The following is a 57,420-nucleotide window of genomic DNA, read 5'->3' as shown; positions in this document are numbered from 1 at the left end:
ACGTGACTGTTACCGTCCCCGCCGGCACCCGGGTTATTGAGGTGTCCGAGAAAGTAGGTTCCGGCATTACTTACGGTTGCCGGGAAGGCGATTGCGGAACCTGCATTATGAAAGTGACTGCTGGTTGGAATAACTTGACCGAGCCGTCCGTACTGGAAGACAAAATTTTGCGCGAAAACATGGCTGGCAAACACAACCGTCTGGCTTGCCAAGCGCAAGTGTTGGGCGGCGAAATTTCCCTTAAACCAGTATAAGTAACGCAAAGGAGTAACACATGGCTTTAGTAACATTTACCAGTCCCGAATACCGGGATAAAACCGTTTACGCCGTTGCCGGCAGTCACACCCAGACTATTTTGAAGCTGGCTCTGGAAAACAAGATCCCCATTAATTTCGAATGCGAAGACGGCGAATGCGGCACTTGCGTGGTCCGCGTCACCAGCATCGATAAAAAAATGGAACGCATGGGTGGCACGATGACCGAGAAGGAAAAATCCCTGCTCAAACAAATCGGTAAAGTCACTACCGAACAGCTGGAGCAAATGATCGTTGACGACCTGCCGCCCGAATGGCGTCTGGCTTGTCAGATGATCGTTAGGGATGAAGATATTCGCGTCGAATATTAATTCTGCGTCATCGTTAAAAAGGCCGGAGAATCGAGTATGAGTTGCACACTTAGCATGGCACCGAACGATAGGGTAGAGCCCTCGGTTATGAAGTCGCGGCAACACATTTATCAAGATCTGATGGCCTGTGCCGACCAGTCGCCCAACAGCGTCTGGTTGGCGCAAATCATCGCCAGCTGGAGCGTCGGCGATGGGGTGCTTCCCGACAGCCTAGGCTTGAACCCGGCACAATTTCAGCAATTGCTCGACCGTTACTTTCCCGGCTACCCGTTAGCGCCACAAGCGTTTTCCGGAAGCAGTTTGGATTACAGTCGCATGTTGGAAAAACAGGATTTGGAAGTCCTGCTTGCGCAATTTGCCGTCAATCCCGGCGCGGAAACCGAATGGCTAATCGTATTGATTGTGGCGGCCTGTTTGGGCAGCGATCATCTCTGGCAAGACTTGGGTTTATGGTCGCGCACCGATTTGTCGGCCATGCTGGGTTACAACTTTCCGGAATTGCTGGTTCGCAACAGCAAAGATATGAAATGGAAAAAGTTTTTGTACAAACAGCTCTGCGAAGCGGAAGGTTTATATGTCTGCCGGGCGCCGTCCTGTGAGGTTTGTAAAGATTATCCGCAGTGCTTCGGGCCGGAGGATTGAGCCAGTTTTGCGGTTCTGAATTATCTAAATTGCGCCCGTGCGTTGAATCTGCATTTTTCGTTCAGTACATGTTTATTTGGTCAGCGACGCGTCTGATCACATCAAGCCCAAAATCCGATAAGCCCCTTTCGTGTTTAAAACCACAGTAACCGGCGCACTGGATTTATTTTCCCAATACCAACCGTGCGAGCCTTCGAAGGGCGCGCTTAACGAGCCACTGGATTGGCTGTCGGTCGTTTCCTTGTAGCTTTTGAAATAGCCGGTTTTGTCGCCTTGCGGCTCGCCGTGAAAATCAAAATACAGCGCCGTGCCATTGGTGGACCACGAATATTCCAGGGCCGCGCCTTTGGCTAAATGAAATTTGTATTCCAGGCCTTCGCCGGCCGGCACCACGATTTTTACCGTATCTTGCCACTGCGCGGCCGCAGCCGGTTGCGCGGCGCTTACCGCCGCCGGCTCCGCGCAAGCACTGGTTGTTCCTGGGCTGCCGGTTTTGTTTGGCGACGCTAAACTGGTTAAACCGGTCATTTCGCCAAACCCGGTCGGATCTATGCCATATTCGGCGGGCAATACGGCGGTGACCAGAACCGCGCCAGCCAAAAACGTCGCCGACAGGCTGGCGATAGTGAGAGATTTAACGGATTGAACCGGCGGATTGCTGTCTTGCATCGAGTTATCCATGGATGATGTACCCCGTGATTTGGTAGCCGAATAGAATCAAGCCGCCGGACATTAACAGGGTGTTGGTGGCTGCGGAAAAGGCGTAATAGCTGCGATGACGGCGCCAAAAGTCCAGCGCGATCAAGATAAACAGCAGAGCCAGGAATTGGCCGATCTCTACACCCAGGTTGAACGCCAACAAGTTTTTCCAAAGCCCGGCTGCGGGCAGCGAAAAATCCTGCAATTTGGTCGCCAGGCCAAAGCCGTGAAACAAGCCAAAAATCATCACCGCCCATTTCGTATTGGGCTGAAATCCCAATAGACGCTGAAAACCTCCCAGGTTGTCGAAGCCTTTATACACAATGGACAAGCCGATGATGGCGTCGATCAGAAATGGATTGACCGAAATGTGGCCCAGCACACCGGCCAGCAGGGTCAAACTATGGCCCAGGGTGAACAGGCTGACATACACCAACACGTCGCGGGTGCGGAATAAGAAGAAAATCACGCCTACCAAAAACAACAAATGATCGTAGCCGGTAACCATGTGCTTGGCGCCGATATACAAAAACGGGCCAATGGCGATGCGTTGGTTGACCAGCAAAAACCGTTCGGTATTGGCATCGACGCCGTGGGCAAAGGCGGTAGCGCTTAGCAGGAATAAACAAAGCGGTAAGCCGATCAGTCTGATATTTCGCTGGATTGCGGGTGTCATGTTTAAAAATCCAATGGCAATGGGGGCGGAGTATATCCGACTCGGATACTTCGGTTAAATAGCCAGTCTGTTGCCGGCCGAACAAATCACAGCTTACCGCGCTTAAATTTTTATCCGCTTTGAACCTTTGCTAATTTCAGGTGATTTACAAGGTAATTGCCCTGCGCGAAACGGCTGGTGTTAATCTGTTCCAGCCGATATGGCTTAACCACGCAAGGGACGATACCTCTCAAAACAAACGGTTAACGCATAAATGGCGGCACGCCAATGATTTGAATACAGCAATTACCCAACTAATAGTGCCGATTGATCGGCCACCAATGGCCTTGTTCCAAGGCAAACCAAGCACCAAGGAAATTTATGAATAGTTCAAAAACCAGTCTATCCGGTAAGCACATGGCTTTGGCTGTGTTATCCGCGCTGATAGGTTCGCCAGCGTGGGCCAACACGATCAACGTCACCAATTTGCTTGATGTAGCCGCTGTGGCGGATGGCAGTTGTACGCTACGTGAAGCGGTCGCCAACGCGAATAGCGATAGCGATACCACCGGCGGCGATTGTCCGGCCGGTGCGGGCGCCGATACCATCACCTTTGGCGTCAATGGTACTACTGTACTGAGCAGCACCCTGACGATCAGCGATGTCGATGGCCTGACCCTTGATAGCTTGGGTCGTAGCGTCACGCTAAGCGGCGGCAACGCCGTGCGGGTGTTTTGGGTCACACCCGGCGCGGGCTTAACGTTAAAGAATCTGACCGTCGCCAATGGTTATGCGGACCCGCATGGCGGCGGCGTTTATAACCAATTCGGTAACCTCACCGTGTTGAATAGCACCTTCGTCGGCAATACCGCCACCCGCACCGGCGGCGGCATCGCCAACTACTCGGATACCTCACTAGCCAATCCCGGCGGCAATCTCACGGTGGTTAACAGTACCTTCTCCGGCAACAGTTCGGTTTTCGGCGGCGCGATTAGAAACTCCGGTATTGCGGCGACGATTATCAACAGCACCATTGTCGGTAATAGCGTGCAGCTACCCGTTTGCCCGCCGGGCTTTTTTTGCTCCCTGGAAGACAACGGCGGCGGCATCGAAAATCTTGGTACGCTGAATCTACATAACAGCATCGTCGCTGGCAATACGGCGGCAGTGGGTGATGCCGATATTGGCGGTTCGCCAACAACTGCCAGTTACAACTTGATTGGCTTTCCCGCTACCCTGTTTTACAGATGGAACGGTATTGGCCCGATAGTGCCGGTAGATGGTAGCAATGGCAATATCACCGGTGTCGATGCGAGCACATTGGTCGCAGCTAATTTGGCTAACAATGGCGGTCCGACCCAAACTTTGGCGCTAATCCCTGGCAGCGCCGCCATTGATGCCGCCGATAGCGCACTATGCGCGGCTGCTCCGGTGAGCAATTTGGATCAGCGCGGCTTGGCTCGCCCGCAAGGCGCGCAATGCGATATCGGTGCTTTCGAATTGGCTGCTGCACCTTCCGCGGATCTGGCGGTCAGCGGCACAGCCAGTGCGGCAATGGTGCGCGACAGCCTGACCTTGACAATTCTCGTTAAGAATAACGGTACAGCCGATGCCACGGGTGTGAAGTTAATCGATACCTTGCCGGCCTCCGGATTGTCTTCAATCTCCGCAACTACATCGCAAGGCAGTTGCAGTGCGCCAGTCAGCGGCAAGATCACTTGTAATCTTGGTAGCCTAGCAAACACAGCCAGCGCCACGGTCACCGTCAAAGCCATTCCTAGCGCTGCGGTTACGTTGAGCAATCAAGTGACCGTGCTTGCCGACCAAAACGATGGCCAGCCGCTTAATAATAGCGCCACGCAAACCGTCGCGGTGCAGCCGCTGTTGTGTAATGGTTTGGTGCCCACCATCGTCGGCACCCCTGGTGGGGATACGTTAGTCGGTAGCAAACGCCGCGACATCATCCACGGTTTGAGCGGTAACGACACCATCAGCGGCGCTGCCGATAACGACATCATTTGCGGCGGTCTAGGCCAAGACACGCTGAAAGGCGACGCCGGCAACGACACCCTGAACGGCGAAGCGGGTACGGATAGCTGCAACGGTGGCGTAGGCACCGATACTGCGACCAATTGCGAGGCTAAAACCGGTATACCTTAGGCTAAGCCGGTGCTAAAAGATTAAAAAATCGTAATTATTCAGCGCGAAGCACAACAGCTCCTCTCCAGCGGGAGAGGCTGGGTTAGGGGAATCAAAATTGGGCACTTGCAAGTTTAATTCTCCTCTCCCCAGCCCTCTCCTCGCGCACCCGCTGGGCATAAAGGATAGGGTTGGGGTGAGGAGAGCAAATCAGCAACGTAGGTTGTGTAAAACAACGGAAACCCAACAGAAACCATCAAAGCCGGCCTCTTTTGCCGGCTTATTTTTTGGGGATGGCCGGATGTCGATTACCCAAGTGATCAATGTCGTCCAAGCTCATAACCGGCGAATACATCAGGTCTTTGATGTCGCTGGAGCGCTCCCAGCCCAAAACCATCTGGCCGATGGCGCGTTTGGTCATTTTGATGAAGCGCGATTCAAGCTGTTGGCGGCCACCGGGCGAATTTTCCGGTTCCGGGTGCATGCGCGCTGCGGAAATCACAGAACAACGGCAGACCTTGTCGTGGTAGGAAAACTGGAAACGAAAATTTCTGGCGCGGGTGTTGATGTCGCGATTGGTCAGAAAAATAAAATAGGTGTTGCTGTCCGCTTCCGGTAGACGCTGCATCACGGTTTTCGCCTGTTCGAAGATGTCTTCCGCCGCGAATTGTTGACTGCCCGGCATCGGCATCAGGCCTTGCGTGCCCATTGCCACAGTACCCTTAACCCACAGCCCGAATTCCTTAGTCAAATCCCTGCCGATTTGCGCCGCAACATCTTCCGAGAAATCATTCAACGGAATCAGATAAACATTCACCGGACCGGTTTTTTCGGTGGTCGCCGGCGGGTAAAGAGAGGCGGTCGATATAGATTTTGGCGCTGAGTCGGCTACGGCTAAGGGCTGGGTATATGGAGAGTTTGTTGTGCAACCGGCCAGGGCAACCAACAAAAAAATCGTCATTGATAAATGTTTCATTCGGATTGTCCTGAGTTTACATATGCTGAATTGCCGGCGTTAAAGGGGCGTTGATCAGCAATGTATGACGCGATGTCAATGCAGCTATTGGCGTCGGGCAAATAGCAGTTTTTCATTCAAGCGTTCCGCGCTCCTGGGGCGGGGTGTCTTCTCGGCCATCAGTCATAAAATCGTTGGGTAATGCGGCCAAGGCGTCGAATATTGTGGCAGCGCGGGCAGGCGTTTCTCGTAAGACGATCTCATCGCCCCGGCGAAATATTTCCACCCTGGCAGTGTTGAAACGAAATTCCTTGGGTAGCAGCACCGCCTGGCTATTGCTGGATTGAAAAACTCGGGTGTAGGCCATCTAGTTCTCCTAATGGATTGTTACGCGAAGTATATAAGTTTTGAGACATGCGTAAATATTGCGTGCGAATAGGATGTCAATCTGGTGAAGCCAGAAGAACAGTTGCTCATGTCATTGTTGAATGGCGTGATTTATTGCACGCCTCGCTAGTATCCGGCCGCAATACCCGCTAGTATCGGTCCAACAAGTTAACAGGTGGATTTGAATATGACTATAACCGAACTACATCAGCTACCCGCCATCGAAAAACTCAAGATCATCGAAGCGCTTTGGAACGACTTAGCCGAAGACGAAAACAATCTTCCGCCACCGGCGTGGCACGAAGCCGAGCTAAAGCAGACTGAAGACGGTTTTTTGTCCGGAGACATTAAGGCTGTGGATTGGCAGCAAGCTAAAAAAGAGTTGCGCTCGCGGTTTGAGTTAAAGTAAGAGTTCTAAGTTCGACGATCAGAGCCAATATTGAAACTTATGGATATTCAGTAATTTATTAGGTTTTATAGGCTCCATGACCGCAATTCAACTGCCCAGAAAATCACCAGCCTGTTAATAGTTAATTCACCTCAATAATTAGCATGCAAACCAACAAAATAAAGTCGCGAGACAATTTAGAAGTCATAATGGTTTTAGGTTCAACCATCAATTCGGAAGGTAAACTATCCGAAATAGCGATTGGTAGGCTCGAAAAATGCGTAGAGTTTGTAAAAAATAAAGATGACTACTTGATCATTTTAACAGGTGGTTTTGGCGATCATTTCAATACCACCAACAGAATGTATTCATTGTATGCATATGAATATTTAATAAATAATGGTATCGATGCAGATAGAATATCTGCGCTAATTCCAAGTGTAGATACTGTAGAGGATGCCACCCTTAGCTATCGAGTTATAAAGCATCTTAAGCCATTAAACATTGTAATTATTACCTCAGAATTTCATCAGGAAAGAGTTAAGTATATTTTTGGTAAAGTATATAAAGAGTTCAAATTAGAATACATTAGTTCGGCCTATATGTCCGACGATGAAGCCATGCGACAACTAGCGTTAACTGAGGAACGAGAGCTAAAGCTATTGAAAGAAACTAATAGATCAAGCATTGGTTCGTCCCTGGGTTGACTTTTCTTAGCTTAGTGAATAATTTACAAATATTTGACAAAATTTCCGGAGATTACCATAAATATCGCCAGCCCAAAAGGCTAGTGGTCAAACGCCTTCAGGCTCTAATAGCTGAGTTCGGCAATCAAAACTCAATGGTTTTAGATATAGGATGCGGAACAGGCAGCTATTTGAACGAACTAAAATCCATTGAGCCAATGAATAAAGTCGGGATAGATTTATCCTTGAATATGCTTAATCAAGGTAGATCACACAAAGAGCAGTCATTGCTTGTTCAAGCCGATTTTAATGCATCATTTCCGTTTTGTGATAATAGCTTTAATATTATAATTGCGGTAGATTGCCTACATTTTTCAAAAGATTTATCCTTAACATTGAATGAGGTTCGCCGCGTGCTGAAGAGAAATGGAGTTTTCATAGCAGCCTTGCATACGCCTGATGATATTAAACGACAAACACTATCAAAGTACTTTCCGCAAGCTGAGTTAGTTGACTTACAAGAAGCAAGCAGACTAATGTCTTTGTGTTCCATCGGAAATAGTTTAGGCATGGAATGTATTCGAACATATAATGATCTGGAAGAATTTGAGCCCGACAACCACTTTGTCGAAATATTTGAAAAAAAATGCGCCTCAGTACTAAATAAAATCGATATTGAGAGTTATGAAGTTGGCTTGAATAATCTGAAATATGACTTCGCCAATGCAAATCTGATTGGAGTAGAGAGCCATACAATTCAAGTGTTTGAGGTTGAAAATGGAACCATTTAGTTGGGTATATGAAAAATTGTCTTTATTGGTTTTTGGTTGGATTTATAATTTGATTATGCGATGGCGCAGGCCCCAGCTTCAGTTTTTAGACGCTTCCTACAATGATGATTGGACTTTGTATTTTGGGAATGTTTTGCGGAACGATAGTCGAACCATCGCTTCTAACCAATTGCCTGGTCAAGACTATATATATGGAGATATCGAATCAACCTTAATTGTGAGCGAAATTTTTAATTCAGCATTCAAAAAAAATCCAACATATAGTAGATTTTTTAACGGTGCTGATAAATTGGATAATATAGTTATATCTGTTGGTGGGCCAAAATGGAACAGAATTACTGAAACTTTGATTGGAGAGCTAGGCTCGCCGGTTAAATACGAAGAGGGTAAAAAAGCTACAATTTTAACCGAGAATCATGGAGAAAAGGAGTTAGCTTATAAAGAGGAGAAAAAAGGTAAATGCCTTCATGTAAATGACGTAGGCGTGATACTCGTTGGAAAAAGCGAAGCCTTGCGTGAAAAAAATGGAACAAATGCCAAGTCAGTTTGCGTAGTAACAGGCTACTCTGTTTATGGAGTAAGGCTAGCAGCCGAGTATCTAAAAAAACTATGCGCAGTAAAATCTGAATTTAAAAAAATATCAAAAAATAAAAAGTTGTGTATCTTGGTGTTAGGCCGTGTAGAAGTTAATAATAATGGCGAAGTTACAAATTGGAATTTTGATAACTTAAAATTCATTTATGACAAGGGCTTTGTATCTCCCGATTTATATACTTATGAAAAATGAATCTTGAAAAAAATACTTGTCCATTTTGCGAGTCATCTTTAAGGGAAAGACAGTTGGCTGAGTCAAAAAGCTCTATAGCTGTGTTAGCTAAACACGCGGTGAATAATGCTCAGGCTTTAGTTATCCCAAAACGTCACTTCACCGATATTGCTGAAATACCAGCCATTGAGCTATCAGATTTAATAAATTTGGCGAAACGCACTATTACTTTGTTTAAAAAGATCGGCGTAGCGGATGATTTCAACTTAATTGCGAATAATGGAATTCTGGCCGGTCAGTCTATAGAGCATTTTCATTTTCATATCATTCCAAGAAAAGAAGGCGATTGCCCGGAGCCTAAATACTGGCTTTCAGAGCATCTTTTCAAAAAGCTTAGAGAAATACCAATGACTGAGCTAGTGGAAAATGCCTTATTGCTGAGGCAAAGAATCGCCGATTTTTCTGGCAATATAGAATCTACTGAATCAGACGGCCTTTGGCTAAATATAGCTCCTGCTTGCGTGATAGAGGACGGAGTTGTTTTTGGAAATACAAATTACAAAGAAACCGATAAGTCGATTTTTGTAGGCAATAATGCAATTATTCGATCTGGCACAGTCATTTACCACAACACTAAGGCAGGATGCAATTTTGATTGTGGGCATAATGTTTTGATACGGGAAGGCTCAAGAATCGGTGACAATGTTTATGTATATTCAGGCACGCAAATAAATAGAGATGTAATCATTGGCGATAACTGCATAATATCGGGCTATTTAGGCAATGGCTCTGTAGTTGAATCGAATGTCAAAATGTTTGGTGATTTAATCCATAAACACAAAGATAGATATTCTTCAGTACATGAACCTGCTCCGGTGATTAAGTCAGGTGCTTTTGTCGGTTGGGGAGCTAAAGTTATTGGTGGCGTTGTAATCGGAGAAAACGCAACCATTGGGGCCGGTGCAGTTGTTGTTGGCGACGTACCGCCTGAAACTACAGTTGTTGGTGTCCCTGCAAAACCAATAATTTCAAGGATGTAAGGCTATTAGCCGTGTGTGAAAGTATATCTACTCACACCGTCCCATTCACTTTTGGTTGCTGCGGGTGCCATGATATCGCCAACGATTTTGCCTTTTCCGGCTATTAGAACAGAAGGTTTGCGTCTTTTGGGTGGTGGTGGCAACTGATTCAATACCAGGAAAAAAGCTTCCAATTGCGCATTGGGCGGCAATTTGGGTATTTGCAGCAAGTTGCCTTGTTGATCGGTTTCTAAAATGATTTTCTCGGCATGCATGGATTTAATTCCGGATTGCTAAAGCCTTAGCATACGCCGAGCAGCCATATTTTTCACCCTGTTCGCTACTAGAACTAGCGCAACTGGGGATGCGCCGACCGTAGCTAGGCGCATCCATTCCAAAACAACTCTACTCGTCGTCCTGGCAGCCAAAATGATATTGATAATCCGCGATTGCGCGTCTGATGACCTCATGTGCCTCTTCGCGGCCGTAGACATGAGTAATTTCGCAGACGCTTTTTTCGCTGGGTAAATGTTTGTAGGTCAGGAAGTAATGCTTCAAGCGATTGATATACGATTCGGGGCAGTCGGAGACGTCGCGCCATTGCCGGTAGAATTCGTCGCCTTTCATGACGGCGATGATCTTGTCGTCGGCCTCGCCGCCGTCCAGTAAACGAAAGCCGCCGATGGGAATGGCTTGTAGCAGGATGTCGCCATGCGTCACGCTACGTTCGCTTAATACGCAAATATCCAGTGGGTCGCCGTCGCCCTTGCTGACCGGTTTGCCGGATTGTGCGGCGGCATATTCGGCGATCTTTTCCGCACAATAACTGCGCGGAATGAAGCCGTACAGAGTCGGAATCATGTTGGAGAATTTTTGCGGCCGGTCGATTTTCAGATAGCCGCTGTCTTTGTCGATTTCGTATTTCACCGTGTCGGACGGCACGATTTCTATGAAGGCGGTGACGATGTCCGGGGTGTTGTCGCCGGGCGAGATGCCGTGCCAGGGGTGGGCTTTGTGTTTTATATTCATCTAAGATTTAAGGGGCTTTGGGGAATAAGGTTACAGGGATATTTACCAGAGTGGAGGCAATGCGCAAGTCAATCAAGTCTAATAGTAGTATCTGATTAGGCTTGCGTTAAATGCCGTTGAGTTTGTTTATCGGAATTACTCGTCGGCGGCGACAGGCGCGGGCTTGAGCTTCATGTCTTTATTCAGCCGTTGCAGGCGCTTGATCATTTCTTTTTTCATCTGTTCGCGGCCTATCGAGTGCTTCAGGCTGCTGCCTATGCCCGCGACTTGATCGGTAGAACTGCGGATCGAGTAAAACACCAGTGTGCCGTCTTTATAGGGCAAGCCGCCGGCGACCACTTGGCTGGAGTTGTAAGAGTGGCCGACGTAAAACTGTCTGGAGACGATGATGCCGCCGCCTTCGCCGATGGCGATCACGCGGTGATTTAGCACGGCGGTGGGTCGGTCCTCCACGCGTCGATTCAACCATAAAAACTGTTCGCTGGTATTGGCCGGCAATGCGGCGGGATAGTTTAACCAGGCTTGTTGCAATTCCGGAAAGTAACGCGCCCAGGCTTTGCTGTTCACGGCGTCGTTACGCAGTTCCGCAGCCGGGTCGGCTGTGCCGCCGTCGCGGCTGTAAGGGGCAATGCCGGCCAGGCCGCTTTTTTTATAGGCTTGCAGGCGTTGCAGTAAAAATTCGCGGTATTTTTGGTTGGCGGTTTTCAGCAAGGTTTTGTTGTCGGCATCCTCCAGTCCGGCTTGCAGGCTTTTCAGACTGTCCAGTTCGGCTTTGGAGAGGTTGAATTCGTCGCCCGGCTCCGCTTCCAGAAAGGCCTTGGCTTCGTCCAATTGCTTTTCGGTAAAAGCAAACTTCTTAAAACTATCGACGCTGGCGTTATCGCCCAGTATGCCGGTGGCGACGATGTCGCTCTCGCCGGCGTTGAGTTTGCCCTTTTTGATGTAATCGGCCAGTTGCGGCAAGCCTACCGGTATGATCATCGCTACGCCAATGGCGAGTTCTTTTTGGCTGGTTTCGCTGACGTCGTAACCGACGATTTCGCCGCGTTCCAATTGCGGGATTTGTGCGGCGCTGATGCCGAAGTTCTGTAGCGCTTGCTGCGGGCTCGGGGCGTCTTGAGCGTATGCCGCTTGCTGGCATAGCGCGGCGGCACTCAGTAAAAGGATGGGAAAAGACAGTTTGTGGATCAACATAAAAACTCCGTTTCAAATAGGTATTCTGATAAAAAGTATGAGGCTTTGGGCCGAAGATTGCCGAAAGCGTTCATTCTGAAAACGTGTGTGCATCGCCGCGCGCCGTTTATTTGTCCGAACCGAACAATTTAGAAATACTGGAATCGCCGCGTCCGGCCGGTTTTGCCGGCGTTGTTGCCATTGAGGTGGGCGCTGGCTGCGGTGTCGGTTGCTGATTTTCCGTATCGAACAGCCGCGCAAACTCAGAAGCAGGCAGCGGTTTGGAAAATAGATAGCCTTGGCCGTAGTCGCAGCCGGCGGCAGTTAGCAATTCCAGTTGCTGCGCGGTTTCGATGCCTTCGGCTATCACTTTCAAGCCCAGTTTATGCGCCATCACGATAATCGCTTCGCACAGCGCCAGGTCGCTGGAATCGGCTTCCAGATTGCGTACGAAACTCTGGTCTATCTTCAGATAATCGATGTCGAATTTTTTCAGATAAGACAGTGACGAATAGCCGGTGCCGAAATCGTCGATAGCCACCTGGATACCGGCATCGCGGTAGGCGAATAAATGGTCGCGGACAATATTGTCGGCATCCAGTAACAGGCTTTCGGTAATTTCGATGACGACGCATTGGCCGGATAAGCCTAGCTCATGCAAATAGTCTATCCATTTGCTGTCACCCAGATTGCTGCGCGTAAATTGTACCGGCGACTTGTTAATACCCATTTGTAAATCCGGGCGATAGTGGGCGCGCCACTCGGCGACTTGTTTTGCCGCCATCCGAAATACCCAATCGCCGATATCGACTATGAGCCCGGTCTCTTCCGCCAACGGAATAAATTCCGCCGGGCTGATCATGCCGCGCGTGGGATGCTGCCAGCGGATCAGCGCTTCGGTTTTATGCATTCTGCCGTTGCTCAATTCGATTATCGGTTGATAGTACAGGCAAAACTCTTGATTGGTCAGTGCTTGGCGCAGGTCGCTGGTCAGGCGCATGCGGTTTTGCGCGGTTTGCTCCATCTCGCTGGTGAAGAAATTGTAGCGGTTGCGGCCTTGTTGTTTGGCGGAGTACATGGCCTGATCGGCGTTTTTGATCAGTTGCTCAGCTTCCAGCGCATCTTGCGGATAGAAGGTAATGCCGATACTGACCGAGATGTAGGCCAGTTCCTCGCCCAAACGAAACGGTTCGGCAAGTTGGTGCAGGATGGCTTGCGCGACGCGGTCTATGCTGGTCTGCGAGTCCAATTCGCCCAGAATGATGGTGAACTCGTCGCCGCCCAGCCGAGCCACCGTATCGACATTCCGCACGCAAGCCAAGATGCGCCGCGCGGTTTCCTGCAACAAAATATCGCCCATGCCGTGGCCCAGGGTATCGTTGATCTCTTTGAAGCGGTCCAAGTCCAGCAGCATCACCGCCAGGCTGTTTTTGTCGCGTTGGGCTTTTTTGATTTCCTGGTTCAATCGATCCTGGAACATGCGTCGGTTGGCCAAGTCGGTGAGCGGGTCGAAATTGGCTTGGCGCCAGATGGTTTGTTCGACATGTTTTTGCTCGGTAATTTCCGAGAACATCGCCACCCGGCGTTCTACTTCGCCGTGTTCGCCGTAGATGGTGTTGATCACCAGCCATTCTTGGTAAATATCGCCGTTTTTGCGTTTATTCCAGATCTCGCCTTGCCAGTGGCCGGTTTGTAACAGCGAGTGCCACATGGTTTGATAAAAATCCGGATCGTGGCGGCCCGATTTTAGAATGTCGGTGGACTGGCCTATCGCGTCTTCCGCGGTATAGCCGGTCAGGTGGGTAAACGCTTCATTGATTGCTATGATGCGATTATCGGCATCAGCGACCATCACCGCTTCGCCGATAGCCTGATAAATCATCGCCATTAACTGCATTTCGTGCTCAAGGCGTTTGCGCTCGCTGATGTCCAGCACCGAGACGATAATGTAGCGCCGGTTGTCTATATCGATAGGCGTCAAACTGATTTCCACCGGAAATTCCGTGCCGTCGCCCCGTATTGCGGTGAGTGAGCGGCTGGCGCTCATAGGCCGCGCTTTGTTCTCTTGTAAAAATTGCGCGCGCTGTGCCGGGTGTTTGGCGCGGGCACGTTCCGGTACCAGCGCATCGACAGTCAGGCCTATCAGCTCATCCAAAGTATAAATAAATACTTTCGCCGCGGGCGGGTTGGCGAGTTTGATGAGACCGGTTTCTCCGACTAAAAGGGTGGCTTCCGGCGAACCATCGACAATCTTGGACAATTGCAGCCATTGCAGCTGTTTGCGTTCGGTAATGTCAGTTTGGGTACCGATCATTCGCAAGGCCTTGCCCTGGGCATCGCGGCTGATCACCAGGCCACGCGTCAGAATCCAGCGCCATTGGTTGTCGCCATGTTTTACTCGATGCTCGTTGCTGAAGCGCTCGCTGCGATTTTCCAGATGTGTCTGCAAATCGGCCATCATCCGGGCGCTATCTTCCGGGTGTATCGTGGCTTCCCAATTACGGTAATCGTTTTCTCTGTCTTGTTCGCTGAAATTCAGAATCTCCATGCAGCGCGGCGACAGAAACACTTTGCCATTGGTCAAATCCCAATCCCAAACGCCGTCACCGCCGCTTTCCAACGCAAATTTCCAGCGCAATTCGCTTTCTTGTAATAATTTTTCCGATAACTTGCGTTCGCTGATGTCCGTGGAAATGCCGCACACTGCGTAAATTTCGCCTTGCGCATTGCGTAGCGGAAACTTATGCGACAAATACGTGTGAATTTTACCGTCTTGATGGGTGAGTTTTTCTTCGAATATCTGCGCCTGGCCGCTATTGACGACCGCTAAATCGTTTTCCCACAGTAGTTTGGTGTCGTCGCCCGGAAATAAATCGATATCCCGTTTGCCCCTGACCGTCTCATTGTCAACCGCGAACAGTTTTTCAAATTGGCGGTTGATCAGCTGGTATTGGCCTTGCAGGTCTTTGCTGTAAATCACCGTGGGCGTATTGTCCAAAATGCTTTGAAACCGCAATTCGCTGACCGACAGGGATTTGCCGAACTCGATGTTTAAGGATTCATCCTTGATCAGTTCGATAACGCCGACAATACGCTCCTGGTCGTCACGTAAGGGCATTTGCGTCGAACTGATCCAGCGGCCGTCGCCGGCAGTGAATGGGGTTTGATGGACGGTTTCGCCTTTTAACGCCTTTTGAATGCCGTCAGGGATTGGCGTTTGCGCCAGCCAGGGAAATAACTCAATCGGTGTTTTCCCCAGGCAATCGGTTTGCGGCCGCCCCGTCAAGGTTTCCATAAAACGATTCCAGAGTTCGATACGGCCATGCAGATCGTAAACAATCACGCCTTCCTGAACCGAGCGCAGAATGTGTTTGTTGAAATCGCCGAGGGCTTTGCTGAATTGTTCCGACCGCTGGTAACGCTCGATGGCCAGCGCCAGGGAAATACCGACGCTGGACAGTACCAGCAAAAACGACCATTGCAGCAATAGGCCGGTTTCACTGCTGTCGGCTGCAAAAAAGCCTACCTGAAAAATCGCACCGAACATGCTTTGCAGCATGACCATGCTGATCAGTAACAAGGTGCCATGCAAGCCAAAATACAGTGCGCCGTAAACCAGAAAAGCGAACATATAAAAAGCTTTGCCGTAGTGGCCAAGATGCCACGGCCACTCCAGGAAAATCATTTGTCCGGCCAGAAACGCTGTTGTGACATAAAGCAACGCGCGCCAAACTTGATACGGGTTCCAGTTAAAACTTGGTGGCTGCCGCCAGACCAAAATAAGCGGCGTGAAAATCGCAATACCCAAGACATCGCCCATCCACCAATGCGCTAGACTGATCGGCCATTGCTGCGCCGTTATGGCGTCGAAATGTAACAGAATTAAGGAGCCAGCCATGGCCGAAACGACCGAAGCCAAGGCGCCGGCAAACAGGATGCGTAAGTAGTCTTGCGGCTGTTGCAGTTTGCGAATCTCGCCCAGCAGATAGCAGCCGACAAGTGCTTCCACGGTATTGCCGCAAGCGATAGGCAAGGCCTGCTCCAGCGGATTGCCTGCCCACAGATTGCCAAGTAATGCGCCCAGGAACACGCCGGGCCACAGTTTTTTACCGCCGAGCAGCAAGGCTGCCAGTGCGATGCCGCCAGGCGGCCAGATGACGGATATTACGTAATTGGTGGCGAAAAACATCAACACCAGTTTGGCAACAAGCGCGTAGGCGATAGCCAAGCCGAAAAGGTGGACTAGTTCTGCGGTGGAAAAGGTCGAAAAACGGCGCAAGAGATTACCTTGATTTATTGAAAGCTGACGAATAGACAAACAAAATATCTTGGTTTATCTCACGAAATGCAAGGTTTTGTCACGGGCTAAGTGCTGGGATTTCGGCGCATTCCTAGCGGATGAAAGGTGGCTTCGCGTTGGTGATTCACCTGCGCCGGTTTGTGTTTATACGCCCAAATTTTCAACTTCCACCGCCACTTTTAATTCGTGGTTTTGGCCGCCGAAAATCACGCCTTTCAACGGCGTGACATCGCTGTAGTCGCGGCCCCAGGCGACGATGATGTGCCTATCGCCCGGCAATTGGTTGTTGGTGGGGTCGAAATCCATCCAACCCAGGTCCGGTAAGTACACGGAGAACCAGGCATGCGAAGCGTCGGCGCCTACCAGTTTTTTCTTGCCGGGCGGCGGCAGGGTTTCGATATAACCGCTGACATAGCGGGCGGCCAGGCCTTGCGAACGGATGCAGCCTATGGCCAGATGGGCGAAATCCTGGCAGACGCCGCGCCGGTGTTGCAGGACGGTGGTCAGCGGCGTGGCCAGATTGGTGAATTCCGGATCGAAGGTGAAATCGCGGTGGATACGTTGCATCAGATCGTGTATCGCTTCGATCAACGCCTTGCCGGGTGTGAACGAGGCTTGCGCATAACCGGCTAGCTCGGCATCGGCGGCGATGAACGGCGAATCCAAGGCAAATTGCCGGGCCTCCAATAGTGGTTCGCTTCTATCGTTCCAGAGCGCTTCCTTGACCAGTTCCCAGCTCATGCCGTGGCTGAAGTCCAACTGCACCGGTTGCGGAAAAATCTGTACTTCGCTGCTGGCGGTGACCACAAACTCCCGATGAGGCTCGCGAATGGAAAACCAGGCAACTTGATTGCCGAAAAAATCGGTACGGGTCCGATAGTCGCAGGGCAAGGGGGTGATTTTCAGTTGCGAACTGAGCAATTGTTGATTCGGGCAGGGGCGCGGCTGCATCCGCACTTCGTTGTAGGACAAGCCTACGGCCTGTTGGTAACGGTAGGTAGTGGTATGGGTAACCCGATAACGCATGGTGACTCCCTTAGGACAGCGATTGCGGCGCGTCCCCGTGGCGGAAATAATTGGCGGTCAAGGTATCGGACAACGCGGCCAACAGTGCGTAAATCTTGCTGAGTTGTTGGTCCAGTGTTTCGCGAATGCCGGATTCGGATACGCTCAATAAATCGTCGATGTTGGCGATATTTAGAAGACAACTAGCCTCTAATAGTAGCCGCTCTTCAGCGCTTATTCGGCGCGTGCTGGGTTCGCGCGGTAGTTTACCGACATGTTCCTGCAAACGAGCGATTTGATAGGCCAGTGAGCGGGGATTGTTGGGGTCCATCAGCAGCAATTCCAAAAACGAGGCCAACTCCAGATTGCTGCGGTAATGCTGGCGGTAGCAAATGAGGTTGTCGCTGGTATCCAGCAAGGATTCGATCAAGCGGGTTTCCGCCGCTTCGCTTTGCGGCATGGTAAACGCCGTTCTCAACACCGATACCAGTTGCAAGCCGCGCTCCAGGCGCCGGCCGATGTCCAAAAACAGCCAGCCGTTGCCGCGCGTCATGCTTTCCATCACCAGACCGCTGAATGCGGAGAGCGTGGTGATCAACTGATCCATTTGCTCCTGCATCGACCATAAACCGATTTTGCCGAGGCGGCGAGCTTCGGAAACCTGTTCCTCGATTTCGTCGATGACCCGCCAGGTATCCGATGACCATAAATCGCGCACCGCGTAACCGGATTGGGTCATTCTGTTTACCGTGTTGGCCAGGCTGCCCGCTCGGCTTTCGTCGACCACTACCGCCAGTAATTCGGCTTCGGGGGTGTGCAGCAAGCTTTCTTTATCTTCGGCAAAAAAACCGGGGTAGGTACCGGTCATGCTGGTGACGCAGCGCAGCTGGGTTTCCAGGCTGAGCTGATAGTCCGGGCTGTCGCGGTCAGGGTTGCTGAACAGTTTTTTTATCGTGGCCCGCAACAAGCGTACGCCACCTTCTGCGCGTTCCGCGTTGCGGCCCACCCAGAAAATATTGTCTGCGGCGCGGCTGGGTAAGGCATTGCCGTGGCCGGCTAGGCTGCTGCTGCGCTTGGCCGGAATGGCCGGGTGCTGCGGCTCGGTCGCGACCACCCAGGTATCTTTACTGATGCCGCCGGTTTGGTTGGTGATCATCATATTGCCGTATTGCGGTGCGCTGCGGCTCAAGCCGCCCGGCATCAGGGTATAACCGTCCGCTCGCGCCACCATAAAGCAGCGCAGCAAGGTTTGGCGGGGTTCGTAGCCGCCGGAAACCATCGCCGGTACGGTGGAAAAGCTTTCGTATTCCTGGCCGACGTATAGCGCCGGACGGGCCTTGATACGTGCGCGCCAGTCCGCGAGTTGCGCGCGGCTGAGTTGATGGCCGAACACCGAGTGTTCGCCGGGTTTGCGGTAGATCGGTTTGATGACCAGACGTTCCAGATTGGCAAGCACGTAATTTAACTCGCGGGCTTGGCCGCACCACCAGGTGGCTATCGAATTCAGCTTTAGGGTTTGGCCCAGGAAGTATTTGGCGATGCCCGGCAGGAAGGGCATGATGCCGGGATTTTCCAGTACGCCGCTACCCAGCGGATTGGCAATCGCCACATTGCCGCGTCTGACTACTTCCAATAGGCCGGGGACGCCTAGCCGCGAGTCTTCGCGCAGTTCCAGAGGGTCGCAGTAATTGTCGTCCACCCGCCTTAGAATCACGTCCACCCGTTGCAAGCCGACCAGCGATTTTAGCCAGACATAGCCGTCGCGAATGGTCAGGTCGTCGCCCTGTACCAGGGGGTAACCCAAATAGGAGGCCAGGTAGGCGTGTTCGAAAAAGGTTTCGTTCAGCGGGCCGGGAGTCAATACCACCACGCGCGGGGTATCGGCGTCGCCGGGGGCGATGGCATTCAGGCCGGCGCGCAAGGACTGGAAAAAACGCGCCAGGCGGTGGACGTGGGTGTCGCGAAACAAGCTGGGCAAGACCCGCGACATGGCCAAGCGGTTTTCCAACGCGTAGCCGGCGCCGGATGGCGCTTGAGTACGGTCGCCAAGTACCCACATCTTTTTATCCGGGCCGCGCGCCAGGTCGGCGGCGCACAGCACTAACTGATGTTGGCCGGGCAAGCTTACTTGATCGCAAACGCGCAGGAAGCCACCGTGGTTGTAGATCAGCTCCAGCGGCAGCAGGTTTTTCTTGATGAGCTGGCGCGGGCCGTACAGGTCGGCCAAAATCAGGTTCAACAGTTCGGCGCGTTGCAGTAGTCCGGCCTCAATGTCGAACCACTCGTCGCCGGACAGCAATAGCGGTATCGGGTCGAGTTGCCAAGGGCGGTTAATACCGTCCGGGTCGCCGTAGACGTTGTAGGTGACGCCGTTTTCGCGCAGCAGCCTTAGCGCTTCCTGGTGGCGTTCACCCACTTCGCGGGGGCCGAGCTGTTGCAATGCCTGCATTAGGTGGGCCCAATGCGGTCTAACCCGGCCCGTCTCGTCCAGCATTTCGTCGTGGATGCCCTTATCGAGGCGGTATCCCGGCGCGAAAGCTTCTGGTGTGCTTAAGGTTTTCATAGGTTTAGTTTGCCGGTTTACCGGGTATAGCGCAATTTATCAAAGCCGATCTCGTTTATTTATATTTTCTAAGCCGGTTTTTTAGCGCCGATGCCGATTCTGACGAGACTTTGGATGAATGCGTAGTCCAATAAACCCGCAAGAAGCATGCCGTTACGATCAGGAATAGCCGCGCGCATGATTGACCGCGTGGGTTCGGTCACTCTGCCTAGAGTAGTCCAATATAAAGCATCGGTTTGATTCAAGCTTCTGAACTAAAGGGTATTTCCCCGCGTTAAGGTAAGATAAGTCTGTCGGGGCCGAGTATATTGATAGCCGTAGGCGCGCGACTTGGCATTGCTATTGCTTTATTTCAGGTAACTGATTAGAACCGGTTTGCGTTGAAATGGTGCGGTGGTTTTTGCACCAATTCCGCGCGGACTTGCACCATAAAAGCAACGTTCACGGATGCATACAGCATGATTACACCAACAATTTGGGCGGATTACAGCGCCGATAAGGCTTACGACGAGATGATAGCCGCAGGCGGCAAGCCACGCGATGCCTGCGCCAGTTTGAGTCAATACTTACAATCTTTGGGCATGGACGCCATTAAAGGCCGGCTGTCGGCGGCGGAAGCGGCCATCATGGAGATGGGCATCACCTTTACCGTCTACAGCGATGAGGGCAATATCGACCGGGCTTGGCCTTTCGACATCATTCCGCGCCTGATCGATTTTCAGGAATGGCAAATGGTGGAAACCGGCCTGAAACAGCGTCTGAAAGCCTTGAATTGCTTTATCAATGATGTCTATAACCAGCAGCAGATTATCAAGGACGGACTGGTCCCAGCAGAATTGATCAACAGTTCCAGCAATTTTCGCAAGGAATGTTTGGGCATGCAGCCCAAATTCGGCAGTTGGGCCAATATCTGCGGCAGTGACTTGGTGCGAGCCGGCGACGGCAAGCTGTATGTCTTGGAAGACAATCTGCGCGTACCGTCCGGCGTCTCGTACATGATCGAAAATCGGGTAATTACCAAGCGGATATTTCCGGAGTTGCTGGAAAATCTGAATATCATGCCGGTGGACGATTACCCGACCCAGTTGTTCGAAATGCTGGCCTCGTTGGCACCGGATGCCGACGACACGCCGCAAATCGCGGTACTGACCCCTGGCATTTACAACTCGGCCTATTTCGAACACGCGTTCCTGGCGCAGCAGATGGGTGCGGAACTGGTGGAAGGCGGCGATTTGTTGGTCAAGGACGACGATTGCGTCTATATGCGTACCATTAAAGGTCTGGAAAAAGTCGATGTGATTTATCGGCGCATCGACGATCTATTTCTGGACCCTGAGGTATTTCATAAAGATTCGGTATTGGGTGTGAAGGGCCTGATGCGGGCCTGGAAGGCCGGAAATGTGGCCCTGGCCAATGCGCCCGGTGCCGGCGTGGCCGACGACAAGGTGGTCTATGCCTATGTGCCGGAGATGATTCGCTACTATTTGAACGAAGAGCCGATTCTGCCCAACGTGCCTACGTATCTGTGCAGCGACCCGGAGCAGTGCGCCTATGTGCTGGCGCATTTGCCGGAATTGGTGGTCAAGCCGGCGAACGAATCCGGCGGCTATGGCATGTTGGTCGGACCGCATGCTACGCAAAAAGAAATCAAGCAGTTTCATAAACTGATTCAGGATAACCCGCGCAATTACATTGCCCAGCCGACCTTGGCCTTATCCACCTGCCCGACCTTATGCAACGACAAACTGGAGCCGCGGCACATCGATTTACGGCCTTTTATCCTGCAAGGTGGAAATAGTTTCGTTACTGCCGGCGGTCTGACGCGGGTGGCGCTGCGGGCCGGTTCGCTGGTGGTGAACTCCTCGCAAGGCGGCGGCAGTAAAGACACTTGGATTATCAATAGGGAGCAATAAGATGTTATCGCGATCCGCCGAACGCTTGTACTGGATGGCTCGTTACCTGGAGCGCACCGAAAACACCGCCCGCCTGATCAGCGCCACCATGCATCTGATCTACGACTTGCCTTACGGGGTGGAGTTGGGCTGGCGCAATTTGTTGAATATTTGCGGCGTGGAAGAGGCGTTTTACCAACGCTTTAAAAACCCCAGCGAGCAAAATACCACGCGGTTTTTGCTGGCCGACATGAGCAATCCGGGCTCTTTGCTGGCGTCCTTGTCGTTTGCCCGCGAGAATATTCGCACCAGCCGAGAGCTGATGCCAGACGAAGCCTGGCAGCAGGTCAACGAGATGTATCTTTACGCCAATAACAATCTGGATAGCCTGTCCAATCGCCGGGGTAGGGCGCTGTTTTTGCAAGAAATCATGGCCGGATGCCAACGCTTTACCGGCTTTATGGCCGGGTCTATGAGCCGCAGCGACAGCGCCCGCTTTATCTGTATCGGCCGGAATCTGGAACGCGCCGATATGACCAGCCGGATCATGGATTTTGGCACGGTTTTGCTGGCGGAAAATCGCAGTACTAAGATGCGCGAATACGAAACCATCTTGTGGATCAACGTCTTGAAGTCGCTGAGTGCGGTGTTGATGTATCGCAAGCACGTCCGCAATCGGATTAAAGGCGAGGACGTTCTGAATTATCTGTTAAAAAACCCCGATTTTCCCAGGGCAGTGGTGCATTGTATCGAAGAGATTACCCACTGTATCAAGCGCTTGCCTAATGCCGTAGAGCTATTTCCGCAGTTGGAGCAATTGGAACAACAGGTACTGGCCATCGATATCAAGCAGACTACACCGGAGCAATTGCATCAGGTGCTGGACGGCTTGCAAGCTAAGTTCGACGATTTACACAAGCAAATCGCGGCAATGTGGTTTTTAAATAATCTTGGCGAGGCCGAATAGGAGAAAAATCGACATTATTGCCAACAGGAAGATTTTTACCAGCCATGCAGTTGTAGTGCTGTGAGCTAGGGTTGCTGAGCGGAAGCAAGCTGGATAGAAGGGGCGTTGCTTGGATTGCTACTGACCCAGGCCCCAGGTTTGCTATATCATGGAAGCATCGTTTTCTAAAACTAAAGGGGGGAGGATTATGGATAAGCTGAGGGCGTTGGGTCTGGGGCCGGTGGGGCAAGACGAGCAAGCTGTTAAGCAACAACTGCATCTTTATATCAATCTGAAACTGGCTTCGTGCGGGCAGCCGATTTGTATCGATACCGAGTCGGCGCAGTTTATGGATACCGCCCAGGACTTGCTGAATAGCTATCTGGAAAAAAGCCGCTTGTTGGCCAGTTCCTCCCTTTATCCCGCCGACAGACGGATTCAAGATTTCCTGGAGCGCTATTGCGCGGATCTTGGCTTGGCCAAAATCCCCAGCTTGCCGACGATGACCTTCGAGCTGGATAAGCACGGCGTGGCGCGCGAATTGTCCTTGCCCCTGGGCGAGGATGAATTTCGTTCCGAAATCGTGTCCAGCTTCCGTGTGAAGCAAGGCATATTGCACAATCCGGCCAGTGACCGGCGTACCACACAAGGTTCGTTTCATGTTGCCGAAGGCGGCCTGCCGGTGCCTGGCGACAAGAAGCAGGTGCCTAAGCTGACCTTTGCCTTGATGTTGGGCGAGGCGCTGAATCCACCCGACGATTTGATGGTGCTGCCGTTTACCGCCCACCAACCCAAGCCGGCGCGGATGTTTGCGTCACTATTGATGCGGCCGGTCGTGTGTCCGGAAATCCCGGGCGTTGCGGCCGAAAAGTCTATGGAAATCCGGTTTTTTGCGCCGGGCAACCTGGTTAGCAATCTGGATTTTGTTGAGAGTATCTTCGGTAACGGCGGCAATCCGGCTTTGCCGGAATGCGATGCGGCCCTGGATGTGGAGCATTGGTCCGGCCACAGCGGCTGCGTGATTCTGGCGCCGCATTTAACTAAGCTTACCAAGAAGCAGCTCGGATTGCCGCATTGGGACGAAGCCAGCGAACGGCAACGCGCCGATGGCATGTGCTGGCAAGATCCCGAGGAACTGTATAACGACGGTCAGGCGTTTAAACTAACTGCGCGCGACCGTAGCGGTGTGATCGTCACTTTGCTGGCCGATAACTATTACGGTTATTGCAAGAAGGAAGTCAAAACCCAGATCAGCTATGCCGCCAATTTGTTCGGCTTGGCGGAAGAAGAGCATGCCGGCGGCGCGCTGGCGTTTCGCCGTGTCAATCACGGCGATGAGTTTGGTATTGGCAGTTTGACTCGCGAACCGGGCTACGATTTCGATGAGATGACCTATCACTACGGCGCGATCATGGATGTGCAGCCGGAAGGTTATGCGGTAGACAGGCATTTTCCAGACATTATTTATGTGCCGCAGGATTTACGGATGAGTCTGGCGACGCAGAAAATTACCTGGCTCCGTAACGGCCAAAGCCATAGCATTCGCTTGCAACCAGGCAAAATCTACGTGCAGCCCAACGGTTATAAAATCGAGATGTGTAAGCATCCCGGCGCGCCATCCTGGCGTTTGATCGGCACCGTCGCGGAAGGCACTTTTTGCCATAAGCCCTGCACAGTATCCGGCGGCGGTAAATCGGAAATTTCCAAATCCATCGAGGACGCCGCAATCTACGGGCCGCTGTTCGTGGACGATTTGCAGCACGACCTGGATCGGGTGCAGGCGATTTTCGACAAAGACTATACCGGCCGCTTCTTGCCAGGCTTCGAGCGCGAAGACCGCGGGCCCAGCCGGACCGTGCTCAGTTCGGAGCGCAGCCTGGGTTCAGTAATTAAGTTGTTGACGCCTTCTCCCAACCATACGCCGGAATTTAACGATTGGCTGCGGTCCATTCCGCCCAGCATTTTGGCTTTGGTGTTTTTGATTAAGCGCTTTTACCGGCCGGAATGGGGTAACAATTGGCGCGACAATCTATCGGTGGACATTATCGACGGCGCGCCCGGGCACGAGTTGAAGCTGAACCAGCGCAAGATCGTCGCCACCTATTTAAGGGTAGGTTTTGATCTGGACGGCGGCTGGCGAACCTTCAAGGTGCGGCAAGACTATATTGCTTGCGAGAAAGTACAGATGGAAGACGACATCAGTGCTTCGGTTGTCGTACCGAAGCAAGCAGTGCGAGCCTGTCTGCCGGACGATGGGTATGAAATGAGTTTGAAGTTGGTCAGCAACTGCGAATATCGACTGTTTCAACGCCCGGACGATGCGATTATTCCGGGTTACGACAAGCAGACCGAGCTGAACATGTCCGGGCCGGGTAATTTCATGGCCAATTTCGAGCCCTTGGATCACGAGCAATTGTCGGCGGTGGTCGAGGACGTGATGACTTTTTCCAAATTCACCGCGCCTATGCAAAAGCTGTTGAGCGATGCTTACCAGGACGGTAAAGGCTATGTGGTGTGTTCCGCACATCCGCGTTTGGTGAACGGCAAACCGTCGAAAAATCCGCGCTATCTGGAAACTCGCGTGGACGTGGTGAAACCCTTACGGAAATACGTGGCGGAAATCGGTGCGCGTTTGCATCGCAAGATTCCGCTCAATCAACCGCTCTGCCATCCGGTGGACGCGGTATTGACCGGTCGCCGCAACAATCCGCCCGAACCGGGCATCCGCGCGCTGGCGGTGTACAATCCGATACATTATCAAGAATTGCCGGAACTGTTCATGGACTTTGTCTGTTCCTTGACCGGCAAATCGCCGTCTACTACCGGAGCCGGTAGTGAAGGTGCGCTGACTAAAGGGCCGTTCAATGCCTTGCGCGGCACGGTCGATTTGAACAATGCGCTGGTCTCGTTCATTTTGACCGGTTATCCGGGTTTTTCCAGCTCGGCCGGGTTTATTGGTCCGGATACCCGCGTCGATCACGACATCAGCTTGTTGATTCCGGAGATTTGGGCACGGCTGTCGCGCGAAGAGCGCCACCCGGCATTTTTGTTGGAACATGGCTATCTGGAACCGTTAACCGATTTTGAACACAAGGGCCAAATCGTCTTGGCCAGCCGTTTGGGTTATCGCATCACCAGTCATTTCGTGCACGGCTTGATGGGTAAAATCTTCGATAATCCGTATGCGGTATTTACCGACGAGATCTTGCAGCCCGAGCGTCAGGATCTGGAGGTGTTTGTGGATGGTATCAATAATATCGTCGAAACCCAGCAGCGTGTGGCCCAGCAATATCTTGATGACGGCAGTATAGAAGACGCGTGTCCGCCGCTGTATGCTTTGCTGCATATCATGGCTGACGGCCATTATCAGGGCAAGGATGCGCATCATCCGGAGATACGGGCGATGTTTACCCGCGATTACTTATTGGCTTCGGATTGGTATCGGGAACGGCTACATATCAAGCAGCAGCGCGACATCGCGTTGTGGCAAAGACACGTCGATTATTTGGGTGGGTTCTTGCAAGAAAGCAGTCACCAAACCTTGATCGACGAGTTGAAGTTGGTCGAGCGGCATCGCCAGGCGCAACAGAAACTGGTGGAGCTGGCCAGTCCGGCCTATCTGGAGTCTTTGGTCGGTACCTTGGGCGCGGATCCGTTGGGGCCGTATCGGGGCGGGGCGGATTAAGCGCGACTGACTGCTGAAGGTTTGGGGTGGTCGCCGTGCTGCGGCTACCCCGCTAGCCTACCGCCATTATTCAGTCGAGTATGCGGCTAAACTCTTCGATAGGCAGCGGTAGACGGAAAAAATGGCCTTGAGCCCGGTCGCAATGGTGTTGTGTGAGAATATCCCGCTGCTGTTCGGTTTCCACTCCCTTGGCTTCGACCCGCAAGTTTAAGCCGTGGGCCAGGCCGATCAGCGAACGGACGATGCAGGCGTCGTCGGGATTATTACAGATGTCGTTGACGAAGGCCGGGGCTATTATCAGGGTATCCACCGGAAAGCGTTTTAGTCTTCTTAGCGAAGACAGGCCGCTGCCGAAGTTGTTTACCGTCAGCCGGATGCCGCGTTGTTTCAAGCCTTGCATGTAGTGCTCGGCCTGTTCGGCGCGCTCCATCAATATGCTTTCGGAAATTTCGAATTCCAGCCGGGATGCCGGTAAGCCGGTTTCCGAGAGCACCCTATCGATCAGCGCCAATAAATCGGTTTGCTTGAATTGGCGATTGGCAAGATTGACCGCCAGTTTCAATTCGCTCCGGGCCTGTAAAGCCGGGCTCATATAGTCTCGGCAGGCGCTACGCAGTACCCATTCGCCGATCTCGCCAATCAAGCCCATGTCTTCGGCGATCGGTACGAACTCTTCCGGCGCCACCGGGCCGATTTCCGGCAGCCAGCGCAGTAAGGCTTCGGCGCCGACAATTCGGTTGCTGTGCAAATCGATTTTAGCCTGGTAAACCAGGGAAAATTCGTTGCGTGCCAGACCTAGCCGTAACAGGTTTTCGATGGCTTGGCGCCGCAGCGACTGGGCGTTGGCGGTGGCGTTGTAAAACTCGAAGGTATTGCGGCCGCGCTGTTTGGCCAGATATAGCGCATCGTCGGCATGTTTGAGCAATTGCTGGCCGTCCCTGCCGTCGGTAGGATACACGCTGATGCCAAGACTGGTGCCGATGAACAATTGATGGTCGTCGATGAAAAACGCTTGGTTGATGGTATCGATTACCCGTCTGGCGATATCGCCGGCATCGGCCGGCGTCCGCAAATTCATGCCGATCAGCGCAAATTCGTCGCCGCCCAGTCTGGCGACGATTTCTTGCTCGCGCAAGCACTGCGTGATGCGTTTGCCGACCTCGATCAGCAATTTATCGCCGACTAGATGACCGAGGGTGTCGTTGATGTTTTTAAAATGGTCCAAGTCCAAATAAATTACCGCAAAGCGAGTCTGGTAGCGTTTGGCCTGGCCGATGGCCTGATCCAGGCGCTCGTTGAATAGCGTGCGATTCGGCAGGTCGGTCAGAGGGTCGTAATAGGCCATGTGGCGGATGACTTCTTCCGAATTCTTACGGTCGCTGATGTCGTGAATGATGGACACGAAATGGGTCACGTTATGGTGCTCGTCGAGCACCGGGGTAATCGATTCCAGACACCAGAACAACTCGCCGTTTTTTTTGCGGTTTAAAAATTCGCCGTGCCAAGCCGAGCCGGCGCGTAAAGTCGTCCACAAATCTTTATAAGTCTTGGCGGAGGTCAGATCGGATTTGAGTAAATTGGTTTTTTGGCCCAGTACGTCCTGTTCGCAGTAGCCGGTTAATTTGTAAAAGGCCGGATTGCAATATTCGATGCGGGTCTTGGGGTCGGCGATCACCACGATGCTGGAGCTGAACTGCAAGGCCAGCGACAGCTTGCGCAATTCCTGTTCGGTTTTTTTATGGTTGTCGATTTCCTGGGCCAGCGCGCTATTGGCGGCCAGCAGCTGTTTCTGGCTGGGAATGGCCAACACCTTGGGAATCAAGGGCCAGATCAGGATGGCGGTGACGATGGAGCTGGCCGCGGTCGCGGCTTTGATGGCGCCGGACAGCCAGTAATCCGGTATCCAGATGTTCCAAATACTGAGCAGATGCGTGGTGCCGCACAGCAAGATAAACACGCCGAACTGCCAGTAAATCCAGCTGAACGGAATGTCTTTGCGTTTTTTTAGTACATATAACAACGCAAACGGGATGGAGTAATACGACAACACGATCAGCGCGTCGGACACTACATGCAACAACAATAAATCGCTCTGCCATAGGTAGCAATGGCCATGCGGCATGTAGCTGGTAATGTCGAGAGTATGATCTTGCATGCTTTCGATGACCGTGATGGAAGGCGGATGTCAAAAATCGGCTAGTCGGCGGCGAGCGAGCCTAGCTAGCTATTTATTCATTCATTCATACCTTCCTTAGCGTTATTGTATCGTGTGGCTGGCGGGGGAGCTTAACCCAAATCCCGCTAAATAAAAATAGCTAATGCCCGGATAGCGAGATGGCCGAGCTGGGGCCGCTGAAGTGGGGGGTATTAGTGCGCGAGGCTGTTCCTCGCCAGGCTTTCCATGGCCGGCTTTGGAAAGAGTAACGGGATATTGAAACGATCCGTCCCTGGATGGTTTTCGGGGTTTAGCCCTTGCGTTTGGCTTTGGTTTTTCCTTTGCCTTTTGGAAATTCCTGGGCGATTAGCGAACGCGCTAGTTTACGCAGGCCGTTGGAAGAGACTTCCAGGCCTAACGGCGAGCCTATCGATTCCAATTCGTACATCAAGTCCGTCGCGGCAATCAGCGTCACATAGCGCAGGCTGCTATTGCCCGGCAACTGCGTTGACGCGTTACGTAGTAGCGGGGCGAGTACGTCCCAGGAACTGTTGAAGAACTTGCGCACCGGATCGTTTTCCGCGACATATTCCGCAGTCAGACCTTGTTCAAAGGCTACGCCGGCTTTTTGCAGTACATCGCGCAAGCTTGCCCGGCCGGCGTCAGCGTTAGTGGCGATAGGGGCTTTCTCAATATTCTTTTCCAAAGACGCCTGCCAGCCTTGCCAGAGGCTACGCCATTGTTTCAATTCCGCTTCGTTCAATACCGGGGCCGCTTTTAAGCCGCCGGTATTTTGGTTGGTAGCGCTGTAGCCCACGTTGATTAAAATACCTTTCTCATCGGCTTTGACCTGATTGAAGCGCAGGCTGTTGATGGTGTCGTGCAACTCCTCGCTATCTTCGGCGGCGATGAAGGGAAGCAGCGTTTTAGTAATGTCCGGGCGGGATTGGTTTAAATCGATTTTCAGGGCGGCCAGCTTAGGTTCGGCGGCTTTTTTGATCAGCGATTGCAGTTGGGCGATATTTAATGGCTGGCCGTTGCGATCAAACGCATTCAGTTGGGTGACCGGGAAGCTCAGTACATTGCCGGAGGCATCCAAGGTCGGTTGTTGCAAGGTTTGCAAAATGCCGGACCATTCGATCAAAGTCATGCATTTGCCGCCCAGCGCGGTGCCGACTCGGGCTTGTACATTGTTCTGAATTTTGACCTGGCCTTGCTCGCCGCTGATTTGCGGATGGTCCAGATCCAGAAAACTGCATTGTTTGCCGTCTTTCCAGGCTCTTACCGATTCATTCGGGCCGTCGTAAAGCTCGCTAACCAGCACACTTTTGATTAAACCGTACTCCATTGGCACCGGAATATTGATTTCGCGGGCCATACCGGTCTGTGCAGTCAGCAGCAAGCCGGTGGTAAGTAACAGGGTACGCATTTTTGACATGATTTACTCCTTAACGTTGTCGGGCGCCGGTTGATTAAGCGCGGCCGTGCCGCGATAAGCGGATGAAATAGGGTAGCGGCGGTCACGGCCAAACGCTCTGGGCGTGATGCGGATACCGGGCGGCGATTGCCGGCGTTTATATTCGTTTCTATCCACCAGCGAAATAGCTCTGTGCACATCGGCAACCGCGAAGCCATGTGCTACGATCTCGGTGGCGGATTTGTCCTGTTCCACATACAAAACAAGTATAGGATCCAACACAGAATAGGGCGGCAGGGAATCTTCGTCCTTTTGGTCCGGTGCCAATTCCGCCGACGGCGCACGGGTGATGACCCGTTGCGGAATGACTGGTGACAGAGTGTTGCGGTATTCGGCGAGTTGGTAGACCAGTAATTTCGATACGTCTTTCAACGGCGCAAAACCGCCGGCCATGTCGCCGTATAGCGTGGCATAACCCACGCTCATTTCGCTCTTGTTGCCGGTGGTCAACAGTAGCTTGCCTTGTTTATTCGAAATGGCCATCAGCAATACGCCGCGGCAACGAGCCTGGATGTTTTCTTCGGTGGTGTCTTTTTGACTACCGGCAAACAGCGGGGCCAGCATGCCGTTGAACGCAGTCACCGCTGGTTCGATGGGCAGTATGTGATATTTGACGCCCAAGGCTTCGGCTTCCTGGATTGCGTCTCGGTTGCTCATGTCTTGCGTATAGCGCGATGGCATCAACACCGCTTCGACATGATTGGCACCCAGCGCATCAACCGCCAAGGCCAATACCAGCGAGGAGTCGATACCGCCGGACAAGCCGAGAATCGCGCCGTGAAAGCCGTTTTTGCGCACGTAGTCTTGAATGCCCAACACCAGCGCCTTGTATTCGCTGACCACGGGTTGATACAAGTCGGCGATGGTGGATATTTGCGGTTGTTGATCGACAAATTCGACGATACCGAGTTGCTCCGTAAATTCCGCCGCTCGAAATACTACGCTGCCGTTAGAATCAGCGACAAATGAGGCGCCGTCGAAAATTAACTCGTCCTGGCCACCGATTTGATTGACATAGACCAGAGGCACCTGCTCGGCTTTAATTTGCGAACAAATAATATCCTCGCGCTGCTGCATTTTGCCGGCATGAAACGGCGAAGCGTTCAGGGTCAGGATGATGTCAGCGCCGGCTGCGCGGTTTTGGGCAATGATGCCGGGCTGCCAGATGTCTTCGCAAATCGTCAACGCCAACTGGCTGTCTTTAACCGTAAACAGACAGGTTTGTGCGCCGGCGGTAAAGTAACGCTGTTCATCGAATACACCGTAGTTAGGCAGGGCCCGCTTATGGTACTCGGCAAGCGTTCGGCCGTCGCGTAAGGCTATTGCGGTATTGTAGAGACTGTCGTCCCGCTGTTCGGGATAACCGATCACCACCGTTATGCCGGAGACCTTCTCGGCAATTTCGGCAACGGCTTGTTGCGCCTGGTGAATAAAATCCGGTCGAAACAGTAAGTCTTCAGGTGGATAACCGGTGACACATAGCTCCGGAAACACGACCAAATCGGCCTGCCGCTGTTTGGCTTGTTCAGCGGCGGCCAGAATCTTGCCGGTGTTGGTCTGAATATCGGCAACTGTTAAGTTCAGTTGGGCTAGCGCTATTTTTATCGACATTATGTTTTGGAAAAACAATCCCGCATCGCGACGCCAATATCCGAAGGCGAACTGACCATACTGACGCCGGCTGCTTGCATCGCCGCAATTTTGCCAGCCGCTGTGCCTGCGCCGCCGGTGACAATTGCACCGGCATGGCCCATACGTTTGCCGGGCGGTGCGGTTTGGCCGGCGATGTAGCCGACCACCGGTTTGCTGACATTTGCCTTGATAAATTCCGCAGCTTGTTCCTCGTCACTGCCGCCGATTTCACCGACCATGACGATGCCATGGGTGTCCGGGTCGTCTTGGAAACGGCTCAGTACATCGATGAAGTTCATGCCGTGGATCGGGTCACCGCCAATGCCGACGCAAGTGCTTTGTCCCAAACCTTCGCGGGTGGTTTGATGCACGGCTTCGTAGGTCAGGGTGCCGGAGCGGGAAACGATGCCGATTTTACCGGGCAGATGGATATGGCCGGGCATGATGCCGATCTTGCATTGCCCTGGCGTAATCACGCCGGGGCAGTTGGGGCCGACCAGCAATGAGCTGGTGCCTTGCATTGCTGCTTTAACTTTTAGCATTTGCAGCACTGGGATGCCTTCGGTGATGCAGATAATCAGTTCGATGCCGGCGTCGACCGCTTCCAGGATCGCGTCGGCGGCGAAAAACGGTGGCACGTAGATCATCGTTGCCGTGGCGCCGGTGGTTTTAACGGCTTGTTCGACGGTGTCGAATACCGGTAAATCCAGATGCTTGGAGCCGCCGCGTCCCGGCGTGACGCCACCAACAAGCTGCGTGCCGTAGGCAAGCGCTTGTTCGGAGTGAAAAGTACCTTGTTTGCCGGTGAAGCCTTGGCAAATGACTTTAGTGTGTTTGTCGATCAAAATGCTCATGCGATGGTCTCCGCCAATTTAACCGCTTGTTCGGCGGCGCTGTTCAAATCTTCGGCCGCGTAAAGACCCAAGCCGGAGTCTTTCAACATAGCAAGCCCTTGCTCAACATTAGTACCTTCCAGCCGCACTACGACCGGTATGGTCAAATGCATTTCCTCGACCGCTGCCAGGATGCCGGCTGCGATCACATCGCATTTGACGATGCCGCCAAAAATATTGACCAGTACCGCTTTGGTGGTACCGTCGGACAGAATCAATTTAAAAGCAGCCTTAACTTTGTCTTTATTGGTGCCGCCGCCCACATCCAGGAAGTTGGCAGGTGCGCCGCCTTTGAGTTTGACCATATCCATGGTTGCCATTGCCAGCCCGGCGCCGTTGACCATGCAACCGATATTGCCGTCCAGCGTAATGTAGTTAAGGTCGAATTGTTTGGCTTCCGCTTCCTTGGCGTCTTCCTGCGAGGCATCGCGCATCGCGGCGATGTCAGGGTGTAAGGGGATGGCGTTGTCGTCGAAATTGATCTTGCCGTCCAGTGCTACCAGTTTGCCGTCATCGGTTTGGATCAGTGGGTTGATTTCGATTTGGCTGGCATCCTTGGCTAAAAACAGTTGATACAGGCCGGACATGATAGTTTGCAGTTGGCTTTGCTGGTCCTTGCCCAGTCCTAGCGCTGCCGCAACTTGCCGACATTGATAGGGTTGCAGTCCGGCAGCGGGATGCACCGGCACGCGGACGATTTTCTCCGGCGTCTCTGCGGCCACCGCTTCGATGTCCATACCGCCGGCGGCGGAGGCGATAAAAATTAGCCGTTCGCTTTCCCGGTCCAGCAACAAACTCAAATAATATTCTTGGTTGATTGCCGAGGCTTCTTCTACCCAAACGCTATTGACCGGCAGGCCGGCGGCATCGGTTTGATGCGTGACCAAACGAGTGCCCAGCATCGCCGCGCTGAAATCCTTCACTTCATCCAGATTCCGGGCAACCTTCACCCCGCCGGCTTTACCTCTGGCGCCGGCATGGATTTGGGCTTTAACTACCCAGGCCGGACTGCTCAATGACTGCGCGGCTTGTTGCGCTTGTTCGGGCGTTGTTGCCACGGCGCCCTGCGGCGCTGGAATCGCAAACTCTTTGAAGAGTTGTTTCGCCTGATATTCGTGAATATTCATTTAGTGCTCCATGGATGGCTTAAATCGCGGCGTCTCAAGTTGGTGCTATGATTGAACTGACAAACATTCTAACTAACTCTGCATAAAAAACCCGGGCAATGCTTTCTTCATCAGTCGATACTATTTATCCCTGCCCTTTTTCCAAAGGGTACGGCATTCCCGTTCGGCAAGCGTGGTTGATGTTGAAGATTTTTGCCCTCTATCGATTCATCACCGCCAGCTTGTTTGTGATGCTGTTTTATTTGCGGTTTGGGCCGTCGTTATTGGGTTCCTACGACGCATCATTGTACCAGTTCACCAGTGTTGCCTATCTGGGGATTTCGCTGATTGCCGCGCCGGTCGCATTTCGACCGCGTTGGGCTTATGCCAGTCTGGCACAGTTATTTATTTTTACCGATATTGTCTTTATTACCTTGTTGATGCATGCCAGCGGTGGGATTGGCAGCGGCATTGGCATCTTGCTGGCAATCTCCATAGCGGCGGGTGGCTTATTGATTGGCGGGCGCTGCGCGATGTTGTTTGCAGCCTTGGCTAGTCTGGCGATTCTGGCTGAAGAAGTGTATGCGATAGAAACGCATGCTTTCGAAAATACCACCATGACCTATGCCGGCATGCTGGGGGTGTCGTTTTTTTCGATAGCATTTTTGTCGGTAATATTGGCGCAGCGCGCCGAACAATCGGCGGTTTTGGCCAGACGGCACGAGCAGACTATCGCCAGGCTGGAAAGTCTTAACCGCTATATCATCCAGCATTTGCAATCGGGCATCATGATCGTCGATGAGCGGCAGGTGACTCAGCTGTCCAATCAATCGGCGTTGCGGTTGTTGGGCTTGGTGTTGCACCCGGAGGAACTTGCCGAGGTGGCGCCTGAGCTGAGGAAGGCTTTCGAGTTGTGGCGCGCCAATCGGGACCAGGATTTTGCCATTATCCAATTAGCCAATCGCAACGAAGTGCAAGTGCGATTTTCCGAGTTGAGTATGGATGACGAAGCCCTGTATATGCTGATTTTCGAGGACATTGCTTTGTATAACCAACGCTTACAACAGAGCAAGCTGGCGTCTCTAGGCAGGTTGACCGCCAGTATTGCCCATGAAATTCGCAATCCGCTCAGTGCAATTAGTCATGCCGGGCAATTGCTATCCGAAGCGCCGGATCTGGATGTGCAGGAACTGCGGCTGACGGAAATCATTCAGCATCATTGTCAGCGCGTAAACAGCATCATCGAGGATATTCTCAAGTTGTCTCGGCGCAACCCGTCGCAGAAACAAAAAATCGCTTTGGATCAGTGGTTACCGGCCTACATTAACGACCAAAAATTGAATCTGGGTGAGCGGGCGGAGTGTTTTAAATTGGTTTTTAAGGCGCAAGGCTTGAATGCCTGTATCGATAGCGGTCACTTGAAGCAAATTCTCGACAATCTCTGCGCCAATGCGCTGCAATACGGTAGGCCTGAGCTAGGGCCTATCGTGCTTGAAGTCTCCCTGGTGCAGGATGCGCCGTGTATTAAAATTATCGATAATGGTGCCGGAATTGCCACTGAGCATCGGCAGCATTTGTTCGAACCGTTCTTTACCACCTCTCACCAAGGTACCGGCTTAGGTTTGTATATTTCCAGGGAATTGGCCGAACTGAATCAAGCGGAGTTAAGTTACGCTAGCAGTTCCGGAAAACCTTGTTTCACTTTGTTGCTGGCTAATGCCGATCACGCTGTTATTGAAATATGAATATGCCTGTCACACTGGTTGTCGACGACGAGCCCGACATCAGAGAATTACTCGAAATAACCCTAAACCGGATGCACATTCAAACCCGTTGCGCGGCCAATTTGGCCGAGGCCAAACAGTTGTTGGCGGGCGAAATGTTTGATTTGTGTCTCACCGATATGAGGCTGCCGGACGGCGACGGGCTGGATTTGGTCGATTACATCCAAACCATCGGTTTGCAATTGCCGGTAGCGGTAATTACTGCGCATGGCAGCATGGATATTGCGATTAAAGCCATGAAAAAGGGTGCCTTCGACTTCCTGTCCAAGCCGGTCGATCTGGCGGTATTGCGGCAGTTGGTCAGCCATGCGTTGCAAGCTTCGCTGACTCGGGTTTCCGACAAAGAGCGGCGCACCCGCGACATCTTGCTCGGCGAGTCGGCGCTGATGTGTGCCATTCGTTCGAAGATCGACAAGGTGGCTCGCAATCAGGCGCCGGTTTATATCAGCGGCGAGTCCGGTTCGGGGAAAGAGTTGGTGGCCAGATTGATACATCAGCAAAGCCCGCGCGGCGATAAGCCGTTTATTGCGATCAACTGCGGCGCGATTCCTCCCGAATTGATGGAAAGCGAATTCTTCGGCCATAAAAAAGGCAGTTTCACCGGCGCGGTAGCCGACAAGCAGGGATTGTTTCAAGCGGCCGATGGCGGCACCTTGTTTTTGGATGAAGTGGCCGATTTGCCTTTACCACTGCAAGTTAAATTGTTGCGGGCGATTCAGGAGAAAAAAGTCCGTCCGGTTGGCGAGCAGCGCGAAGTCGCCGTCGATGTGCGCTTATTGAGCGCAACCCACAAGGATTTGGCCAAAATGGTCCAAGAAGGCAGTTTCAGACAAGACTTGTATTACAGGATCAATGTCATCGAACTGAGTTTGCCGCCCTTGCGCGCCCGGCCTGCCGATATTCCTCAGCTTACCGAGCACTTATTGGTGGGGTTGGCCAACGCTAACGGTATGGCTTTACCCAAGCTGAGCGACTCGGCGCTAAATGCGTTAAAGCACTACTATTTCCCCGGCAATGTTCGGGAGCTGGAAAATATACTGGAGCGGGCGCTGGCCCTGCACGATGGCGGCGTGATCGAAACCGACGATTTGAACCTGCCGTTGGGGATGGAGTTGGCGGCGGTCGAAGATTTTGATGCGGAGAAGATGTCGCTGGAAACTTATCTCGAAGATATTGAGAAAAAAGCCTTGAGCGCCGCGCTGGAGGAAAATCGGTGGAACAAAACCGCCACTGCTAAATACTTGGGCCTAAGTTTTCGCTCGCTACGGTATCGCTTGAAAAAGTTGGGTCTGGAATAACAAAAATCGATTGTAAGCGAGTAGGAGCCTACTACTCGCCTAAATAACTCGAAATATCCCTATTGATATTTGCTCATGCCTTTCAGTTGTTGCAGCGCGGCTTGGATTTTGGCGTTTGCGGCGTCGTCCAGTTCGTTGTTTTTATACACTTTGTCCAGCAAGCCTTCTTCTACTAATGCATCTTTGATCCAGCGTTTGGCAAAGGCATAGCTGGCTGGAACTTTAGCGACTTCACCTGTGCTTGGGTTTTTCAGGCTATCGACAGCGGGTGTTGGAGAATCTGCGGCGGCTTTTTTGGCCGGGGCGGATTTACTGGCTTTGGGGGCGGCGGGTTTGGGTGTGGCGGCTTTGGCTGGAGCGGGTTTTGCGGTGGTTTTTACAGCTGCGGGAGGAGGTGGTGCCAGTTCGGTTTGGATTGCCGGCTTGGCGGGCTCGGGTTTACTTGTTTCCGGTTTTTCTTTTTTGCCGCCCATCACTACAAATACTACATAAGCTACAAAAATAGTCGTCGCTATAAAAAGCAATTCAGCCATAACCCTTCCCCTTTGTTTGTTTTATTTATTAAGATTCAGAACAATGTGATGACACGTTTTAAACTCCGCGGGCGAATATACCAGAGCTAGTCAAGTCGGTAAACTAATACCCCATTTGCCGAAAAGTTCGCGAATTATGTTTAATCCGTTTCAAGTGATTAAACTGGCTACCTGGCTGCTACCCAGCAAAAGGTTCAGCGAAACCTTCTGGCCATCCAGTAGATTCTGCTCGGGTTTGCCGAATGCGTAGCCCTGGCCGAAATTGACGCCGATTTCTTTCAGCTTTATCGCTGTACCTGCCGATTCGACGAATTCGGCGATGGTTTTCTTGCCGAGTTTTGAGGCAATTTCCACCATGGATTTGACGAGTATCTGGTCGGTTTCGTTGTCGAGCAGGTTTCTGATGAATTGACCGTCGATTTTCACGTAATCGACCGGAAAGGTTTTGAGATAGTTGAACGAACAAAAGCCGGCGCCGAAATCGTCCAGAGCGAATTTGCAACCCAAGGCTCTTATTTTGTTAATCATGTGCCGGGTTTTTTCAAAATTGTCCACGGCGGCTGTTTCAGTAATTTCGAAGGTTAAACGGTTGGCGTCTATCCAGGTCATTTCCAGTTTATCCTTAATAGTGGATAGTAAATCCGGATATTGAAACGCGGTACTTGAAAGGTTTACGGCCAGGGAAATATAAGACATGTAACTGGGTAGTGCCGCCAGAAAGTCGATGGCGTTTTCAACGACCCAAAGGTCTATCGCGTGAATCAAGCCGGTTCTTTCCGCCACCGGAATAAACTGATCCGGCGTGATGACTTCATTGCCTTCGCCGCGCATACGCAACAACACTTCGTAGTGAGAGACATTGCCGTCCGACAACTGCACCACAGGCTGGAACACCAGAAATAGCTGATTATCCCGCAAGGCCTTGCGAATCAACGGCACCCAATAAATGTCCCGGCGTCTTTCCTTGACGATTAGATCATCGCTGTTGTAAACGCAGATTTTGTCTCTGCCGGTGCTTTTTGCAAAGTTGCAAGCTTGGCGCGCATGTAAAATCATTTCGCCCGGATGGAACGCGGAAACGGTATTGTCCAGGGCGGCGATGCCGATGGACACCGAGGCGCTGTAAGATACTTCTCCGGTGAAGAAACGGAAGTTGTCCACGGTGGTTTTGATGGTTTCTGCGAGAATCTGTGCTTGCTTTTTGGTTTTGTTTTCCAGGAATAAACAAAACTCGTCGGCACCGATACGGGCGAATAAACTGCCGGCCGGTAATAGTTTTCGGACCAGAATGGCCATTTCAACCAGTAAACGATCACCCACTTCAAAGCCTTCCAGTTCGTTAATCAGGCTGAAGCGGTCTACATCAATGAACAATAACGACCCGTCTTTTTGCGCTTTATTGCTATGATTTAGCACCAATCTCAGTTGGCGCTCGAAACTACTGCGGTTAAATAAACCGGTTAATTCGTCGTGCGCGACCAGAAACTTCAGTTTCGCATCGATAACGTTTTTGGCGGCTAATTCATTGATCAATTGTTCTTCCTGACGGTGACGCAATTGGCGTTCCTGTTTCAGGCTCAGCAAAAACTTTACTGCAAGTATCAGCTCCTGGGTGTTAACCGGCGTATTGATTTTATAAGTTAAGCAATTGTCTTGTTGCGGCTGACACCGATCAAGGTCGCAGTCAAAGCAGTCGTCGTTCAGAATCACCACCGGGATGACTGATACCGAGTTGGCGCTGGATAAGCTTTGACACATCTCCCGAGGATGGCAAAGCGGCAACATTGCGTTCAGCACGATCAGACCGATTCTGTCGGGTTGATCGGCGTAAGGCTTCAATATTTCGTATATTTGTTCGCCATTTTCAGCTATACGAATATCGGTAAAGCCTTTGGCTTTCAATGTGGATGCGATTTTTTGAGCAGAGACTTCATTATGCTCCGCAACGACAATCAGTTTTTCTTTGAGCGCGTCATTGGCAATCATCTAATACCATCCAGGTATTGGCATAAAATCGGGAGCTGTCAGCATGGTCAGGAGGAGGCCGGCATTTAATAAGCTTGTATTTTCATATAATTGGTCTAGGTTTAAGCGCAGCCTTTAATGCTATTTCTATGCTATTGGTTTTCAGTATAGGTGTAAATTTAATTTTTTAGAATTATTGATGATAGCTTACTCACCGTCCACATTGACTGTTGCCGATTTGCTTAGAGGTGATTTACAACTCGCCTCGCCGCCGAATGCCTATTTTTTGTTAAAAAAAATAGTCGAAGATCCGAATAAGACCGCGAAAGACGCGGCTGTGGTGATCGAAGCCGATGCGGCATTGGCGGTAAAGCTACTGAAGATAGTGAATAGTGCTTTTTATGGTTTTCCATCCCAAATCAGTTCGATTGCCAAAGCCATTACCATGATTGGAACCCGTGAGTTGCAGAATCTGGTGCTGGGTACCTTGATTGTCGAACGCTTTTCCGATTTACCGGGACAACATTTCTCTATACACGATTTTTGGGCCAGAAATTTGCGCTGCGCGTTGATTGCACGCGAGTTGGATATTCATTTCGGCAAGCACTATGCCGACACCGCGTTTCTGTGCGGCTTGGTCCACAACATCGGGCAATTGGTGTTTTATCGGCGGATTCCGGTATTGGCCCGGGAAGTCGACTTATTACTGCAATCGCAAATCCCGCTCGCGGTGGACGAAGAGGTCACGGTGGAGCAGAACGTGATCGGCTTTGACCACTTTCAGGCCGGTGCCGAGTTGTGCAAACAATGGATGTTACCGGACGTTATCGTGGAAAGTATTCGCTTGCATTGCTTTCCTGATCTGATCGGGCCTTACGCCGATCTGGCTGCCATGGTCAGGCTGGCCAACTGCTTAAGTCGAATCGAAAATCCCTACGATGCCCACGCTGTCAATGCTTTGAATCTGACGCCCGAACAAATCAGTTTCATCCTCGATAAAATCAGCGACGAATTCGAAGTCATTTTTAAATTGTTCTATCCCACTGTCTAAGTGCGCTTAGGCAATTGCAGCTGCTTCCTACAATTCCTCGAATATCTGTTGCTGAAAGGTGACAGTAGCCAATCGAAAAGATCTCAATAATTAGCTAGAGATAGGCTATCGACTTTTCTCGAATGCGGTTTTTGTCGCAAAAAAACAACGGATAGGCCAATTAAATTCGTTTTGTCATAAAGTTGTCACATTGCCTCCATACAATGCGCTCAAGCTCGCTGGTCGTTGTGATCTTTGAGTAACGCATTGATTTATATAATTATTGGAGAAATTTGATGAGACTTTCTAAGCTGAGCCTGGCAGTAGCAGCCGTTATGGGCTCGGGTATTTGCGCCGAGGCGATGGCGCTGGATTTGTATGTTGATGCCAAAACCAAGCAGATTTTTGCTGAGCCAGGTCCGGGCCGGACCAAGCTGGGTTCATTTGAAAAAGTCGAAGATACCGCCGCGCAAAAAGCTGAAGCGCAAGCGCAGAAGGCTGAAATAGCACAAATCAAGGAAGATTTGGCTTTGAAAAACAACGAGTTGAAAGCGCTGGATGAGCACATTAAAGATCCTAAATTCAGCGAACTGGAGCTTAACGAGAAAGGAATTAAATTCGAGAGTAAGGATGGCAACTTCGAAATGGCTATCAATGGCAGGATGCAGGTTGATGCGCAAATGAATGTTTCCGATGGGTCACCCATTAGTAACTCAACAGCTACACCTAATGACACGCAACAGTTAGCCGATGGTGCCAATATCAGACGTGCCCGTCTCGGTGTTGAAGGTAGCTATTATCACGATTGGGAATACAAATTTGAATATGACTTTAGCCGCGGAGGTAACTCCGGTGTAGCAGCGGGTATTACTGATGCTTACATCAATTGGAGAGGTTACGATCCGCTTGGGGTAAAAGTAGGTTCGTTCAAAGAGCCCTTCAGTTTGGAAGAAGCGACCAGTAACCGTTGGCTGACCTTCATCGAACGTAACATGGCAGTCAATGCGTTTTCAGATAATCCAAATGCCTATAAAACCGGTTTTGCTTTGACATGGTCGGATCCTCGCTGGACTGCTGCGGGCGCCATTATGACTGAGCCCGTTGGCGGCGGTTGGGCGTATACCTCTTCTAGGGGCAGCAATGGCAATAACAACCGTAACGGCGGATCTGGAGATATGGGCTGGGAACTGACAGGCCGTGTTACCGCGTTACCTTGGTTTGAAGATAAAACCAAGTTTTTACATGTTGGTGCGTCTGGATCGCAGCGCTATTTGAATGACGCTGGAAACAACAATGCTATGAGATATCAAGCAGCTATAACCAACGTTGATAGAACCGCTATCATCGACACTGGAACAGGCATATTCGACAACGTCTCCACTATAACCAGAATGGGTGGTGAATCTGCATTAGTCTACGGTCCTTTTTCTGCTCAAGCCGAATACATACAAGCCGACCTTTCTGGCCGTGTTAATAACAACGAAAGCCTCAATGGTTACTACGGATATGTTAGCTATTTCTTGACCGGCGAGTCTCGCGCTTACAAGACTAAAACCGGTGCGTGGGATCGCTTGAAACCTAAACGTCACTTTGACATGAAAGGTGGTTTGGGTGCTTGGGAAGTTGCCGCAGGTTATGACTATCTTGATTTGAATGATAAGAATGTTAGAGGTGGCCGAGCTGCCGTGGCGAAGTTTGGTTTGAATTGGTATCCAAATTCGCATATCAAGATGATGGCTAACTACATTCATGCTCTGGAAATTCAACGCCCAGGTACCAGCAGCTTAACTGCGCCAACAAACGGTGCGGGCTACGATGGTTCCAAACTTGACGCCTTCGAACTGCGCGGACAAGTTGACTTCTAAGCCAAGCTTTGAGAGGCAAGGATAGCCTCGCGTAAAATCAAAAAAACCGCCTCGATCTTGAACGTTCCAGGCGGTTTTTTTATGGATGCGATCTGGAACTATCACGTCAAAGATATCAAAGTATGGGAAATGAATCTTGCTACGGCTCTGTCTGCTAGACTAATAGTCCGTTTAGACTTCGTCAATATTATGACAGAACAACAATCTCTAGCCCGATATGGCTGGCTATCCATTGCTGCCGCCGTCAGCACCATCGCACTAAAAAGTTACGCCTATTGGCTGACCGATTCCGTGGGCTTGCTGTCCGATGCGTTGGAGTCGCTGATTAATTTGGTGGCGGCGATCATCATGCTGGTGGTGCTGACTATTTCTGCGCGGCCACCTGACGATACGCATGCTTATGGGCATGAAAAAGTAGAATATTTCTCCAGCGGTGCGGAAGGCATCATGATTTTGCTGGCGGCTTTTAGTATTGGCTACGCGGCCTGGGAGCGATTATGGAATCCGCTGCCGCTACAGCAACTTGATCTGGGTATTGCGGTTTCGGTGTTTGCTTCCCTGATCAACTTGGCGGTTGCCCGAATTTTGATTGGTGTCGGCCGCCGTCGGCAGTCGATTACCCTGGAAGCCGACGGTAAGCATTTGATGACCGATGTCTGGACGACAGTCGGGATTTTGGTCGGTATCGCCATTATCTCGGTGGCAAACCGTTTCGAGCCGAGTCTGGCGTTTGCCAGGCAATTGGGGCTGAATGGCTGGGAAATACTCGACCCGATTATTGCCATAGGAGTGGCGTTAAATATTGTCTGGGCCGGCTTGCAATTGATTCGCCGGACAGTGTCGGGCTTGTTGGATGCGGCGTTATCTCCGGCGGAAATCGCTGAAATTGTCGCTGTACTTGATGAGTATGTGGCCGGCGATGGCATTGCTTATCATGCGTTACGGACGCGTTACGCCGGCGCCAGGCGTTTCATGTCGGTGCATGTGTTGGTGCCGGGTGGCTGGACGGTGCAGCAGGGCCATGATTTGCTGGAAGCCATTGAGCAGCAGATCAAGGACAAGTTCGACAATATTGATATCGATACCCATCTTGAACCTATCGAAGATGTGGCCTCTTGGGAGCACTAACTCGGAATAGTCTTTGCGGGTAGTAGGATGTGCTGAGCGAAAGCGAAGCGCATCAATCGCGCCCGATGCGCTTCACGTTGTTCAGCACATCCTATATTTCCTTTGAGTTTCATATCTCAATCAGACTCAACCCCAGCTCTTCCACGCTTTGTCCGGCAATTTTAAAGCCGCGCATTTCCAACACGCCCTTGGTATTTAAGGAAATGATCAAATGCAACGCATCCGGATAGCTGGCTTCCTGGATGTCGGTCGGTGAAGGCTGGGCCGGAGTGTGCGGGTGCGAGTGGTAGATTGCAAATAGCGTTTCGCCTTTTTCGCGTATTTGGCGCATGGCTTCGATTTGCTGACTGGCGTCCAATAAAAAGCGGTTCTCCGGGGTGGCTGCGCTATTTGCCACCGGATAACAACTCACCGGCATGCCGGTGCTGTCCGCGCCGATTAGGCCGCAAACCTCCGCATCCGGGGATAACTGAGCCAAGTGCAGTAACTGGTTGGTGAGCTTGCGCGGCAGAGAAATTTCGCTGTTGTTCATAATGTGTTCCAAAGTCCTGATGTCACCCGAGGATTGCCGGATAAGTCGGCATGTGTGTTGACCTGTCGGTAACCCAATTCGTTAAAAATGGCCTGTACCTCGGTTTGTTGATTGTAGCCGTGTTCGACCAATAATTGCCCATAGTCTTTCAAATGCGCTAGGGCTTGTTCGGCAAGTTGCCGAATGTCTTGCAGGCCGTTTTCGGGGCTGATCAAAGCGCTGCTGGGTTCGAAGCGTACATCGCCTTGGTACAAATGCGGGTCTTTATCCGCGATGTAGGGTGGATTGCTAATTACCAAATCAAAGCCTGTTTCCTCGATGTTGTCGAACCAACTTGACTGCACAAAACGCACATTGCCGGTGTTGAGTTGCTGCGCGTTATATCGGGCGACTTCTAAAGCTGCGGAGCTTAGTTCGCAGGCAAAGACTTGGGTCAATGGTCGTTCGGCGGCCAGCGTGACGGCGATAATCCCGGAACCGGTGCCGAGATCGATGATTTTACAGGTCCGGTCTGTCGGTAATAGCGATAGGCTGAGCTCGACCAGCAATTCGGTGTCGGGGCGGGGAATCAACACATCCGGGCTGACTTTGAAATTGCGCGACCAGAATTCGCGTTGGCCGGTTAAGTAGGCAACTGGTGTGCCATGCGAGCGCTGCTTTACCAGTGCTTGAAACTGAGCGAGTTGTTCCGCGCTGGGTTGATGATCCGGCCAAGCCCGGATAAATGAACGGTTTTTGTTCAGGCAGTGGCAGAGCAACACTTCGGCGTCAAGCATTGCGGTTTCGGATGTCGTGCTTAGCTGTTCGTTTGCCGCGATCAGCAGGCTCAGGAGCGAATGGTCATTGCTTTTAGACATTTCCCAACTGTGTCAATAATTCCGCCTGATGTTCGTGTATCAGCGGTTGAATCACATGCTCCAGTCCGCCTTCCATAATCTCTTCCAGTTTGTAGAGCGTTAGATTGATGCGGTGATCGGTGAGGCGGCCTTGCGGGTAGTTATAGGTGCGGATGCGCTCGGAACGATCACCGCTACCGACTTGCAACTTACGGCTTTCCGATTGCTCGGCGTGTTGCTTTTCCTGGGCGGCGGACATCAAACGCGCTTGCAAAACCGACATCGCGCGGGCGCGGTTTTTATGCTGCGAGCGTTCATCTTGACATTCGACGACCACGCCGGACGGAATATGGGTGATACGGATGGCCGATTCGGTACGGTTGACGTGCTGGCCGCCGGCGCCGGAGGCACGGAAGGTGTCGACGCGCAAATCCGCAGGGTTAATGTCGATTTCGTCAACCGCATCGACCTCCGGCATGATCGCCACGGTGCACGCCGAGGTATGCACGCGGCCTTGCGATTCGGTTTCCGGTACGCGTTGGACGCGGTGGGTGCCCGACTCGAATTTCAGTTGTGAGTAAACATTCTGGCCGCTGATGCGCATGATGACTTCTTTAAAGCCGCCGTGTTCGCCGCGATTTTCGTTGATGATCTCGGTGCTCCAGCCTTGCCGTTCCGCATAGCGTTGATACATACGCGCCAGGTCGCCGGAGAAAATTGCTGCTTCGTCGCCACCGGTACCGGCTCGGACTTCTAGAAACACGTTGCGGTTGTCGTTCGGGTCTTTTGGCAGCAGCAGGATTTGCAGCTGTTGTGTCAATTCCTCGCGTTGGGCTTCAGCAGCCTGAATTTCCTCCTTGGCCATTTCTCGCAGTTCCGGGTCGCTGTCCTTGGCCATTTCCTGGGCCGATGCCAGATTGGCTTCGTTTTCCTGATAGGTTTTGTAACAGGCGACCAGTGGCTCGATCTGCGCGTATTCCTGGCTTAGGCTGCGGAATTGGTTTTGATTGCTTTGTACTTCCGGTTGCGACAATAACGCGGTGATTTCTTCGAAGCGTTCGCCGAGGTTTTCCAGTTTGGTTTGTATCGAGGGTTTCATTCAGTGGCTTATCGTAATTTGAAAATTTCGCGGGAAGCGGCGATCAGGTCGTGGCGCTCATTGGCGCCAGCCTCGCGCAATTGCGCGCAGGGAGTGTGGATCAATTTATTGGTCAAGGTGTGGGCGAGGCGCTGCAACACTTCGTCGGCAGCTGCGCCGCTGTTGAGTTGGGCTAAAGCCTTTTGTAAGGCTTCGTCGCGAGTCTGCTCGGCCTGGGTGCGGAAATCGCGGATGGTTTCCTGCGCGCCTTGAGAGCGGAGCCAGGCCATAAAGTGTTCGACTTGAGTGTCGATGATTTCTTCTGCCTGCTCGGCGGCGCGGCGGCGCGAGTCCATGTTTTGATTAACGGTGTTTTGCAGGTCGTCGACGGTATACAAATACACGTCACGCAGTTGTGCAACCTCTGCCTCAATGTCACGCGGCACGGCTAGATCAACCATGAACATCGGTTTGTGCTTGCGGATCTTGATCGCGCTTTCCACGCGGCCTTTGCCAAGTATCGGCAATTGGCTGGCGGTGGACGACACCACAATATCGGCTTCCGCCAAATGATTCGGCAACTCGGCTAGGTTTATAGCGTAGCCGTTGAATTGCATGGCTAAAGCGTGGGCTTTGTCGTAAGTGCGATTGGCAATAATGATGCGGCCGATACCGTGCTGGTATAGATGGCGGGCGGTAAGTTCTATGGTTTCGCCTGCACCTATCAGTAACGCGGTTTGTTCGCTGAGCTTGTCGAAAATCTGTTGCGCCAGTTGCACGGCGGCAAATGCGACCGAGACCGGGCTGGAGCCGATAGCAGTGTCGGTGCGCACTTTTTTGGCGGCGGAAAAGGTGTGTTGAAATAATTTACTGAGATTTCTGCCCAGCGTGCCGGCTTGTGAAGCGGCATGGTAGGCGGTTTTCATTTGGCCGAGAATTTGCGGCTCGCCCAAGATCATCGAATCCAGGCCGCAAGCCACACGGAACATATGTCTTATCGACTGGCTATCTTTATAGCTGTAAAGATAGGGAGTGAAGTCGGCTGGTTTGATCTGTTTGGTGTCGGCTATCCAGTTTACCAACGAGGATTGGTTATCGCTGTCGGCCTGATAGTAAAACTCGGTGCGGTTGCACGTCGATAGAATGGCCGCTTCGCTGATTTCGCGAAGATTCCATAAGTTTTTCAGGGTGTTATCGAGCATTTCCGTCGGGAACGCCAAGCGTTCGCGGATCGCGACCGGGGCGGTATTGTAATTTATCCCTACGGCAAGAAGAGTCATCGGTTGCGAACAATAGCACAAGAAAAGTCCGCTATTTTAAGGAATGCGCTGTTTTTGTCCAAATACAATGAAACGACAGTCCGATTCAGGGGCTTTTTCTGGTAATCTATCGTCAATAGTTTTTCAAAAGTGGGTCAATTGATTGCATGAAAAAATGGATAGCCATAGCAATGTTTTTATCGATGTCAGGATGTGCGGTTTCTCCTGAGAAAGAGCCTGACGCAGAAGGTGTGCCAGCCAAGCCGGAGGGTTTGGAAAGCAGAGTTAACCGCAATACGGTGATCGACGAAGAGGTGCTGTATTTGCTGATGGCCGCCGAATTGGCAGGGCAGCGCAATCAGTATCATTTGGCCATGGATGCTTATTTGCAAGCCGCTAAGCGAGTTGATGATCCGCGGATTGCGGAGCGGGCCGTGAAAATCGGTTTGTTTTTGAAAGATGAGCAGCGTACCCGCGAGGCCTTGACGGTTTGGTTGTCCAAAGACGGTAAAAATTTGGCGGCGAGAAAGTTTGCCGTGTTATTGGCAATCAAAAATTCAGATCAAAAGGCGGCTTTAGAAAATCTCAATGCCATGCTGGCCGATGATCCGGCCGGTTTTGAGGCTGGCGTGCTGGAAATGACCAAATTGATGGAAAAGGAAGGTCGCACGCAATTTACCTACGACGTGTTGGAAGAGTTGGCTGTTGAGCATCCTAATCAAGCGAGCGTGTTTTTCTTGCAGGCGGTTTTGGCGTCGGTTCTCCAGAATAATGAGTTGGCTCAGCAGAAAGTTAGTCAAGCGTTGCTGATCCAGCCTGATTGGAATAAGGCTGTGATTTTGCAAGCACAGCTGGCCGGACGCTCCGGCGACTTGGCTAAGGCGCGCGCCTCTTTGGAAAAAGCGGTTAAGGCGGCGCCGGAAGATAGAATGCTGAGAAAGATGTTGTTGGAAGTGTTGGTTAACGGTCACGACTATGACGATGCGATAAAGCTGTGCCTGAGTGTGCTGGAAGATAGGCCGGACGATGCTGAAACGCTGTTTACGTTGGCTTTGGTTTATATGCAGCAAGGCCAGGTCGATAAGGCTGAAAACGTACTTGAGAAGTTGCTGAATAACCCAGAGTGGGAAGGGCAGGCTAGTTTTTACTTAGGTAAGATTGAAGTTGATCAACAGCATCCGGATAAGGCGTTAACTTGGTTTGATCGGGTGAGCGACGGCAATTATGCATTCGACGCGGATATGGCTGCGGTGTCTTTGTTGATGAATCAAAAACGCTTCGACGAGATCGAGGCGCGCATCAAGCGGATGGATAACAAATATCCTGAGCAGCATTTGCGGGTGTTGATGGTTAAGGCGGAGCTTTACAATCAATTGGGTAAATACCAGGAAGCCTTCGATGTTTTGACGCTGGCTTTAAAAGATATGCCCGATAATCGCGAAGTGCTATATGCCAGGGCATTGGTTGCCGAGCGCTTGGACAAGCTGGATGTGCTGGAATCCGACTTGCAGAAAATTTTAGACAAAAAGCCGGACGATGTGGGTGCGCTGAACGCGTTGGGTTATACGTTGACCGATAGAACACAACGCTATCAGGAAGCGGCTAAATATTTGGAGCGCGCTCTCAGTTTGCAGCCTGATGAGGCAGTGGTGATAGATAGCTACGGATGGTTGCAATTTAAGCTCGGAAAGCCTGATCGGGCCCTGGAGTTTTTGCGTAGAGCCTACGAGAAGCAGCCGGAAAATGAAATTGCCGCGCATATTGCCGAAGTGCTTTGGTCTTTAGGTGAGAAAAAGGAAGCAAAAGAGCTTTTCGACAGTGTTTATAAAAAATCTCCTGATGACGAATATTTGTTGGAGTTTAAAAAGCGCTTTTTGCAAAACGGGCAATGATTTTTAAGGGCAGTGTATTTTTGCTGGCTGTGATGATCTTGTCCGGCTGTTCTTTATTGTCTGAGAAGCCTGAAGGTACTTACCGTTTGCAAGATATGAGGGTGTTGCAGCAGCAACAGCAGTGGTATTTTGAGGGGCGATTGGCTCTGGCTGATGAGAAGGATTCTTTTTCTGCGTCGGTGAGTTGGCGGCATCAGTCTGGCAGAGACGATATTGAGCTTTCGGGGCCATTGGCTCAGGGTAAGCTGTTGATTACTGTCGAAGCTGATTTTGTGGTGCTGGATGACGGCGACAATCACAAAGAATTTCGCGGACCCGCAGAAGAGGTCCTGGCGGAGCAGTTAGGTGTCATGATTCCTGTGAACGCTTTGAGGCATTGGGTGCTCGGTATGCCTGATCCGGAGCAGTCGTTTGTCGAGCAAGTTGATGGATTTTTTCAGGCTGGATGGCGGGTTGGTTTCAGAGAAATGCAACAAGTTAACGCTTTGGTGCTGCCGAGAAAAATCAATGCGGAAAAAGATAAGACAAGAATTAAATTAATAGTGGATCAATGGGATTTGTCGTGACGGGAATGCAAGAACAGGCGGCGGGTTGGGGTGAGAAATGGCCTGCGCCGGCTAAGTTGAATCTAATGTTGAGGATCACCGGGCGTCGTCCCGATGGCTACCATTTGCTACAAACAGTATTTCAGATTATTGATTTGTGTGATTGGATAACTTTTTATCCTGCGGAAAATGGCCGGGTCTATTTGCGCCATCCAATTCCAGGTGTCCCGGAACACGAAGACTTAACTGTTCGTGCCGCCAACTTGTTGAAACAATACACCGGGTGTTCATTCGGTGTGTGTATCGACGTCGAAAAGAATCTGCCTATGGGTGGCGGCTTGGGTGGTGGTAGTTCCGATGCTGCAACTACTCTGGTGGTGCTGAATAGGTTGTGGAATTTGCAGTTACCATTAGAAAAATTGATGGAGTTGGGATTGCAGCTTGGCGCCGATGTGCCTGTTTTTGTCTATGGTTACACCGCTTGGGGTGAAGGTGTTGGGGAGGAATTAAAGCCCGTAACGATTCCGGAACAATGGGTTGTGGTGATCAAGCCTGATTGTCACGTGAACACTAAGCAGATTTTTTTGGCGGAAGAGTTGACAAGAGATAGCAAACCCATCACAATGCGCGACTTCATTGCAGGCGATTGGCGGAATGATTGTCTTCCCGTCGTTAGTAAGTTGTATAAGTCGGTGAGTAATGCATTGGATGCATTGTCTCAATATGCAGAAGCGAGATTAACTGGAACAGGGGCTTGTGTGTTTGCCCAGTTCAACTCGGAAGAGTCGGCGCGTGAGGCCTTTTCTGTGTTGAGTCAGAATTGGTCGGTTTATTTGGCTCGAGGGCTTAATGTGTCGCCTCTGCATGAAAAATTAGAACACGGATCTGTTTAGTCAATTTAATGGGCTGTCGCCAAGCGGTAAGGCACGAGGTTTTGATCCTCGCATACCAAGGTTCGAATCCTTGCAGCCCAGCCATAATCTCCACACAATAGTTCCTTAGGAGTGCTTGAATGCGTGAAGCCTCGGTAATGGTATTCTCGGGGAATGCCAATAAGGCGTTGTCTGAAGGTATTGTGAAGAAGCTCAATATGCGCCTCGGCATGGCGACTGTTGGTCGTTTTAGTGATGGCGAGATTTTTGTTGAGATAGAAGAGAATGTTAGAGGTAGGGATGTATTTGTCATACAGCCTACCTGTGCGCCTACCAACGAAAACCTGATGGAATTGTTGGTGATGATCGATGCTATGAGGCGGGCGTCTGCGGCTAGAATAACCGCTGTGATGCCTTATTATGGTTATGCTCGGCAAGATAGGCGCTCAAGATCGGCCAGGGTGCCTATTACTGCAAGATTGGTTGCGGATATGATAGGAAATGCCGGGGCTGACAGGGCTTTGACCGTTGATTTGCATGCTGATCAAATTATGGGGTTCTTTGGTATTCCTGTTGATAATGTGTATGCCTCCCCTATTTTGCTAGGCGATATTTGGCGGCAAGAATACGAAGATTTGATCGTGGTCTCGCCCGATGTTGGGGGCGTGGTAAGGGCTAGAGCCATTGCCAAGCGTCTCGGCGATGCTGATTTGGCGATAATCGACAAGCGTAGGCCTAGGCCGAACGTTTCTGAAATAATGCACATTATCGGCGATGTAGAGGGTCGGACTTGTGTCATGGTAGATGACTTGGTCGATACGGCTGGCACTTTGTGTCACGCGGCCGAAGCGCTCAAGAAAAATGGTGCCAAGAAGGTTGTTGCATACTGTACTCACCCGGTGTTATCCGGTGCGGCTGCGGAGAATGTTGAAAATTCCGTTCTTGATGAGTTGGTGGTTACTGATACGATTCCGTTGACTGCAGAATTGTCTGGGATTGATAAGATCAGGCAGCTAAGTGTTGCGGAAATGTTGGCGGAAACAATACGGCGGATAGCTGTGGGCGAGTCTGTAAGTTCGCTTTATGTTGACTGATAAGAATTAAAGTAGTGCTTGTGGAACAAGCTTTTGGAGAAAAAAATGGCTAACGTGTTTGAATTTGTTGCAGAAGCTCGCAGTGCCTCGGGCAGTAGTGCGGCCAAAGTTGTTCGTCGCCAGGGTAAAGTGCCAGCCGTAGTTTATGGCGGCAACGGTGCTCCTGAGATGTTGTTGCTGGACCATAACGAAGTGGTTAAGCATTTGGTGCATGAGGCGGTTTATTCTCATGTGCTTGATCTTAAAATCGACGGTAAAACAGAAAAAGCTGTTCTTAAGCATATACAGAGACATCCTGCAAAGCCGATAGTTTTGCATATGGACTTTATGCGTGTTGATGAGACGCATAAATTGAAAGTCCATGTTCCTTTGCATTTTATCAATGAAGCTATTTCGGTCGGCGTTAAAAAGGGCGGTTTAGTCACTCATGCAATGGCTGATGTGGAGGTGCTGTGTATGCCTTCCGCTTTGCCGGAATTTATCGAGGTAGATCTGGCTGGTGTAGATGTTGGTTCGACAATACATTTGTCTGATTTGGTTTTGCCGGCCGGTGTTGAAATTGCTGCCTTGCAGCATGGTGCTGAGCATGATCATCCGGTTGCACAAATTGTTAAGCCAAGATCTGTGGAGTCAGTTGAGTAATAGCATATTAAGCCTCTCTTGAATGATTAAGTTAGTTGTTGGTCTGGGTAATCCTGGGCGGCAATACGAAAAAACCCGGCATAATGCCGGGTTTTTGTTTGTAGAGTACCTGGCGGGATTGGCTGGTGTTGGTTGGTCGAGCAGTGGTCAGTTTTCCGGTGAAGTGGCGGAGTGCAATATTGGCGGATGTAAGCTGATATTGTTAAAGCCGATGACTTTTATGAATAAAAGCGGCATGTCTGTTGGTAAGCTTTTGCGATATTACAAGCTCATTCCAGGCGAGATGCTTGTGGTTCATGATGATCTTGAGTTGTCCGAGGGTGTTGTCAGGTTAAAGCGGGATGGAGGTCATGGGGGGCATAATGGGCTTCGCGATATTATCGCCCACATTGATTCTCGTGATTTTTACCGGCTGAGACTCGGTATTGGTCGCCCTGTCACAAGGGAAAAGGTAGCTGATTACGTATTGTCTGGATTGTCGCTAGACGGTCAGGCGAGACTGCTTGGTATGTTTGAGGGAGTGGCAAAAAATATGGAGGCGCTAATTGCGGGCGATTTTGCTCTGATTAATGCCTAAGAGTCTTTAGAAAGGATTCTTAAAAAAAACTTGACTAGGATTTTATAAATAAGGATAATTGACCGAATAAGTAACGGAGGGGTTCCCGAGCGGCCAAAGGGATCAGACTGTAAATCTGCCGGTTCTACCTTCGGAGGTTCGAATCCTCCCCCCTCCACCACCAAATTTAATGGGATCTGCGGGTGTAGTTCAATGGTAGAACTCCAGCCTTCCAAGCTGATTGCGTGGGTTCGATTCCCATCACCCGCTCCATTCTCGAGGTAATGGTACTCGCTCATATAGCTCAGTAGGTAGAGCACTTCCTTGGTAAGGAAGAGGTCACCGGTTCGAATCCGGTTATGAGCTCCAGATAAGGTTGATTGTTTCTGTTGTAGTTAGGGTGTTTCATAATGGCTAAAGAAAAATTTGAAAGAAAGAAACCGCACGTAAACGTTGGCACCATTGGTCACGTTGACCATGGTAAAACCACATTGACAGCGGCATTAACAAAAGTAATGGCGGAGCTGCAAGGCGGCGAGGTCAAGGCTTTTGATCAAATCGACAACGCCCCAGAAGAACGTGCGCGCGGTATCACTATTTCTACCTCACACGTAGAGTATGAGTCAGCCAACCGCCACTATGCCCACGTTGACTGCCCTGGTCACGCTGACTACGTTAAAAACATGATTACCGGTGCGGCCCAAATGGACGGAGCCATCTTGGTTTGCTCGGCTGCGGACGGTCCTATGCCGCAAACGCGCGAACACATCCTGTTGTCACGTCAAGTTGGTGTGCCTTACATTGTCGTGTTCTTGAACAAAGCAGATATGGTAGACGACGCCGAGCTGATTGAGCTTGTCGAAATGGAAATTCGTGAGCTGTTGAACCAATATGAATTCCCTGGTGACGATACCCCTATTATTGTGGGTTCTGCATTGAAAGCTTTAGAAGGCGAGCAAAGCGAAATTGGTGTACAATCCGTAGTCCGCTTGGTTGAAGCTCTGGATAGTTACATTCCTGAGCCAGAGCGTGCGATCGACGGCAAGTTCTTGATGCCCATCGAAGACGTGTTCTCAATTTCAGGTCGCGGTACCGTAGTAACCGGTCGTGTTGAGCGTGGCATCATCAAAGTGGGCGAAGCAGTTGAAATCGTCGGCATTAAAGACACCGTTCAAACGACCTGCACCGGTGTGGAAATGTTCCGCAAGCTGCTTGATCAAGGTCAAGCGGGTGATAACGTCGGTGTCCTGTTGCGTGGTACCAAAAGAGAAGATGTTGAACGTGGTCAAGTATTGGCGCATGTTAACTCCATCAAGCCACACGCTCACTTTAAAGCAGAGATTTATGTGCTGTCCAAAGAAGAGGGTGGCCGTCATACCCCGTTCTTCAATGGCTACCGTCCGCAGTTCTACTTTAGAACAACCGACGTAACCGGTGCGGTTGATTTGCCAGAAGGTGTGGAAATGGTGATGCCTGGTGATAACATCGCTGTTACCGTAAAACTAATCTCACCGATTGCGATGGAAGACGGCTTACGTTTTGCGATTCGCGAAGGTGGTCGCACCGTTGGTGCGGGTGTTGTTGCTTCTATTATCGAGTAATAACCGGTTTTGATTCAAAAAATATTTTCTGAATAGGTCAGTAGTTCAATTGGTAGAGCAGCGGTCTCCAAAACCGCAAGTTGGGGGTTCGAGTCCCTCCTGGCCTGCCATTCAGGGAATCTTCATAATTTAATTCAAGTTGACTAAATGAACGCACAGGCAGAAGAAGTCTCCTCAGTGGTGGACATCGTAAAGTTGGCTTTATCTCTGGTTTTTGTTGTTGCCGGCATATCAGCGTTCTACTATTTTTCTGATTTGCAGCTTCTTTATCGCGTTTTAGTTTTGGTGGCGGTTTTAGCGGCTGCTGTGGCTGTCGCTTTTACGACTGCTAAAGGTCGTGGTCTATGGGGTTTTATGCTGGAGTCCAAGCAGGAATTCAAGAGAATCGTCTGGCCCACTAAAGACGAAGCGGTTCGTACTACGCTAATGGTTTTTTTAATGGTCTTCATAGTAGGCTTAATACTGTGGCTGCTAGATATGTTTTTGTTTTGGGGTGTTCAGCTTTTGATGAGCCAGGGGATTAAATAATGGCACTTCGCTGGTATGTCGTTCACGCTTATTCCAACTTTGAAAATAAAGTCAAGCAAGCTCTGGAAGAGCGCATAAAACGTGAAGGATTGGAAGAATTTTTTGGAAAAATTCTGGTTCCTACCGAAGAGGTCGTTGAAATGCGTATGGGTCAGCAGCGTAAAAGTGAAAGAAAATTCTTTCCCGGATACGTGCTTGTGCAAATGGAATTGAATGACGAAACATGGCATTTGGTAAGGAACGTCCCCAGAGTATTAGGCTTTATTGGTGGGGCATCAGATAGGCCGTCACCGATCTCTGAAAAAGAAGCGATGGCAATATTAAATCGCGTTGAAGAGGGTGTGAATAAACCGAGGCCTAAAGTGTTGTTCGAAGTTGGGGAAGTTGTTCGGATTACCGATGGCCCATTTAAAGACTTCAATGGCAACATAGAAGAAGTCAATTACGAGAAAAGCCGGTTGCGCGTATCGGTTCTTATTTTCGGTCGATCTACACCAGTTGAATTAGAATTTGGACAGGTTGAAAAAGTCTAACCTACAATCCGAGATTTTTACGAATCCCTGTCATTTATGTGGCCGGGATTTTTGTTTGTTGGGGAGCTGAAAAGCGTTTGCACCCGTTAGGAGTATAAAATGGCAAAAAAAATTGATTCGTACATCAAGCTGCAAGTTAAAGCAGGTGAGGCTAATCCTAGTCCACCAATTGGTCCTGCATTGGGTCAGCGTGGTGTCAATATTATGGAGTTCTGCAAGGCGTTTAATGCGAGAACTCAAGAAGTTGAGAAAGGCCTGCCTTTGCCTGTTGTTATCACCGTCTATAGTGATAAAAGCTTTACTTTTATTACCAAGACGCCACCCGCTTCGGTTTTGTTGAAAAAAGCAGTGGGTATTAAAAGCGGAAGCAGCAAGCCCAATTCTAATAAAGTCGGCACGGTTTCGCGTGCGCAGTTGGAAGAAATCGCTAAAACCAAAATGGAAGACTTGAACGCAGCTAATTTGGAAGCGGCGATAAGAATTATTGCGGGAAGCGCTCGCAGCATGGGTTTGAACGTGGAGGGCGTGTAATGGCAAAAGTAACTAAAAAAGCAAAGGCTATCAAAGAAAAGGTAGTTAGAAGTAAACAATATTCGGTTGCCGAAGCGGTGGCTCTTTTAAAAGAGTTCGCGAATAGCAAGTTTGATGAGTCAGTGGATGTGAGTGTTAATTTGGGTGTTGATCCACGCAAATCCGACCAAAACGTTCGTGGTGCCTCCGTGTTGCCTAACGGGACTGGCAAAACGGTAAGAGTTGCTGTGTTTACTCAAGGCCCTAATGCTGATGCAGCGCGTGAAGCGGGCGCGGACATCGTCGGTATGGATGATTTGGCCGAGCAAGTGAAACGCGGCGAGATGAATTTCGATGTGGTTATTGCTTCACCTGATGCAATGCGCGTAGTTGGTCAATTAGGTCAAATTTTAGGTCCAAGAGGACTGATGCCAAACCCGAAAGTAGGTACCGTAACGCCTGACGTCGTTACAGCAGTCAAAAATGCCAAATCCGGGCAGGTTAGATACCGCACCGATAAATCAGGCATCATTCATTGCTCTATCGGCAAAGTGTCTTTCGATGAAACCTCACTCAAACAAAATCTGGAGTTTTTGATTTCAGATCTGAAAAAAGCCAAGCCTACGGCAGCGAAAGGCGTGTATCTGAAAAAAATTGCCCTGTCGTCGACTATGGGTCCAGGTTTGTGGATCGATCAAAGCAGTATCGATATTTAATAAATTAACAGTTGTAAGGCTTTGGGTTGCCGAGTTATCGGCAGCCGTCAAAGACCGTAGGTGCGAAAGCTTAATTTTCCTACGCAGACGGGAGCTGGAGCCGCAAAGTTGGTGAAAGGGACCGTGAAAGGGGCATCGAAAGATGCGTTTCATAGATCCGATGCATAATCGGAAAGTACCGGAGGTAGATGTGGCACTCAATTTAGATAGCAAAAAAGTTGTCGTAGAGGAAGTTGCTGAATTCGCCGCTAAAGCCCATTCCGCCATTGCGGCGGAATATCGGGGTTTGACAGTTACCGAATTAACGGAGCTGCGTAAAACCGCGAGAGAAACGGGCGTTTATTTGCGCGTAGTCAAAAATACACTGGCTAAACGTGCTGTCGCTGGGACTGAGTTTGAATGTATGCAGGAAGGACTGGTTGGTCCTTTAATTCTGGCATTTTCCATGGAAGATCCAGGCTGCGCTGCACGACTCATCAGCGAATTCTCCAAAGGCCATAACAAACTGATCGCTAAAGTAGTTGCGATCGGCGGACAGGCTTTTGATGGATCGGAGCTAGATAGATTGGCAAGATTGCCAACCCGTGATCAAGGTATCAGCATGCTGATGTCGGTCATGAAAGCACCGGTCGAGAAACTCGCGCGTACTCTGGCTGCAATCAGAGACGAGAAAGAAGCGGCATAATCTCGCGTTAACCAGTTAAAACTCATTAATTTTAGAGGAATACACAATGGCAATTTCACAACAAGACATCTTGGAAGCAGTCTCTAACATGACTGTTATGGAAATCGTTGATCTGATTTCAGCGATGGAAGAAAAGTTTGGCGTTTCTGCTGCTGCGGCAGTGGCGGTTGCAGCTCCTGTAGCGGCGGCTGTTGTTGAAGAGCAAACCGAGTTCGATGTTATCTTGACCGGTTTCGGCGAAAACAAAGTAGCGGTTATTAAAGCAGTTCGCGGATTGACAGGCTTGGGCTTGAAAGAAGCTAAAGACGCTGTTGAAGGCGCACCAACTAC

General features: G+C 50.9%; 51 protein-coding genes and 5 tRNA genes (2 of these 56 running past the window's edge). 35 read left to right on the top strand and 21 right to left on the bottom strand.

Features of this window, described 5'->3' with window-relative positions:
- The 3 genes in view from METH11B_RS0111615 to METH11B_RS0111605 are tightly spaced (at most 36 nt apart) and all read left to right on the top strand, a layout consistent with a single transcriptional unit that may run on beyond the window.
- Positions 1–254, top strand: partial view of a 2Fe-2S iron-sulfur cluster-binding protein gene (locus METH11B_RS0111615; RefSeq protein WP_020484745.1) — the 3' portion only. Its footprint begins 34 nt before the window's first position; the window shows 254 of its 288 coding nt (coding positions 35–288); its start codon lies off the left edge, out of view; its stop codon occupies positions 252–254.
- Positions 255–274: 20 nt separating this feature from the next.
- Positions 275–625 carry a 2Fe-2S iron-sulfur cluster-binding protein gene (locus tag METH11B_RS0111610; protein ID WP_026602163.1) on the top strand — a complete coding sequence of 117 codons (351 nt, stop codon included), beginning with the start codon at positions 275–277 and terminating at the stop codon, positions 623–625.
- Positions 626–661: 36 nt separating this feature from the next.
- Positions 662–1,267, top strand: coding sequence for a nitrogen fixation protein NifQ (locus METH11B_RS0111605; protein WP_051427001.1), 606 nt, complete (start codon positions 662–664; stop codon positions 1,265–1,267).
- Positions 1,268–1,363: 96 nt separating this feature from the next.
- Here the strand turns inward: METH11B_RS0111605 and METH11B_RS0111600 are convergent, their stop codons facing one another.
- Both METH11B_RS0111600 and METH11B_RS0111595 read right to left on the bottom strand, forming a co-directional pair.
- Positions 1,364–1,948, bottom strand: a complete 585-nt coding sequence (locus METH11B_RS0111600) for a hypothetical protein (RefSeq protein ID WP_231499610.1) — start codon at positions 1,946–1,948, stop codon at positions 1,364–1,366.
- The gene (locus METH11B_RS0111595) at positions 1,941–2,642 is read right to left on the bottom strand and encodes a HupE/UreJ family protein (protein WP_026602160.1); all 702 of its coding nucleotides are present in this window, start codon (positions 2,640–2,642) and stop codon (positions 1,941–1,943) included. Before METH11B_RS0111595 ends, METH11B_RS0111600 begins: the two co-directional genes overlap by 8 nt.
- A 360-nt stretch (positions 2,643–3,002) precedes the next feature.
- Here METH11B_RS0111595 and METH11B_RS27825 point away from each other — a divergent pair, with 360 nt between their 5' ends.
- Positions 3,003–4,781, top strand: a complete 1,779-nt coding sequence (locus tag METH11B_RS27825; RefSeq protein WP_026602158.1) for a DUF11 domain-containing protein — start codon at positions 3,003–3,005, stop codon at positions 4,779–4,781.
- Between the two features lie 259 nt (positions 4,782–5,040).
- Here the strand turns inward: METH11B_RS27825 and METH11B_RS0111580 are convergent, their stop codons facing one another.
- Positions 5,041–5,736, bottom strand: a complete 696-nt coding sequence (locus tag METH11B_RS0111580) for a hypothetical protein (RefSeq protein WP_026602157.1) — start codon at positions 5,734–5,736, stop codon at positions 5,041–5,043.
- 112 nt (positions 5,737–5,848) lie between these two features.
- Positions 5,849–6,082 (bottom strand): antitoxin, encoded by a 234-nt coding sequence (locus tag METH11B_RS0111570; RefSeq protein WP_026602156.1) that lies wholly within the window; start codon positions 6,080–6,082, stop codon positions 5,849–5,851.
- Positions 6,083–6,289: 207 nt separating this feature from the next.
- On the opposite strand from METH11B_RS0111570, the gene METH11B_RS0111565 reads away from it, so the two are divergent.
- The 5 genes from METH11B_RS0111565 (at position 6,290) to METH11B_RS27820 (ending at position 9,773) form a co-directional block, all read left to right on the top strand.
- A complete protein-coding gene (locus METH11B_RS0111565) occupies positions 6,290–6,511 on the top strand; it encodes an addiction module protein (RefSeq protein ID WP_155931112.1) in 222 nt (73 codons plus the stop codon).
- 143 nt (positions 6,512–6,654) lie between these two features.
- Positions 6,655–7,197, top strand: coding sequence for a YdcF family protein (locus METH11B_RS0111560; protein WP_026602154.1), 543 nt, complete (start codon positions 6,655–6,657; stop codon positions 7,195–7,197).
- A gap of 14 nt (positions 7,198–7,211) precedes the next feature.
- The gene (locus tag METH11B_RS0111555; protein WP_197026949.1) at positions 7,212–7,967 is read left to right on the top strand and encodes a class I SAM-dependent DNA methyltransferase; all 756 of its coding nucleotides are present in this window, start codon (positions 7,212–7,214) and stop codon (positions 7,965–7,967) included.
- A complete protein-coding gene (locus tag METH11B_RS0111550) occupies positions 7,954–8,754 on the top strand; it encodes a hypothetical protein (RefSeq protein WP_026602152.1) in 801 nt (266 codons plus the stop codon). Before METH11B_RS0111555 ends, METH11B_RS0111550 begins: the two co-directional genes overlap by 14 nt.
- Positions 8,751–9,773 carry an HIT domain-containing protein gene (locus METH11B_RS27820; protein WP_026602151.1) on the top strand — a complete coding sequence of 341 codons (1,023 nt, stop codon included), beginning with the start codon at positions 8,751–8,753 and terminating at the stop codon, positions 9,771–9,773. The genes METH11B_RS0111550 and METH11B_RS27820 overlap by 4 nt, the downstream gene beginning before the upstream one ends.
- A 5-nt stretch (positions 9,774–9,778) precedes the next feature.
- On the opposite strand, the gene METH11B_RS0111540 is transcribed toward METH11B_RS27820, so the two are convergent.
- The 6 genes from METH11B_RS0111540 to METH11B_RS0111515 form a co-directional block, all read right to left on the bottom strand.
- On the bottom strand, positions 9,779–10,027 hold the full coding sequence (locus tag METH11B_RS0111540; protein WP_026602150.1) for a hypothetical protein: 249 nt from the start codon (positions 10,025–10,027) through the stop codon (positions 9,779–9,781).
- 130 nt (positions 10,028–10,157) lie between these two features.
- Positions 10,158–10,781, bottom strand: a complete 624-nt coding sequence (locus METH11B_RS0111535; protein ID WP_020484758.1) for an inorganic pyrophosphatase — start codon at positions 10,779–10,781, stop codon at positions 10,158–10,160.
- 135 nt (positions 10,782–10,916) lie between these two features.
- Positions 10,917–11,975: a hypothetical protein gene (locus tag METH11B_RS0111530; RefSeq protein WP_026602149.1), complete on the bottom strand. Its 1,059-nt coding sequence runs from the start codon at positions 11,973–11,975 to the stop codon at positions 10,917–10,919.
- Between the two features lie 106 nt (positions 11,976–12,081).
- Positions 12,082–16,233 (bottom strand): EAL domain-containing protein, encoded by a 4,152-nt coding sequence (locus tag METH11B_RS26685; protein WP_155931111.1) that lies wholly within the window; start codon positions 16,231–16,233, stop codon positions 12,082–12,084.
- A 165-nt stretch (positions 16,234–16,398) separates the two neighbouring features.
- On the bottom strand, positions 16,399–17,280 hold the full coding sequence (locus METH11B_RS0111520; protein WP_020484761.1) for a transglutaminase family protein: 882 nt from the start codon (positions 17,278–17,280) through the stop codon (positions 16,399–16,401).
- Between the two features lie 10 nt (positions 17,281–17,290).
- Positions 17,291–19,822, bottom strand: coding sequence for a circularly permuted type 2 ATP-grasp protein (locus METH11B_RS0111515; RefSeq protein ID WP_026602147.1), 2,532 nt, complete (start codon positions 19,820–19,822; stop codon positions 17,291–17,293).
- Positions 19,823–20,280: 458 nt separating this feature from the next.
- Here METH11B_RS0111515 and METH11B_RS0111500 point away from each other — a divergent pair, with 458 nt between their 5' ends.
- From METH11B_RS0111500 to METH11B_RS0111490, 3 genes are all read left to right on the top strand, one after another.
- Positions 20,281–21,735, top strand: a complete 1,455-nt coding sequence (locus tag METH11B_RS0111500) for a circularly permuted type 2 ATP-grasp protein (protein ID WP_020484765.1) — start codon at positions 20,281–20,283, stop codon at positions 21,733–21,735.
- Position 21,736: 1 nt separating this feature from the next.
- A complete protein-coding gene (locus METH11B_RS0111495; RefSeq protein ID WP_020484766.1) occupies positions 21,737–22,681 on the top strand; it encodes an alpha-E domain-containing protein in 945 nt (314 codons plus the stop codon).
- 187 nt (positions 22,682–22,868) lie between these two features.
- Complete coding sequence (locus METH11B_RS0111490) at positions 22,869–26,345, top strand: hypothetical protein (RefSeq protein ID WP_026602146.1); 3,477 nt, start codon at positions 22,869–22,871, stop codon at positions 26,343–26,345.
- Between the two features lie 70 nt (positions 26,346–26,415).
- On the opposite strand, the gene METH11B_RS0111485 is transcribed toward METH11B_RS0111490, so the two are convergent.
- The 5 genes from METH11B_RS0111485 to sucC all read right to left on the bottom strand — a co-directional run bounded on the left by METH11B_RS0111485 (position 26,416) and on the right by sucC (position 33,629).
- Complete coding sequence (locus METH11B_RS0111485; RefSeq protein ID WP_026602145.1) at positions 26,416–28,500, bottom strand: putative bifunctional diguanylate cyclase/phosphodiesterase; 2,085 nt, start codon at positions 28,498–28,500, stop codon at positions 26,416–26,418.
- A 310-nt stretch (positions 28,501–28,810) separates the two neighbouring features.
- Positions 28,811–29,938 (bottom strand): hypothetical protein, encoded by a 1,128-nt coding sequence (locus tag METH11B_RS0111480; RefSeq protein WP_026602144.1) that lies wholly within the window; start codon positions 29,936–29,938, stop codon positions 28,811–28,813.
- 3 nt (positions 29,939–29,941) lie between these two features.
- Positions 29,942–31,588, bottom strand: a complete 1,647-nt coding sequence (locus tag METH11B_RS0111475; protein WP_026602143.1) for an NAD+ synthase — start codon at positions 31,586–31,588, stop codon at positions 29,942–29,944.
- Complete coding sequence (gene sucD / locus METH11B_RS0111470) at positions 31,588–32,463, bottom strand: succinate--CoA ligase subunit alpha (protein ID WP_026602142.1); 876 nt, start codon at positions 32,461–32,463, stop codon at positions 31,588–31,590. The genes METH11B_RS0111475 and sucD overlap by 1 nt, the downstream gene beginning before the upstream one ends.
- Positions 32,460–33,629: an ADP-forming succinate--CoA ligase subunit beta gene (gene sucC, locus METH11B_RS0111465; protein ID WP_026602141.1), complete on the bottom strand. Its 1,170-nt coding sequence runs from the start codon at positions 33,627–33,629 to the stop codon at positions 32,460–32,462. Before sucC ends, sucD begins: the two co-directional genes overlap by 4 nt.
- 98 nt (positions 33,630–33,727) lie before the next feature.
- Here sucC and METH11B_RS0111460 point away from each other — a divergent pair, with 98 nt between their 5' ends.
- Positions 33,728–35,353: a sensor histidine kinase gene (locus METH11B_RS0111460; protein ID WP_036275887.1), complete on the top strand. Its 1,626-nt coding sequence runs from the start codon at positions 33,728–33,730 to the stop codon at positions 35,351–35,353.
- Positions 35,350–36,690 (top strand): sigma-54-dependent transcriptional regulator, encoded by a 1,341-nt coding sequence (locus tag METH11B_RS0111455; protein ID WP_026602139.1) that lies wholly within the window; start codon positions 35,350–35,352, stop codon positions 36,688–36,690. Before METH11B_RS0111460 ends, METH11B_RS0111455 begins: the two co-directional genes overlap by 4 nt.
- 59 nt (positions 36,691–36,749) lie before the next feature.
- On the opposite strand, the gene METH11B_RS0111450 is transcribed toward METH11B_RS0111455, so the two are convergent.
- On the bottom strand, positions 36,750–37,223 hold the full coding sequence (locus tag METH11B_RS0111450; protein WP_026602138.1) for a hypothetical protein: 474 nt from the start codon (positions 37,221–37,223) through the stop codon (positions 36,750–36,752).
- Positions 37,224–37,373: 150 nt separating this feature from the next.
- Positions 37,374–39,209: a GGDEF and EAL domain-containing protein gene (locus METH11B_RS0111445; RefSeq protein ID WP_026602137.1), complete on the bottom strand. Its 1,836-nt coding sequence runs from the start codon at positions 39,207–39,209 to the stop codon at positions 37,374–37,376.
- A gap of 178 nt (positions 39,210–39,387) precedes the next feature.
- On the opposite strand from METH11B_RS0111445, the gene METH11B_RS0111440 reads away from it, so the two are divergent.
- From METH11B_RS0111440 to METH11B_RS0111430, 3 genes are all read left to right on the top strand, one after another.
- A complete protein-coding gene (locus tag METH11B_RS0111440; RefSeq protein ID WP_026602136.1) occupies positions 39,388–40,239 on the top strand; it encodes an HDOD domain-containing protein in 852 nt (283 codons plus the stop codon).
- A 275-nt stretch (positions 40,240–40,514) separates the two neighbouring features.
- Positions 40,515–42,083 (top strand): OprO/OprP family phosphate-selective porin, encoded by a 1,569-nt coding sequence (locus METH11B_RS0111435; protein ID WP_036275884.1) that lies wholly within the window; start codon positions 40,515–40,517, stop codon positions 42,081–42,083.
- 81 nt (positions 42,084–42,164) lie between these two features.
- Entirely contained in the window at positions 42,165–43,211 is a 1,047-nt protein-coding gene (locus METH11B_RS0111430) for a cation diffusion facilitator family transporter (RefSeq protein ID WP_026602134.1), read from the top strand.
- Between the two features lie 109 nt (positions 43,212–43,320).
- Here the strand turns inward: METH11B_RS0111430 and METH11B_RS0111425 are convergent, their stop codons facing one another.
- From METH11B_RS0111425 to hemA, 4 genes are read right to left on the bottom strand one after another with little or no spacing between them, the layout of a single operon-like run.
- A complete protein-coding gene (locus METH11B_RS0111425; RefSeq protein ID WP_026602133.1) occupies positions 43,321–43,743 on the bottom strand; it encodes a Mov34/MPN/PAD-1 family protein in 423 nt (140 codons plus the stop codon).
- Positions 43,740–44,600: a peptide chain release factor N(5)-glutamine methyltransferase gene (gene prmC, locus METH11B_RS0111420; RefSeq protein WP_026602132.1), complete on the bottom strand. Its 861-nt coding sequence runs from the start codon at positions 44,598–44,600 to the stop codon at positions 43,740–43,742. The genes METH11B_RS0111425 and prmC overlap by 4 nt, the downstream gene beginning before the upstream one ends.
- Complete coding sequence (gene prfA / locus METH11B_RS0111415; protein WP_026602131.1) at positions 44,593–45,678, bottom strand: peptide chain release factor 1; 1,086 nt, start codon at positions 45,676–45,678, stop codon at positions 44,593–44,595. The genes prmC and prfA overlap by 8 nt, the downstream gene beginning before the upstream one ends.
- 8 nt (positions 45,679–45,686) lie before the next feature.
- A complete protein-coding gene (hemA, locus tag METH11B_RS0111410) occupies positions 45,687–46,937 on the bottom strand; it encodes a glutamyl-tRNA reductase (RefSeq protein WP_026602130.1) in 1,251 nt (416 codons plus the stop codon).
- 146 nt (positions 46,938–47,083) lie between these two features.
- Between hemA and METH11B_RS0111405 the strand changes: the two genes are divergently transcribed.
- The 18 genes from METH11B_RS0111405 to rplL form a co-directional block, all read left to right on the top strand.
- Positions 47,084–48,808 carry a tetratricopeptide repeat protein gene (locus tag METH11B_RS0111405; protein ID WP_036275881.1) on the top strand — a complete coding sequence of 575 codons (1,725 nt, stop codon included), beginning with the start codon at positions 47,084–47,086 and terminating at the stop codon, positions 48,806–48,808.
- Positions 48,805–49,374 carry a lipoprotein insertase outer membrane protein LolB gene (gene lolB / locus METH11B_RS0111400; protein WP_026602128.1) on the top strand — a complete coding sequence of 190 codons (570 nt, stop codon included), beginning with the start codon at positions 48,805–48,807 and terminating at the stop codon, positions 49,372–49,374. Before METH11B_RS0111405 ends, lolB begins: the two co-directional genes overlap by 4 nt.
- Before the next feature lie 5 nt (positions 49,375–49,379).
- Positions 49,380–50,246 (top strand): 4-(cytidine 5'-diphospho)-2-C-methyl-D-erythritol kinase, encoded by an 867-nt coding sequence (gene ispE, locus METH11B_RS0111395; protein WP_036277368.1) that lies wholly within the window; start codon positions 49,380–49,382, stop codon positions 50,244–50,246.
- A gap of 9 nt (positions 50,247–50,255) precedes the next feature.
- Positions 50,256–50,330 (top strand) — tRNA-Gln (locus METH11B_RS0111390).
- Between the two features lie 35 nt (positions 50,331–50,365).
- Positions 50,366–51,319: a ribose-phosphate diphosphokinase gene (locus METH11B_RS0111385; protein ID WP_020484787.1), complete on the top strand. Its 954-nt coding sequence runs from the start codon at positions 50,366–50,368 to the stop codon at positions 51,317–51,319.
- A 45-nt stretch (positions 51,320–51,364) separates the two neighbouring features.
- Positions 51,365–51,961, top strand: coding sequence for a 50S ribosomal protein L25/general stress protein Ctc (locus METH11B_RS0111380; RefSeq protein ID WP_026602126.1), 597 nt, complete (start codon positions 51,365–51,367; stop codon positions 51,959–51,961).
- 22 nt (positions 51,962–51,983) lie between these two features.
- On the top strand, positions 51,984–52,538 hold the full coding sequence (pth, locus tag METH11B_RS0111375) for an aminoacyl-tRNA hydrolase (protein ID WP_026602125.1): 555 nt from the start codon (positions 51,984–51,986) through the stop codon (positions 52,536–52,538).
- Between the two features lie 75 nt (positions 52,539–52,613).
- A tRNA-Tyr gene (locus METH11B_RS0111370) sits at positions 52,614–52,698 on the top strand.
- An 18-nt stretch (positions 52,699–52,716) separates the two neighbouring features.
- Positions 52,717–52,790 (top strand) — tRNA-Gly (locus METH11B_RS0111365).
- Positions 52,791–52,810: 20 nt separating this feature from the next.
- Positions 52,811–52,886, top strand: a tRNA-Thr gene (locus METH11B_RS0111360).
- Positions 52,887–52,927: 41 nt separating this feature from the next.
- Positions 52,928–54,118, top strand: coding sequence for an elongation factor Tu (tuf, locus tag METH11B_RS0111355; protein ID WP_020484790.1), 1,191 nt, complete (start codon positions 52,928–52,930; stop codon positions 54,116–54,118).
- A 34-nt stretch (positions 54,119–54,152) separates the two neighbouring features.
- A tRNA-Trp gene (locus METH11B_RS0111350) sits at positions 54,153–54,228 on the top strand.
- A 37-nt stretch (positions 54,229–54,265) separates the two neighbouring features.
- Positions 54,266–54,646: a preprotein translocase subunit SecE gene (secE, locus tag METH11B_RS0111345; protein WP_020484791.1), complete on the top strand. Its 381-nt coding sequence runs from the start codon at positions 54,266–54,268 to the stop codon at positions 54,644–54,646.
- Positions 54,646–55,179: a transcription termination/antitermination protein NusG gene (gene nusG / locus METH11B_RS0111340; RefSeq protein ID WP_020484792.1), complete on the top strand. Its 534-nt coding sequence runs from the start codon at positions 54,646–54,648 to the stop codon at positions 55,177–55,179. Before secE ends, nusG begins: the two co-directional genes overlap by 1 nt.
- Before the next feature lie 99 nt (positions 55,180–55,278).
- Positions 55,279–55,710 (top strand): 50S ribosomal protein L11, encoded by a 432-nt coding sequence (gene rplK / locus METH11B_RS0111335; protein ID WP_020484793.1) that lies wholly within the window; start codon positions 55,279–55,281, stop codon positions 55,708–55,710.
- Positions 55,710–56,405 carry a 50S ribosomal protein L1 gene (gene rplA / locus METH11B_RS0111330; RefSeq protein ID WP_020484794.1) on the top strand — a complete coding sequence of 232 codons (696 nt, stop codon included), beginning with the start codon at positions 55,710–55,712 and terminating at the stop codon, positions 56,403–56,405. The genes rplK and rplA overlap by 1 nt, the downstream gene beginning before the upstream one ends.
- A 190-nt stretch (positions 56,406–56,595) precedes the next feature.
- Positions 56,596–57,090 carry a 50S ribosomal protein L10 gene (gene rplJ / locus METH11B_RS0111325; protein WP_026147170.1) on the top strand — a complete coding sequence of 165 codons (495 nt, stop codon included), beginning with the start codon at positions 56,596–56,598 and terminating at the stop codon, positions 57,088–57,090.
- 46 nt (positions 57,091–57,136) lie between these two features.
- Positions 57,137–57,420: the 5' portion of a 50S ribosomal protein L7/L12 gene (rplL, locus tag METH11B_RS0111320; protein WP_020484796.1), read on the top strand. Its footprint extends 85 nt past the window's final position; the window shows 284 of its 369 coding nt (coding positions 1–284); the start codon lies at positions 57,137–57,139; its stop codon lies off the right edge, out of view.

Source organism: Methylomonas sp. 11b, assembly GCF_000515215.1.
Lineage (GTDB): Bacteria > Pseudomonadota > Gammaproteobacteria > Methylococcales > Methylomonadaceae > Methylomonas.
Note: the sequence above shows the minus strand (reverse complement) of the source record. Positions and strands in the feature narration are given on the sequence as shown.

Excerpts from the sequence above, each read along its gene's own strand:
- METH11B_RS0111610 (WP_026602163.1), top strand. The coding sequence starts at position 275 with ATGGCTTTAGTAACATTTACCAGTCCCGAATACCGGGATAAAACCGTT.
- METH11B_RS0111605 (WP_051427001.1), top strand. The coding sequence starts at position 662 with ATGAGTTGCACACTTAGCATGGCACCGAACGATAGGGTAGAGCCCTCG.
- METH11B_RS0111600 (WP_231499610.1), bottom strand. The coding sequence starts at position 1,948 with ATGGATAACTCGATGCAAGACAGCAATCCGCCGGTTCAATCCGTTAAA.
- METH11B_RS0111595 (WP_026602160.1), bottom strand. The coding sequence starts at position 2,642 with ATGACACCCGCAATCCAGCGAAATATCAGACTGATCGGCTTACCGCTT.
- METH11B_RS27825 (WP_026602158.1), top strand. The coding sequence starts at position 3,003 with ATGAATAGTTCAAAAACCAGTCTATCCGGTAAGCACATGGCTTTGGCT.
- METH11B_RS0111580 (WP_026602157.1), bottom strand. The coding sequence starts at position 5,736 with ATGAAACATTTATCAATGACGATTTTTTTGTTGGTTGCCCTGGCCGGT.
- METH11B_RS0111570 (WP_026602156.1), bottom strand. The coding sequence starts at position 6,082 with ATGGCCTACACCCGAGTTTTTCAATCCAGCAATAGCCAGGCGGTGCTG.
- METH11B_RS0111565 (WP_155931112.1), top strand. The coding sequence starts at position 6,290 with ATGACTATAACCGAACTACATCAGCTACCCGCCATCGAAAAACTCAAG.
- METH11B_RS0111560 (WP_026602154.1), top strand. The coding sequence starts at position 6,655 with ATGCAAACCAACAAAATAAAGTCGCGAGACAATTTAGAAGTCATAATG.
- METH11B_RS0111550 (WP_026602152.1), top strand. The coding sequence starts at position 7,954 with ATGGAACCATTTAGTTGGGTATATGAAAAATTGTCTTTATTGGTTTTT.
- METH11B_RS27820 (WP_026602151.1), top strand. The coding sequence starts at position 8,751 with ATGAATCTTGAAAAAAATACTTGTCCATTTTGCGAGTCATCTTTAAGG.
- METH11B_RS0111540 (WP_026602150.1), bottom strand. The coding sequence starts at position 10,027 with ATGCATGCCGAGAAAATCATTTTAGAAACCGATCAACAAGGCAACTTG.
- METH11B_RS0111535 (WP_020484758.1), bottom strand. The coding sequence starts at position 10,781 with ATGAATATAAAACACAAAGCCCACCCCTGGCACGGCATCTCGCCCGGC.
- METH11B_RS0111530 (WP_026602149.1), bottom strand. The coding sequence starts at position 11,975 with ATGTTGATCCACAAACTGTCTTTTCCCATCCTTTTACTGAGTGCCGCC.
- METH11B_RS0111520 (WP_020484761.1), bottom strand. The coding sequence starts at position 17,280 with ATGCGTTATCGGGTTACCCATACCACTACCTACCGTTACCAACAGGCC.
- METH11B_RS0111515 (WP_026602147.1), bottom strand. The coding sequence starts at position 19,822 with ATGAAAACCTTAAGCACACCAGAAGCTTTCGCGCCGGGATACCGCCTC.
- METH11B_RS0111500 (WP_020484765.1), top strand. The coding sequence starts at position 20,281 with ATGATTACACCAACAATTTGGGCGGATTACAGCGCCGATAAGGCTTAC.
- METH11B_RS0111495 (WP_020484766.1), top strand. The coding sequence starts at position 21,737 with ATGTTATCGCGATCCGCCGAACGCTTGTACTGGATGGCTCGTTACCTG.
- METH11B_RS0111490 (WP_026602146.1), top strand. The coding sequence starts at position 22,869 with ATGGATAAGCTGAGGGCGTTGGGTCTGGGGCCGGTGGGGCAAGACGAG.
- METH11B_RS0111485 (WP_026602145.1), bottom strand. The coding sequence starts at position 28,500 with ATGCAAGATCATACTCTCGACATTACCAGCTACATGCCGCATGGCCAT.
- METH11B_RS0111480 (WP_026602144.1), bottom strand. The coding sequence starts at position 29,938 with ATGTCAAAAATGCGTACCCTGTTACTTACCACCGGCTTGCTGCTGACT.
- METH11B_RS0111475 (WP_026602143.1), bottom strand. The coding sequence starts at position 31,588 with ATGTCGATAAAAATAGCGCTAGCCCAACTGAACTTAACAGTTGCCGAT.
- sucD (WP_026602142.1), bottom strand. The coding sequence starts at position 32,463 with ATGAGCATTTTGATCGACAAACACACTAAAGTCATTTGCCAAGGCTTC.
- sucC (WP_026602141.1), bottom strand. The coding sequence starts at position 33,629 with ATGAATATTCACGAATATCAGGCGAAACAACTCTTCAAAGAGTTTGCG.
- METH11B_RS0111460 (WP_036275887.1), top strand. The coding sequence starts at position 33,728 with ATGCTTTCTTCATCAGTCGATACTATTTATCCCTGCCCTTTTTCCAAA.
- METH11B_RS0111455 (WP_026602139.1), top strand. The coding sequence starts at position 35,350 with ATGAATATGCCTGTCACACTGGTTGTCGACGACGAGCCCGACATCAGA.
- METH11B_RS0111450 (WP_026602138.1), bottom strand. The coding sequence starts at position 37,223 with ATGGCTGAATTGCTTTTTATAGCGACGACTATTTTTGTAGCTTATGTA.
- METH11B_RS0111445 (WP_026602137.1), bottom strand. The coding sequence starts at position 39,209 with ATGATTGCCAATGACGCGCTCAAAGAAAAACTGATTGTCGTTGCGGAG.
- METH11B_RS0111440 (WP_026602136.1), top strand. The coding sequence starts at position 39,388 with ATGATAGCTTACTCACCGTCCACATTGACTGTTGCCGATTTGCTTAGA.
- METH11B_RS0111435 (WP_036275884.1), top strand. The coding sequence starts at position 40,515 with ATGAGACTTTCTAAGCTGAGCCTGGCAGTAGCAGCCGTTATGGGCTCG.
- METH11B_RS0111430 (WP_026602134.1), top strand. The coding sequence starts at position 42,165 with ATGGATGCGATCTGGAACTATCACGTCAAAGATATCAAAGTATGGGAA.
- METH11B_RS0111425 (WP_026602133.1), bottom strand. The coding sequence starts at position 43,743 with ATGAACAACAGCGAAATTTCTCTGCCGCGCAAGCTCACCAACCAGTTA.
- prmC (WP_026602132.1), bottom strand. The coding sequence starts at position 44,600 with ATGTCTAAAAGCAATGACCATTCGCTCCTGAGCCTGCTGATCGCGGCA.
- prfA (WP_026602131.1), bottom strand. The coding sequence starts at position 45,678 with ATGAAACCCTCGATACAAACCAAACTGGAAAACCTCGGCGAACGCTTC.
- hemA (WP_026602130.1), bottom strand. The coding sequence starts at position 46,937 with ATGACTCTTCTTGCCGTAGGGATAAATTACAATACCGCCCCGGTCGCG.
- METH11B_RS0111405 (WP_036275881.1), top strand. The coding sequence starts at position 47,084 with ATGAAAAAATGGATAGCCATAGCAATGTTTTTATCGATGTCAGGATGT.
- lolB (WP_026602128.1), top strand. The coding sequence starts at position 48,805 with ATGATTTTTAAGGGCAGTGTATTTTTGCTGGCTGTGATGATCTTGTCC.
- ispE (WP_036277368.1), top strand. The coding sequence starts at position 49,380 with ATGCAAGAACAGGCGGCGGGTTGGGGTGAGAAATGGCCTGCGCCGGCT.
- METH11B_RS0111385 (WP_020484787.1), top strand. The coding sequence starts at position 50,366 with ATGCGTGAAGCCTCGGTAATGGTATTCTCGGGGAATGCCAATAAGGCG.
- METH11B_RS0111380 (WP_026602126.1), top strand. The coding sequence starts at position 51,365 with ATGGCTAACGTGTTTGAATTTGTTGCAGAAGCTCGCAGTGCCTCGGGC.
- pth (WP_026602125.1), top strand. The coding sequence starts at position 51,984 with ATGATTAAGTTAGTTGTTGGTCTGGGTAATCCTGGGCGGCAATACGAA.
- tuf (WP_020484790.1), top strand. The coding sequence starts at position 52,928 with ATGGCTAAAGAAAAATTTGAAAGAAAGAAACCGCACGTAAACGTTGGC.
- secE (WP_020484791.1), top strand. The coding sequence starts at position 54,266 with ATGAACGCACAGGCAGAAGAAGTCTCCTCAGTGGTGGACATCGTAAAG.
- nusG (WP_020484792.1), top strand. The coding sequence starts at position 54,646 with ATGGCACTTCGCTGGTATGTCGTTCACGCTTATTCCAACTTTGAAAAT.
- rplK (WP_020484793.1), top strand. The coding sequence starts at position 55,279 with ATGGCAAAAAAAATTGATTCGTACATCAAGCTGCAAGTTAAAGCAGGT.
- rplA (WP_020484794.1), top strand. The coding sequence starts at position 55,710 with ATGGCAAAAGTAACTAAAAAAGCAAAGGCTATCAAAGAAAAGGTAGTT.